Source organism: Paracoccus sp. N5 (assembly GCF_000371965.1).
In the GTDB taxonomy this organism is placed as follows: Bacteria; Pseudomonadota; Alphaproteobacteria; order Rhodobacterales; family Rhodobacteraceae; genus Paracoccus.
In genome coordinates this window covers 666,411-723,535 of sequence record NZ_AQUO01000001.1, presented here as the reverse complement: position 1 = coordinate 723,535, position 57,125 = coordinate 666,411, and the positions used below count along the sequence as shown (strand labels likewise).

The following is a 57,125-nucleotide window of genomic DNA, read 5'->3' as shown; positions in this document are numbered from 1 at the left end:
CCATGTCGAGGCGGACCTTCTGCGGGATGGTGATCTGGCCCTTCGAGGTGATGGTCGCCGTCGGCATCGGAGCGGTCCTTTCTGTCGGTAAGGATACAAGTAAGGATGACATAGCATCACGTCAAGCTTCGTGGTCTGGGAGTCAGCCAGGGGGGTGAGAATTAGTCACCCCCAACTTCGCACTCCCTGCGGCCGTTTCTTCTTCGTCACCCTGTCCTCCATACGCCGCTGCCCGCCAGCGGCCCCGCGAACCGCACGGAGGCCCGACGATGAAGCCCGATCTTACCGACCTGCCGCCGCGCTTCCTGCGCACACCGGAAGCCGCGTATTTCCTCGGCCTCTCCGGCCGGACGTTGGAAAAACACCGCAGCTTCGGCACCGGCCCGGTCTTCCACAAGCTCGGCGGCCGCGTGGTCTATGCCGTCGACGACCTGCAGGCCTGGGCCGAGCGCGGCGCCGTCACCTCGACCTCCGATCCGCGCGGCACGGTGCTGCCCGCCAAGCGCCATGCCGTGGCGCCGCCGGCCCATGCCGGCCGCTACCGGCGCTGAGGGGGCAGCGATGAGAACGTCCCGCCGCACCCGTCTTTCCGGCGAGCGCCGCCGCCTCAGCCCCTTCGTGGTGACGGGCACGGGCGGCGAGGTCCGCCCGCGCGATCAGCGCGATCTGATGGAACGTCCGTTCTTCTCGCTCGCAAAGACCAAGCGCCTGACGCCCATTCACTATGAATCCGGCGGTGTCCAGGTCCATGTCCAGGGCTTTCCCGAGCACGGCATGGCGACCATCTGGGATGCCGACGTGCTGATCTGGGCCGCCAGCCAGATCGTCGATGCCGAGAACGCCGGGCTGCAAACCTCGCGCTTCCTGCGTTTCACCCCCTACCAGCTCCTGACCGCCATCGGCCGCCAGACCGGCGCCCGCGACTATCGCCTGCTGAAAGGCACGTTGGCGCGGCTGCAGTCGACGGTGATCCGGACCACGATCCGGCATGGCGAGCACTGGCGCCGACACCAATTCTCCTGGATCGGCGAGTGGGAAGAGATGACGACAGCCGGGGGCCGGGTCGAGGGCATGGAATTCGTGCTGCCCGAGTGGTTCTATCGCGGCGTGCTCGACCGCTCGCTGGTGCTGACCATCGACCCGGCCTATTTCCGGCTCAAGGGCGGCATCGAGCGCTGGCTCTACCGCGTGGCCCGCAAGCATGCCGGCCGTCAGCCGCAGGGCTGGTGCTTCGATATCCTGCATCTGCATGCGAAGTCGGGCAGTCTGGCCAAGCCCGCCGATTTTGCCTGCGACATTCGCCGCATCGCTGCCCGCCAGTCTCTGCCCGGATACCGGCTGCGGATCGAGCGCGTCGATCACGTCGAGATGCTGCGGATCCTTCCTGCGAGTTATCCACAGTCGCCTGTGGATAACTCGGTGAGCGGTATCGGGACTTCGGGCGTCGAAACTGTGGGCGGTATCGGGACTTCAGGCGTGCCGATATCGGGACTTCGGGCGTGCCAGGGGCAGTCAAGCCTTTGGTCCGACGAACGGAATCCGGCCCGTAACTTATCTAACTTAAAAGACTCTAACATGGTAGGGGCGCGCCGGGCGGTGGATAACCCCCGCTCGGGCGCCGATACGGCCCCTCATTCTCGGACCCGGCGCGGGTCGGAAGGGGACGGAGAATGACCCCGCTCGCGCATCCGCCGTCGTGCCCAGGAGCATGCATCCGCTTTTCACGACGATACCACGATCCGCTGCGAGCACCTACGATATCCTCCGCCCCGATGCGCTTGTCTGCCGATCGGATGTCGCGGTGGCCGTCATGACGGACAGGATCGTTCCATTCGGTGAAAATGGCCTTGAGACCGCAGAGAACCCCACCCTCACCCTTGTTGACCTGATCTGGCAAGAGAAGCGGGTCGAGCACTGGCTGCGCTTCGGACGACCCAGCTCCGAACACCGGATCGACAGCCAGCGCCGGACCCTCGGCTTCGCGCCCGGCAGCATCTTCGCGCTGGTGCGCTGGGCGGGCAACGAGTACGGCACCGTGGTCTCGCGTCTCGACATCCTGCGGGCCGTCGGGCCGCGCGAGCCGTTCCAGACGCTGCCCTGCGTCCGTCCGGGCGCCGAGATCCTGCTGCGGATCAGCGGCTGGCCGAAGGTCGAGCGGGTGCTGCAGGCGGTGGATGCCGTCGAGGCGCTGGGCATCGATCCCAGCACCGTCTCGCCCGAGCACTGGCGGCATGTCCACAACCGCATTGCGGCGGGAGAGCCGTTCCGCACCTACACCAGGGCCCAGCATGCCGCATGGCTGAAGCGCCGGAAGGTGGGCGTATGAGCGCCCGTCGCACCCACCTTTCCCTGCCGTTGCGCGTACTCGACCTGTTCAGCGGCGCCGCGGGCGGCTGGTCGCTCGGCCTGCATCGGGCGGGCTTCGTCACCATTGCCGCCTGCGAGATCGTCGAATGGCGGCGCATCCTCTATTCGGAGAACTTCCCGCATGTCAGACTCTACGCGGATGTCCGCGACCTCACGGCAGCTCGACTTGTTTCCGACCTCGGCTGCCTTCCCGAGATCATCGTCGGATCGCCGCCCTGCCAGGACATCAGCAGCGCCAACACGAAGGGTAAGGGGATCGAGGGCGAACGCTCGGGCCTCTACCTCGAGGCCGTGCGGCTGGTTGGAGAGTGCCGCCCTCGCTGGTTCGCTTTTGAGAACAGCCCTGTGCTCAGAACTCGTGGCGCCGACCGGCTGCTCGATGCACTGGAAGCGCTCGGCTACGCCTGCTGGCCATGCGTGGTGGGTGCTGCGGATATCGGCGCCAACCATGTCCGCAAGCGGTCCTGGCTCATCGGCTGCGATCCCGAACAGCTTGCCCACGCCCGTGTCGCAATCCCAGCAGGGCGGAATGCGGATGGAGGGCGGATCGGGAGCGCGGAAGGCGATGAAGGACTCGGGTCTTTCCGATCTGTTCCGCAACCGACCCTTGCCGACGCCGATGGCCTCGGACGGGATGAAGGACGGCGCCGGCGGCGGCGCGGGATCGACATATCCGCTGCGGATGATCCTGGCGACGCCGCGGAAGTCCGACGCGCATCGCGGTGGCCGGGGCGATCTGCTGAGCCAGTTGCAGGGCCACAACAGCCACCATGCGGGCATGATGGGCACGCCGACGGCGAATGCGGCACCGCGGGGCAGCGTGTTGCGCAAGCACAAGGGCCGGATGACCTCGGATCAGGACCGTTTCGACCGCAGCCCGACGATCGGCGAAGCGCTGCATTTCGACAGGCGGGTGCCGGAAATCCTGCCGACGCCGACGAAGCGGGACAGCCGGATGGACGGCTGGAGCCCGGCCTACGACCGTCGGAAGTCGCCGACCATGGATGCGGTGATGGACGGGGCGATGACGGATCGGGCGCCGGACAAATGGGCCGGGGCGCGGGCGCTGGCGGCGATCTTGCGGAGCCATGGCCTGACTGGAACGGCGGCATTGCCCATCACATACGGGTGGATGATGGGATTTCCGCCTGGCTGGCTCGCACGCACCTTGCGCTCGGCAGCCGCAAAGGGACGTCTGCGGCGAGCCTGATCGTCGAGGCCTTCGGCGATGCGGTGGTGCCGCAGATCCCCGAGGCCATCGGCCGCGCCATCCTGCGCAGCGAGGCCGCGCTGAACGCGGTCCTCGGCGGCGCGCCGGCGAACGATGCTGCCGCGGGCGACGATGCATTTGCAGCCCCGGGTGCAGGTTATGCCGCTGCCAAGGGGGATGCTGCCGATAACCCGCCCGCCGACGATCCTGCGGATAACCCGCCCGCCGACGATCCTGCGGATCACGGGGGTGCATCATGAGCCGCAGAACCCGCACCGCATATCTCAGCGCAACTGCCGCCGCCGTGCTGGTGATCGTCGGCATCTCCGTCACCGACATCGCGCCGCGGCTGATCTGGAACGCATCCGCGAGCCTTCCCATCGGTCTCTATCGCGTTGAGCCGCCGGCCGACCTTGCCCTCGGCGATCTGGTCGCGGTCATGCCGCCCGAGCCGCTGGCGCAGTTCATCGTTGCTCGCGGCTATGTCGGCCCCGGCGTGCCGCTGCTGAAGCGCGTCGCCGCGCTTCCCGGCACGCGGGTCTGCCGCGCCGGCACCACGATCACGGTTCACGGCCAGATCCTCGGTGCGGCGCGCGAGCGCGACCGCCTCGGCCGGCCGCTGCCCGTCTGGCAAGGCTGCCGGCTGGTCGGCGAGGGCGAGGTATTCCTCATGAACCGGGACACCGAGGACAGTCTCGACGGTCGCTATTTCGGCCCGCTCCCGCTCAGCAACGTCACCGCCCGCATCGTCCCGCTCTGGACCGATGCGGCGGGCTACGGCAGCTTCCGCCGGCCCATGGCCAGTGCGGAAGGCGGCTCCCAGAACCTCTCTCCAACTGCAACCGAAAGGACCAACTGATGCCACAGATCGGTGAATTCACCCGCACGCAATCGGGCTACGAGGGCCGCATCCGCACCGTGACCCTCGACCTCAACCTGGTCTTCGTGCCAACCCACAACGCCGATGTCGAGAAGGCTCCGGATTACCGCATCCATCTCGACGGCGAGGACGGCCCGGAGATCGGCGCCGGCTGGACCCAGAGCGGCGAGAAGGCCGGGACCTATATCTCGGTCGCCCTCGATGATCCGGTATTCGTGCAGCCGATCCGCGCCCGGCTGTTTCAGTCCGACGAGCAGGGTCGGACCTGGGGCCTGCACTGGTCGCGCCCGAGAAAGCGCGACGAGCGGGACTGAGACATGCCGGTCTTCCTCCATCGACGTGCCGACGGGCGGGCTTGCGCCGCCCGTCAGGCCGCAATCCTTCTTCTTTCCGGCCTGAGTTTCGTCGTTCTCCCGGCTGCCGGCCTGCTGGCGCAGCCCGTGCCGCCGGTCGCGCAGCACGCTGGCGACCCCTTCGCTGCCCATGTCGCGGAAGCCTCGCTGCGCTTCGGCATCCCGCCGGACTGGATTCGCGCCGTCCGGCATGTCGAAAGCCGGGGCAATCCGCATGCGGTCTCACCCAAAGGCGCCATGGGGCTGATGCAGATCATGCCGGAGACATGGGCGGCGCTGCGCGCCCACCATGGTCTCGGCGATGATCCGTTCGATCCGCGCGACAACATTCTTGCGGGCGCCGCCTATCTGCGCGAGATGCATGATCACTACGGCAATGTCACGGGCATGCTGGCCGCCTACAATGCCGGGCCGGGGCGCTACGACGAATACCTGGTCTCGGGCCGGACCCTGCCGGCCGAGACCCGTGCCTATGTCGCCGCGCTGGCGCCGATGCTGGGCGGCGACCCGCTTCCCGGCGCCGGTTCCGCAGCCGCGCCGCCACCGGACTGGCGCGAAGCACCGCTCTTCGCGGACAGCATGATCGACAGCCCGGATGCGGACCGGTCGCAGTCTGGCGGTCTGTTCGTGCGTCGGTCCGGTTCGGAACCGGCGCAGTCCGATGGCGCATTGGCGACCGATCCGGAAGCGCCTGCCGAACCGTCCGACACCGCTTCAGACGCCGTCGCACAGCAATCCGACAACCTGTTCATCCGCCGATCCGACGCTGGAGCAGCGCAATGAAAAATCATTCCATGCGGCTCTCCCCCTACCTCGACGGAGGGTTCAGTCCATGAAGATCGCCTATGCGGACCCGCCCTATATCGGCTGCGCGCATCTCTACCGCGACCGGCCCGATTACGCCGGCGAGGTCGATCATGCGGCGCTGATCGCGCGGCTGGAGCGGGACTACGACGGCTGGATCCTGCACGCCGCCGCGACACCGCGCTCCTTCACCACCCTTGCGCCGCTGGTCGAACCGACGGGCGCGCGCTGGATGGCCTGGGTGAAGGGTTTCGCCGCCTTCAAGCGCAATGTGCCGGTCGCCTGGGCCTGGGAACCGGTGATCGTCAAAGCCGCCCGCAAGCCCGTGGTCAGCAAGCGGCTGGTGCTGCGCGACTGGGTCCAGGAAAGCATCACCCTGCGTCGCGGGCTGACCGGCGCCAAGCCGGAAGCCGTCTGTCATTGGTGCTTCGAGATGGTCGCCGCGCGGCCTGAGGACAGGCTCGACGACCTGTTTCCCGGCACTGGCGCCGTCACCGCGGCGTGGCAATCATGGCAGCGGAAATTCACCCTGCCTGACGATCCGCTGCCCGATTTTCCTCAACCGGATAGCGCCCGCCGAGGGCGATCCCGCCCGGGAGGCCCGTCATGAGCCCCAATCGCAGAAATCGCACTGCAGCGTACAACAGCGAAGGAACGGGCGGCGCGGCCTTTGGGGCCACGCCGCCCTTGGGGCTATGGCAAGGTAAAAGCCCCGGCCCGTCAAAGACCTACGCCATTGACATGGCGGGTCTTTTTCGAGGCCGGTCGGACGGCGGCGGTGCCGCGTTTTTGGGGTTTTCACGCGATTTCAACGGTGTTTTTGGCACTGTTGCGCGGATCGCGGGGCAGGGAGGGCTGTCATGAGCAGCGACGACCGCGAATTCCGCATCCGTCCGGGCCGGCCGCGCTCGACCCGGGCACCGCGCAGCGGCAGCTTCGTCAATCAGGTGTTGCGCGCGGCGCGGAAGGCGGGGCCGGTCCGAAAGGCGGGACCGGCCGGGGGCTCGTCGTCCTCGGGACGACCCGTCCGCACCGGCCACTCGACCTTCGGGCGCGGGCGGGCGAGCTTCGGCCGCTCGCGGCTGTTCTCGCCGCAGCGCCGGGTGGTGGTGAAGGCGCGTGTGGTCCGGCACAAGGGGCGATCCTTCCGCTCCGCCCCGATGACGGCCCATCTCGCCTATCTCAAGCGCGAGGGCGTCCGCCGCGACGACAGCGACGGGCTGATGTTCGATGCCACCTCCGACGATGCCGACGATTCCGGTTTCGCGGAACGCTGCCAGGACGACCGGCATCATTTCCGTTTCATTGTCTCGCCCGAGGATGCGTCCGACATGACCGATCTGCGCGCCTTCACCCGCGATCTGGTGAAACAGATGCAGGCCGATCTCGGCACGAAGCTGGACTGGATCGCCGCCGATCACTGGAACACCGACAATCCGCATGTGCATCTGCTGGTCCGCGGCGCGGACGAGACCGGCAAGGATCTGGTCATCTCGCGCGACTATATCGGCTACGGCTTGCGCTCCCGCGCCGAGGATCTGGTCTCCCTCGAACTCGGCCCCAGGCAGGAGCACGAGATCCGCTTCGCCCTGGAACGCGAGGTGACGGCGGAACGTTGGACCCGGCTCGATGCCACGATCCGGCGCCAGGCCGACGAGATGGGATTCATCGACCTGCGCCCCGACGCCCCGATCCGGGGCGAACCCACCGGGCGCAGTCCCGAACCGCGGCGGTTGATGATCGGGCGGCTGCAACATCTGGAGAAGATGGGGCTCGCCACATCGGCCGGTCCCGGCGAATGGATGCTGGGGCTGGAGGTGGAGCGCACCCTGCGCGACCTGGGTCGGCGTGGCGACATCGTCAGCCGGATGCATCGGGCCTTCGCCGGGCGGGGCGAGGAACGGGGCGTTCTCGATTTTGTCACCGACAGCGGCCGGGACGGCCCGCCCGTCATCGGGAGGCTGGTCGATCTCGGGCTGCATGACGAGTTGACCGGCGAGGCCTATGCGGTGGTCGACGGTGTCGACGGCCGCGCCCATCATATCCGCCTGCGCGGGATCGAGGCCTTCGACCAGGCCCCGCCGCTCGGCGGCATCGTCGAGTTGCGCCGCTTCGGCGGGCCGGAGGATCCGAACCCGACGCTGTGGCTCGCCCATCGTTCCGATCTGGATCTGCAAAGCCAGATCGCCGCGCCGGGCGCCACCTGGCTCGATCACCGTCTGGTCGAGCGCCGGCCGATGCCGCTGGCCATGGGCGGTTTCGGCAAGGAGGTGCGCGAGGCGATGGATGCCCGCGCCGAGCATCTGGTCGGGGAAGGCCTCGCCCGGCGCGAGGGTGGGCGCATCCTGGTGCGGCGCCATCTGCTCGCCACCCTGCGCCGCCGCGAACTCGATGCGGTCGGTGCCGAGCTCGCCCGGAAAACCGGGCTGCGGCATGTGCAAGCCAGAGCTGGCGACAATGTCGCCGGCACCTGTGGCCGGCAGCTGTCCCTCTCGTCGGGCCGCTTCGCCGTCATCGACGACGGTCTGAGCTTCCAGCTGGTGCCCTGGTCGCGCGACCTCGAAGGCCAGATCGGCCGGCATGTCTCCGGCGTGGCGAAACCGGGCGACGGCATCGACTGGTCGCTGGGGCGCAGGCGCGACCTCGGGCTGTAACGCAAGAACCCTTGTTGAAAGGAGGTGTTTCCATGTCCGGCACGAAGATCCTCTGGGGCCAGATCAGCGTGGTCTTCCTGATCGTGCTGATCTTCGTCTGGTCCGGCACGCAATGGACGGCCTGGCGGCTCGGCTTCCAACCCCAGCTCGGGCCGCCCTGGTTCGAGGTCTGGGGCATTCCGGTCTATTACCCGCCGGCCCTGTTCTGGTGGTGGTATTTCTACGACGCCTATGCCCCGCGCATTTTTGTCGAGGGCGGTATCATCGCCGCCTCGGGCGGGTTCCTCGCCATCGGCATCGCCATCCTGATGTCGGTTTATCGGGCCCGCGAGGCTGCCGATGTCGACACCTACGGCTCGGCGCGCTGGGCGGGGCGGTCCGAGATCGAACGAGCAGGGCTGCTCGGTCTCGATGGGGTGGTGCTGGGCCGCTACGATCAGGGCTACCTGCGCCACGACGGGCCTGAACATGTGCTCTGCTTCGCCCCGACCCGTTCCGGCAAGGGCGTCGGGCTGGTGGTGCCGACGCTGCTGACCTGGCCCGGCTCGGCCATCGTCCACGACATCAAGGGTGAGAACTGGCAGCTGACCGCCGGGTTCAGGGCCAGGCATGGCCGGGTGCTGCTCTTCGATCCTACCAATGCGGCCTCGGCTGCCTACAATCCCTTGCTGGAGGTCCGCCGCGGCGAATGGGAGGTGCGCGACGTCCAGAACATCGCCGATATCCTGGTCGATCCCGAGGGCTCGCTGGAAAAGCGCAACCATTGGGAAAAGACCAGCCACGCGCTGCTGGTCGGCGTCATCCTGCATGTGCTCTATGCCGAGGAGGACAAGACCCTCGCGCGCGTCGCGGCCTTCCTCTCCGATCCGCGCCGCTCGATCGAGGCCACCCTGGCGGCGATGATGAAGACCCCGCATCTGGGCGAGGCCGGACCGCACCCGGTCATCGCCAGCGCCGCACGGGAACTGCTGAACAAATCCGAGAACGAGCGCTCCGGCGTGCTGTCGACGGCGATGTCGTTCCTCGGCCTCTATCGCGACCCGGTCGTGGCGGCGGTGACATCGCATTGCGACTGGCGCATCGCCGATCTGATCGCGGCGGAAAAGCCCTCGACGCTTTATCTGGTGGTGCCGCCCTCGGACATCTCGCGCACCAAGCCGCTGATCCGGCTGGTGCTGAACCAGATCGGGCGCAGGCTGACCGAGGATCTGCACGCGAAGGACCGCGGGCACCGGGTGCTGATGCTGCTCGACGAATTCCCGGCGCTGGGGCGGCTGGACTTCTTCGAATCCGCCCTGGCCTTCATGGCCGGCTATGGGCTGAAGGCTTTCCTGATCGCGCAGTCGCTGAACCAGATCGAGAAGGCCTATGGCCCGAACAACTCGATCCTCGACAACTGCCATGTCCGGGTCAGCTTCGCCACCAATGACGAACGCACCGCGAAGCGGGTCTCGGAAGCGCTCGGCACCGCCACCGAGATGAAGGCGATGAAGAACTATGCCGGCCATCGCCTCGCGCCCTGGCTCGGCCATATCATGGTCTCGCGCTCCGAGACCGCCCGGCCGCTGCTCACACCGGGCGAGGTGATGCAGCTGCCGCCGGAGGACGAGATCGTCATGGTCGCGGGCACTCCGCCGATCCGGGCCCGGAAGGCGCGCTACTATGCCGATCCGCGCTTCAGGGAGCGGATGCTGGCCCCGCCCGATCCGCGCGAGGTTGCTCCATCACCGCGACCAGACGACTGGACCGGGCTGAAGCCGCCGAAGCAGGCGGCGGATCGGGCAGGGGCCGGTGAAACGTCCAAGGCAAAACGCCAGGACAAGGCCAATTCCGGCCTGCGCCGCGAGCCGGAACTGCCCGAGCATGTCGAGATCGTCCACGAACGGAAGGAACCGTCGCCGGAGGACGAGTTCAGGCAGCTGCTCGGTGACGATCAGGCGGATGCCGCGCGCCAGCGCCAGGCGCTGCGCCGCAAGATGGCTGGTGTCGCCCGGCAGGCCTCGATGGATCCCGGCGACGATATTCCCATGTAAGGAGTCAAAAAACATGCGCCAACGACTGAACGTCTATTTCCCGCCCGCACTGCTGCGGCAGATCTCGGATCTCGCCGACAGCAGGAAGGTCTCGCGCTCGGCCATCGTCGAGGCCGCCGTCGCTTCCTTTCTCTCGCCCGACGATGCCGACCGGCGCGAGGCGGCCTTTACCCGCCGGCTCGACCGCATGTCGCGCCAGATCATGCGGCTCGAACGCGATGTCGGCCTCTGCGCCGAAACCCTGGCGCTCTTCGTCCGCTTCTGGCTGACCGTCACGCCGCCGGTCCCGGCCGAGGGCTACGCCGCCGCCCAGGCCAAGGGCCGCGAACGCTTCGAGGGCTTCGTCGAGACCCTCGGCCGCAGGCTGCAATCCGGCGAGAGCTTTCTCAAGGAGATACCGGAGGATGTCGCGGGGGCGGGGGATGAGCCGGCCAAACTCGACCCTGCCGAAGGGGCCGTATGACAACACTTTCTGTTCCGGCGGGGCGGTAGCCAGGACCGTTAAATGGCGAGGATTCTTATTCGAGGATCATTGCATCAAGAGCGGGAGCGTGTCGTTTCATCTCGAACACCCACCATGGCGGGCTCGCCGCTTCCCGCCAACACAGGCCTTTGTTTTGCGGGGAATTATTGCCATTGGGGATGGTTAAGGCGCGAGACGTTCCGCTAGCCTATCAATTTTCCCCTCATCGCCCGGCTCCATCGGGAGGACCTGGATAAGCACGTCCGTGAACCCCTCCTCGTGGAGGGCATAGATCCTATGCCGGCCGTCCATGACGTCGAAATCGTCCCCGCCCCTGAGACTCAGTTCCGTCGGCGTGACCTGGCCGCTAGGTCGTGTTGACAAAAGGGATTCCTCTGGCAGTCGTCCTATGATTCAAGCTCATCTCTACGTGGGAGATGAACTTGGCACGCAACCTGATATCCGACGATGAGTGGACCTTCTTCGAGGGCTTCATTCGTGCCGTCCGGCACCCTAACGGGCGGAAACCTGCGGACCATCGTCTTGTTCTGAATGGTATATTCTGGATCGCAAGGACTGGTGCGCCATGGCGCGATCTGCCCGAAGAGTTTGGCAAGTGGTCCTCGGTCTACCGTCAGTTCCGCCGCTGGACTTTGGCGGGACTGTGGGAGGATATCCTGGATGCGCTGAACCACGCTGGGATCGCGCCAGACAAGCTCCAGATGGTTGATAGCACTGTGATCCGCGCCCATCATCATGCGGCGGGCGCAAAAGGGGGACTCCGAAAGAGGCTCTTGGCCGTTCGAGAGGCGGCTTCTCGACCAAGATCCATCTCCGCGTCAACGGCGCAGGCCTCCCGATGAGGACCGAGATCACGCCGGGGCAGGATTCCGACTACACCGGCTATGATATGGTGATGGCCGACAACCTGCCGCAACCAGCAGTTCTGGTCGCCGACAGGGGCTATGACTCTGATAAAATTCGGGAAGACATCGAGAGCCGCAACGCCCTGCCCATGATACCGATGCGAAGGAACCGAAGGGTGCGCAAGGCTGTCGACATGACCATCTACACCCTGCGCAACATGGTCGAGCGCTGCTTCAACAAGCTGAAAAATAGCCGCCGCCTTGCAACCCGCTACGACAAAACCGCCGAAAGCTTCCTTGGCTTCGTCGACGTCGCCTGCATCAGGCTCTGGCTCCGCCATTTGTCAACATGACCTAGGCTAGGCAGTTGGCAGGGAACGATGACGTTCCACGAACTTCCCTTTCAGAGGTGCTGCCGACATGATTATCGACTGCCACGGTCATTTCACCACCGTCCCGGGTTATTTCCGCGACTATCGCAATGCCCAGATCGCCGATTTCAAGGCCGGCAAGACCTCGGATTTCTCGCCCGCCCCGCAAATCTCGGATGAGGAACTGTGCGAAGGGCTGGAGAAGAACCAGATCCGCCTGCAGAAGGAACGCGGGATCGACATGACGCTGTTTTCGCCCATCGCCGGGCTGATGGGACATCACCACGGCAATGAGGCGCTGAGCAGGCATTGGTCGCGCACCTGCAACGACCTGATCCATCGGGTCAGCACCCTTTACCCGGACCGGTTTGTTCCCATCTGCCAGCTGCCGCAGAGCCCGGGCGCAGACCCGCGCGGCTGCATCGAGGAACTGGAGCGTTGCGTCCTCGAGCTGGGCTTTGTCGGCTGCAACCTCAATCCCGATCCGACCGACGGCTACTGGACCGACCCGCCGGTGACGGACAAATGGTGGTATCCGCTTTACGAGAAGCTGGTCGAGCTGGACGTGCCGGCCATGATTCACGTCTCGGGCTCGTGCAACCCGAACTTCCACGGAACGGGGGCGCATTATCTGAACGGCGACACCTCGGTCTTCATGCAGCTTCTGCTGTCGGATCTGTTCAAGGATTTTCCGACCTTGCGGATGGTAATCCCGCATGGCGGCGGTGCGGTGCCTTACCATTGGGGCCGCTATCGCGGCCTTGCGAATGACCTTGGCCGGCCGCCGCTGGCCGAAGCGCTGATGAACAACGTCTTCTTCGACACCTGCGTCTATCACCAGCCAGGCATTGATCTGCTGACCGAGGTGATCCCGGTCCGGAACGTACTCTTCGGTTCGGAAATGGTGGGCGCGGTGCGCTCGATCGACCCCGAGACCGGCCATGCCTTCGACGACACCCGCCGCTATGTCGAGGCGCTGGAGCTTTCGCCCGAGGACCGGCACGCGATCTTCGAAGGCAATGTGCGCCGCGTCTATCCGCGCCTCGACGCGCGGCTGAAGGCGATGGGAAAAGCGGCATGAAGGGGCCGCGCACTGCCGCCCGCATCCTCGTCGACCAGCTGTTGCTGCAAGGTGTGGACCGCGTCTTCTGCGTGCCGGGCGAAAGCTTCCTCGCCGTTCTCGACGCGCTGCATGACTGCCCCCAGATCGAATTGGTGACCTGTCGGCACGAGGGCGGGGCCGCCATGATGGCCGAGGCCTATGGCAAGCTGACCGGCCGGCCGGGCGTCGTCTTCTGCTCGCGCGGCCCCGGGGCAACCAATGCCTCCTCGGGGCTTCATGTCGCCTTTCAGGACAGCACGCCGATGATCCTGTTCATCGGCCAGAACCCGCGTGACGTGATGACCCGCGAGGGGTTTCAGGAGATCGACTACCGCTGCACTTTCGGCACGCAGGCCAAGGCTGTGCTGCAGCTCGAGGACGCCGCACGGACCGCGGAATTCGTCACCCGCGCCTTTCAGCTGGCCATGTCCGGCCGTCCCGGTCCCGTGGTCATTCCCCTGCCGGAGGACGTGCTGACCGAAATCGCCGAATGCGCCGATGGCCGCCCTGCGGCGCGCTTTGCGAATGAGCCCTCGCCGGAGGCCGTGTCGGCGGTGCGGGCATTGCTGACCGAGGCGCGCCGTCCGGTCGTGATGCTGGGCGGCTCCGGCTGGACCGGCGAGGCGGTCGCCGCCTTCCGTCGCTTTGCCGAGGACAGCGGGCTGCCCGTCACCGCCTCGTTCCGGCGGCAGGACCTCCTCGACAATGACAGCAGCAGCTATATCGGGGAACTCGGCCTCGGCCCCAATCCCAGGCTTGTGCAGATGGTGGCGGAGGCGGATCTGATCCTCGTCATCGGGGCGCGGTTGGGCGAGATCGGAACCAATGGCTACACGATCATGGACATTCCCTGTCCCCGGCAGCGGTTGATCCATGTCTATCCCGGTCCTGATGAGATCGGCCATGTCTATCGACCCGAACTGGGCATCGTCAGCGATCCGGCAAGCTTTGCCCTGGCGCTCGCCGCGGGCGGTGCTGTCCGCGGTGATTGGGACGACTGGCGCAAGGCCGCACGCGCGGATTTCGAGGCATGGACCGCCCCTCGGACCAGCCCCGGCGCGATCCAGATGTGCGAGATCATGGCCTGGCTTGATGAGAGCCTGCCGGAGGACACGATCTACACCAACGGCGCAGGGAATTTTACCGTCTGGCTGCACCGCTTTCACCGCTATCGCCGCTTTGGCACGCAGGTCGCGCCGATCTGCGGCTCGATGGGCTACGGCATTCCGGCAGCCTTGGCCGCCAAGTTCGCCCGGCCAGAAGCCTCTGTTATTTGCATCGCAGGGGACGGCGATTTCCAGATGACCTGCACCGAGTTGGCGACGGCGGCGGCGCATGGGCTGAAAATCCGTATCCTGATCCTGAACAACGGGATGCTCGGCACGATCCGCATGCATCAGGAGCGGCATTATCCCGCCCGGGTCTCGGGAACCGATCTCGCGCGCGGAAATCCCGATTTCACCGCATTGGCGCGGTCCTATGGCGCCCATGCCGAAAGGGTCGAGCGGACCACGGATTTCGCCGCAGCCTTCGCGCGCGCCGACACCCATGACGGGCCCGCGGTCATCGAAATCATGATCGATCCCGAGGCTCTGACGCCCGGCGCCTCGCTCAGCCAGATCAGGCAGGCGGCGCTGCAGACGCTGCCGGGCTAAATCCAGGGACCATATTGGAAGTCAACCTGCGACCATTGGAATTGAGCTTGCCCTTATTCTCGGAGATGCCGGGCAGGCCTAACCTGAAAGACATGAAGTCAATCGCAGACGGAACAACCTGGACGGGCCTGACCCGACCAAGGGGAGAAGCCTTGCGCCGCGCCAGAGGAGGAGGCGCCGCGTCGGCCGCGGAAACCGGCGGAGATGTCTCCGCCCCACCTTACCGGCAATCCTTCAGGACAAAGCCAACATGACCCAGAAGATCATCGACATTCACCCGCATATCATCTCGCCCGACACGACGGCCTATCCCTATAACCCGCTGGGCGGGATCCGGTCCGATTGGTCGGCCGAGCGGCCTTTCACCTTCGAGCAATATGTCGAGGAGATGGAGGCGGCTGGGGTCTCGCAAGCGGCGATGGTGCATTCCTCGACCACCTATGGCTATGACAATTCCTATGCCGCCGACAGCGTCTGTCGCGACCCTGAACGCTTCGTCGGCGTCTATTCGGTCGATATCGCCGCACCGGATGCAGTCGCCATCATCGAGAAATGGCGGCGCCGCGGCATGGCCGGCTTGCGGCTTTTCGGCGCCGGTTCGACTGTCCAGACCGACGGACGCTGGATGATCGCGCCCGAGACCTACAAAGTCTGGGAACATATGGCCGAAATCGACATGACAGTGGCCATCCAGACCACCTCCATCGGCCTGCCCGCGGTCGAGGAGATCCTCGAGCGCTTCCCCGAAGTCAGCATCATCCTCGACCATCTGGGCCGGCCGGATCTGACGGACGGCGCGCCCTATGCCAAGGCCGCGCCGCTCTGGAAACTGGCGCAGTTCGGAAATCTGTTTCTCAAGATCACGCCGCGGACGTTCGATCTTGCGGAAAAGGCACCTGCCACGCCCGCGAGCTTCTTTGCGAAGCTGGTCGCGGAATATGGTGCGGACCGGCTGGCCTGGGGGTCCAATTTCCCCGCCAACAACGGCTCGCTGAAGGAACTGGTTGCGCAGGGGCATCGCTGCTTCGCAGCCTTGTCAGAGGCGGATCGGGCCCAAATCTGGGCGGGAACGGCAGAACGGCTCTATCCGCAACTCTTGGAAGCAGCCCTGGACAAGGCAGCCAACGCATGACCCGTATGGAAAAGATCTTCCCCGCCGAGGGTCCGGTGACGCTGTCGGCCAATATCACCCTCTATGAGCCGACGCGCGCGCTGATCGAGGGCAAGGTTGCCTCGGACCTGATCAGCCTCGAATTCGCCGGGTTGAAGAATGCCCATGCCGGGTTCAAGGACATGTTGCGCAAGGGACGCTACGACATCAGCGAGATGGCGACCGCGACCTTCTTGCAGGCGCATCAGTTCGGCAAGCCTTTTACCCTGCTGCCGATCGTGCTGCTGGGACGCTTCCAGCATCACTGTATCGGCTTCAATACCGACGTGCATCCCGGCATGACCCCGGCGGACCTGCCGGGCAAGGTGGTCGGCGTGCGGTCCTATACACAGACCACGGGTCTGTGGGTCCGCGGTATCCTGCAGAACGAATATGGCGTCGACCCGGACAGCGTGAAATGGCTTTGCTTCGATCAGCCGCATCTGGAGGAATATGCCGACCCGCCCTCGGTCATCTGGGGCGATCCGGCAAAGGATCCGGTGAACATGCTGCTCGACGGCGAGGTCGATGCCGCGATCCTCGGCATGAACATGCCCAAGGATCCGCGCGTGCGGACGCTGATCGAGAACCCGCATGAAGCCGCGCTCGACTGGCACAAGCGGGAGCGTTTCGTGCCGCCGAACCATTATGTCATCGTTCCGAACGCGCTTTGCGACCAGAGACCCGACCTGGTGCGCGAGGTCTGGCGGATGCTTGTCAAAAGCCGCGCGGCCGCAACACCCGAGGGCAGCATTGATCCATGGCCGGTGGGGATCGCGGCGAACCGCAAGGCGCTTGAAGCGGCGATCCGGTTTGCGACGCAGCAGCATATGATCACCAAGCCTATCACGGTCGAGGAACTGTTCCATCCGCTGATCCGTGACATTGCGCCGTGAAAATCGGCCCTGCATGGGAAATGAGGAAAGGGGGGCTGCCCCCCTTTTTTCTTTTTAGATTTCCTGTTTCCAGGCGGACGTGATTGCCGTTCACACAAGTTATGGCCTTTGGGCATTTTACGATTATCTATGACGACTTTCCGCAGGCAATTATGAGGTGGTCGTCGCGAGTTCGGTTTTCAAAAGAATAGCGTCGATTGTACGGTCGGGCGTGGAGGCGTCCGTTTTTTATGGGGGGGATAATGAAGTTTTTCAGCATGATTGCAATGACGGCCGCGCTTGCGCCTTGTGCGGCCTTGGCCGATGTGAGCTTGTCCGGCTTTGGCCGATTTGGTCTGACCTATTCGGAGGCGAAGAAACAGGACGGAGAGAACGGCACGTTCCTCCAGAGTCGATTGCGGCTGGAGATCGATGCATCCGTCGAGACCGATATCGGCTTGAAATTTGGCGCAAAAACCTGGGTTCAGGGCGATCACAACAGCCCTTCCTGGGGCTTCAGTCCCGCGAATTTCTATGTCGAGTATGAAAACTGGTCGCTTGAGATCGGCAATGTGCTTCCGGCTTTCGATGGAGCTTTATTGCTGAAACAGACGCGGCTGGGGGTTCATGCTGTTTCCGTCGGCGGGGATCCGTTGGGGGATTTCTTCATTCTGGCCTATCGCGGATATGGCCGCCTTCCTGATCGGACCGGGGTGGCCTTGAATTATGGCACGCGCAACTTCGACGTGAAGCTGTCCGTGGTGGACCCGGATCAGATCGGCAGCGGCACGGGAGGGGATCTGACCCGAGAGGTTTCCGCCTCGGTTTTCTATCGGCTAAACGACTGGGAGTTTTCTGCTGCAACGGCGCAGAGCGGGGCTGGGGTCAGGGATAACGATCTTTATTTCGTGGGAACGCGTTACAAGGTCAACGATGACCTTCGCATCGGCCTGAACATCAATGACAACGGGTTTGCCGAACTGGGAACGTCTTACGCCCTGTATGGCGACTACAAGTTTAACCGATTCACGTTGGGTTCCTATGTCGCGTATAATGACGGCGATTGGGCGGAAAAGGTGACCGACAGCTCTTATGGTGTCGCCCTCAGATATGATCTGGGTCCAAGTATCTTTCTTGCGGCCTCAGTTCAGCGCGATTACGAGCGCATGACCCTTGCCGATATGGGTGTGCGGTTCGACTTCTGAATAACGCCGCTTTTGTTCACCGACACATATCTCCGCAACCATATGCGGATGGAGGCGAGTTGTACGGATGCGAGGAAATTGCCGTCTCGCTTGTCGTATCGCGTTGCGATGGACCGGAAATGTTTGAGCCGATCGCGCTGCGCTCGTGGTCGCTGTCGTCGAGAATGAACTTCCGACGCTCGTAATGCACGACGAGATTGCTGCCCACTTGGCGCTGGTCGCGCAGGCAGAGGATGTCGCTCAGGCGGGATGCCGGCAGGTTCAGCGGCCGGTGCAGGTCGTCGGACCGGGCAGGGGCCTGGGCAAAGCGCAGGTTGTGGGCCTCGATGAATCCCGGCAGGAAGGCGTTGGCGGCGGCGATGTCGCGGATGCCCGCCAGGCGCAACTCCTTGACCAGCCGGTCCTGCAGCGTGCGATTGGCCCGTTCGACCCGGCCCTTGGCCTGCGAGCTGTTGGCGCAGATGATCTCGATGTTCAGCTCGCAAAGCGCGCGGCCGAACTGCGTCATGCCATGGCAGGTGCGGGCCTCAGTGCGGTTCACCCGGAAGATACTGCGCTTGTCGGAATAAAAGGCGACCGGGCGACCATGCGTCTGCAAATAGTCCTGCAGCGCCGCGAAATAGGCCTGAGTGCTTTCCGAGTCAACGAAGCGCATCTGCATCAGCTTGCCGGTGGCATCGTCGATGAACACCAGGAGCGTGCAGACCGGGCCGCGATCCTCGAACCAACGGTGTTCTGAGCCGTCGATCTGGATCAGCTCGGCCAGGGATTCGCGCCGCAGCCGCGGCTGGTGCACCCGGCGTCGCTGGGCTCGGCTCTGCCAGAGCCCGGCCGCCATCATCCATTGCCGCAGGCTCTCCGACGAGACTCGGATGCCATGCCGCTCATGAAGCTTGCGCTGCATCATCGGTGACATGGTCTGGACGTTCTGCGGCATCTGTCGTCCGAAACAGCCAATGCGCCATGGCACGCGCCAGCTATCTGGTAAGCGCGCGCGCCATGGCGCCGGTCACCGCCGCGTGGCCGGATTTTACTCCGCCGCGTGGCCGGATATTGCACCGCCGTTGACAACAGGTACCGCCATCCCGTGAACGAAGATTGCCACTGAGGCCGCGATAAATGTCTACATTCAGGTACAGCTACATGTGCCGATAGCTGGCGACCACGAAGTTTCAGGCTCCAGTTGTCGAGCCAAACCTATTTGCTAATATAGCCTCGTGAAGCCTCATGGGAAGGCATGCGAGAATTACGCTGCGACACGAAACAGGCTATGACAGCTATGTGGCGTACGCTTGCTTTTTGTGGGGTGGCTGGTTGGAGTGGATTGTGAGTATTGGTGGATGCGTATACCTGCAACCATCTTTGCTTGCTCCGGTCGCAAGTAAAGATCATAGCTTGCCCCCGCAACCAGAAATCCTGCACTTTCCATAACCTCCTGTTCGCAGGAGGTTTTTTGCTGTCCGGACAGCCGATCCGCATTCAGGCTCAGCGCCAAGATCCCCGCTAGATCGCCGTGCAGCACCAGTTCGAGGCGCATCCGCCTGCCCTTGGTCGGCACCGGCGTCGCCACGATCTTCTCGATCAGGCCCCGGATCGCCTCGCGAGCCTCGCCCTCGGCCTCCGGTTCCGTCAGCCCGGCGATCAGCGCCCGGATCCGCTCCTGCCAGTTCTCCGCCATCCTGGGGTGGATCCGGGTCAGTGCCGCCGGGGCCGGGGCGGTGGCCAGGTCCCGTTCCAGGTGCTTCTGGCGGGTCTCCAGCTGTTCCAGCTTGGCCTTGATGCGTTCGGGCGGCAGGCCGGAGAGGAGCGCGTTCACCAGCACGTCCTGGTCCCTGATGATCTTGGCCAGCTCCTTCTCCTTGACCGCCCGGTCATCGACATGTCTGGCGGCCAGGCGATTGCGCTCGGCGATGTATTCGGCGGCGAAGACCTTCACCAGTTCCGGGTCCATCAGCCGCTCGGAGAGGATGGTGAGGATCCGGTCCTCCAGATCCTGACGGGTGATGCCGGTGCGGTTCGTGCAGACCGATTTGCCCTTGTTGCGCGAGTTCGAGCGGCCGAAACGGTCCTTGCCCACGGTCGAGAAACCGCCGCCGCAGCAGCCGCATTTGACCAGGCCGGTGAGCAGGAAGCGCGGCTTGCGGCGTTCCCAGGCTTCCTTGTCGGTCTGTTCGATCTTGCGACCCTCCTGGCGGGTCTTCACCCGGTCCCAGAGGGACTGGTCGATGATCCGCAGTTCCGGGACCTCGGTGACGATCCATTCGGATTCCGGGTTCGGACGGGCCTGGCGCTTGCCGGTGGCGGGGTCCTTCACGAAGCTCTGCCGGTTCCAGACCAGGCGGCCGACATAGATCTCGTTGTTGAGCACGCCGGTGCCGCGCTTGGGATTGCCGTGGATGGTGGATTTGTCCCAGGCCCGGCCGCGCGGGCCGGGGATGCCTTCGCGGTTCAATTGATCGGCGATGCGGTTCGGCGACATCCCTTCGGCATAGGCGGTGAAGATCCGCCGCACGATGGCGGCTTCGTCCTCATTGATCTGTCGGTCGCCGCGCCTGATCTCGCCGTCCTCGCCCATATGGCGCAGGACGGTGTAGCCATAGGCGTTACCGCCGCCGGATTTGCCGGCCTCCACGCGGCCGCGCAGGCCCCGGCGGGTCTTGGCCGCGAGGTCCTTCAGGAACAGCGCGTTCATCGTGCCTTTCAGCCCGATATGCATCTCGTCGATGCGGCCCTCGGCCAGGGTCTCGATGGCCACGCCGGCGAAGGTCAGGTTCTGGTAGAGGCTGGCGATATCGGCCTGGTTGCGCGACAGCCGGTCGAGGGCTTCGGAGATCACGACGTCGAAGCGCCGCTCGCGGGCATCCTGCTGCAGGCGCTGGATGCCGGGACGCATCAGCGAGGCGCCGGAGGTGGCGGCGTCCTCGTAGCTGCCGACGATCTGCCAACCTTCGCGGGCGGCGCGTTCGCGGCAGAGCCGGATCTGGTCCTCGATAGAGGCGGCGTTTTGCAGGTCGGAGGAATAGCGGGCGTAGATGACGGCGCGCAGGGTCATGGGCGGATCTCCGTGCGGAGTGGAAGGTCAATCGTCAGGGGGCGCCGCGCTCAGTGGCGTGATCGGCGCGGGCAGCATCGCGGGCCAGCGCCCGGACGAGGGCAAGCAGCTGGTCGTGATGCTGCGCGGCTTGCCGATTCCCGGCAAGGGCTTTGTCGGCCGGAGGCGCCGACGGGACAGTCGTCGCCTTTGCGGCATCCTCCCTGTCGGCAATATCTCTCCGGTCTCGTGCCATGGGCCGAGTTGCTCCCTGCGCCGTGGGACATGGCCCGCCGGCGTTCGCTGATGATGATCCTGTGCGGGAACGGCCCCGCTGCTGCTCAGATGATCATAGGGCATGGAGAGGTTCTCTAAGTTGAAACCACGGTTCTCGGGTTGCATGAATGTGGATAACCGGCTGAAAATACGGAAATCTCACGCGCCAGAGGGGTGGGCGAGAGACGACTGCGGCTCATGGGGGCACGCGATGCCTGCATCCTGATTGCCGGGGGGCGATCGGCGGGCGCAACGAAACCTCGGGCGCGAATTATCCGGATTTTAGGGCGCGTTGGCGGGATAGCGATGCCCGGCAGCGCACCCTGCCAAAGGACAGCACTTCAGGCGCCGCTGTCGTTCTCGCTCCTGCTGCGGCCTTGCCGAAACGACGGATGTGTTACTCGGGTCTTTTGATTTTTGGTTCCTGGTCTTTACGTTCCTTCTTTTTTATCCCGTGGGAATGGAATGGGCGGGCGGTGCCCGCCGCAGGGAGCGCCGTTTTTGGTTTTGGATTTTTGATTGGCGGCTCTGCCGCTCTCTTTTGTTTTTTGTTTTGGTCTCTTTCTTCGCGGGGGTGCGATTCGACAGGGTGACGCGCGATCGCGTGAGGCGGGCGCCACCCGTCTGTCTCTATTGCGGTTGCTGCGCAGGGCGCGCGTCATGGTCTTCATCCGCTGCCGCATTGCGCACCCGGGCGAGCCAGTCCTGGGCCTCGGTGCGGTCCATGTCGCGCGAGGCCATCAGCGTCTCGGCCATCTCCTCGAGCAGGGAACGATGGGTGCTGAGGATCTGCGCGGCGCGCTTCTCGGCAGCCTCCAGCTCGCGGCGGACACGAAACAGCACGTCGGGGTCCAGCGCGATCAAGGTATCGGGATCTGCGGTCCAGACCGGGCCCTGGGCGCCAAGCCCGTAGCGTGTCTGGATCGACGTGGCGATCATCGTCGCCCGGGCTAGATCGGAGTCGGCGCTGCCGCCCGCGCCGGCCGAGACATCGCCCAGGATCAGACGCTCGGCCGCGCGTCCGGCCAGCATCTGCACCAGGCGGTCCTGCAGATCACTGAGCAAGCCATGTTTGGCATCCGCATCGAACACCGTGCCGCCGTCGCCATCGCGGCCCAGGAAAATGCGGCGCACCGGGCCGAGGCGGAGGGCCGCGCAGGCGATGGCGTGGCCGCATTCATGCAGGGCGACGCGGCGGTCGATGGCGGGGTCGTGGTCGAGGACGAAGACCTGGCGCAGGTCGTCGAGGGTCATCGCCCGTTTTTGCCCCCGTGCCGTCGCCCGCGTCTGCCGGATGGCCGCGTCGACATCTGCCGCCGAGCAGCCGACGGCGCGCGCCGCGAGATCGCGCAGATCGGCCTCGCGCCAGTCGGGCAGGCAGTGCCGGAAGACGCCGAAGAGGCCCTCGACATCGGGCAGGGGCAGGGCGACCTTCATATCAAACCGGCCCGCGCGCAGCACCGCCGGATCGATCATTTCCGGATGGTTGCAGGTGCCGATCACGATGACGCCTTCTTCCTTGGCGATGCTGTCCATCTCGGCCAGGAACGCGTTGATCACCTGCGTGCGGTAGGAGCGGTTGTGCTGATCGCGATCGTCGCGCGAGCCGGCGGCCATTTGGACGGCTTTTCGGATGGTGGGGTTTCGCGGCTGGAAGTGATCGAGGGGCCGACCGGGCGTCAGCGACGCACGAAAGCGGAGCGGGCGTGGATTGCGGCGGAGAGGCGCTCCAGACTGCTGCGAGACAGCATTACGGACATGCCCTGCCGGCATTCGTGCAAGGGATCATCGCGCATCATGGCCTGGTGAAGGAGATCCTGCGCCCCATGATCACGCGCCTGCGCACCCTGATGCTGGCGGCGACCGGGCTGCCCCCGAGTGCGAAAGAGGGCCCGGTGCTGCGGGTTCTGAACCGTCTGGCCCTGATCGCCGCGGCTGGCGAAATCGGCAGCCGGCTCGGCATCCTGCCCTGGCGGAAAGGCACGGCGACCAGCGCCCTCGTCGAGATCGCGGTGATCTGGCACCGGGCCTATGCGGCGCGTCCGCCCTCGACCGCTGAGGCCATGGCGGAACGTCTGACCGGATATCTTCGCCGCAACCGCCACCGTCTGTGCCCGCCCGGAGCCGAGCCGGATCCGGATGCCATCGGCTGGTGTGATGCGCGCTGGATCTATCTCGGCATCGAGGCCTTCCGGACGGAAGTCGCCTCCGGCATGCCGGCCGGCCTCGCGGTGAAGCTTCTGGGCGATGCGGGGCTGCTGATCCCCGGCGGTGAGCAGAGGTCGTTTCAGTATCGCCTGCCCCGCTGCGTCGATCCGGACAGGGCCCGGGTCTATCGCCTCGACAGGCAGAGGATCGAAGGCGGATAGTCCGGAAGGCGCTGCATCTTGGGCATCAGACATTTATTGTGGCGGTTTCCGAGCCGCCACAGGCAGGCCTTCCGGCATCTTTCGGTATCGGAATAAAAGCCGCTTGTCTGCTCTCAGCCCTTCAGGCGGCAGGACCTCCGATAATGCCCTTCAATCAATTCCTCGCCTGGCGGGTCTCGCAGGCGGAACAGAAGCAATTTACAAAGCTCGATAATATGGGGCGAGGGGCGTTCCGCCATGTTATCGGGGCGATACGAGCGGTTCGTGCCCTGGTCGGATTGCCGAGGACGGCAGGGGGTATCCAGCACCTGTCACGAGCAAAGCACCACCCTGCTTCCATTCGAAAGCCTTGATCTGCTCCGCCTCTTTAAAAATCGATGCGCAAGGGATCGCCGACTTCCTGCATGGCGGCGCGTTGGAATCCTGCGTCAGGGCACGGATCGTTATGGCCGGGCCCTGGCAGCGATCCTCGTCGAAGGCCACGATGTCGTGACGGGTTTAGGCTGGAGAGAGGCTTCCGCCGTCCGTCGCGGAGTATGCCCCATGACCCTATCCCGCTAGGCCGCCTTCGCTCTCATCGGCGAATTGTCGCGGCAAGTGCTGCCTCGGCTGCGCCATGTCCAGAGGCTGCCCCTGCGCATCTCCTGCATTGGCACCGCCCGCTATGATGGTCTCGGTGATGCCGACGGCTTCGACCGCTCGGTCATCATCGGGGAGTGCCCGTCCGAAGACGCCATGATCTTTGCCAGCCAGCACTTCGCCCGCGGCGAGGCACTGTTGCAGATGTTCGGATTGAGGCGTGACTTCCCCTTCTCCCTTCAGGTTCAGACCACGTGGACGATTTCGGCGGTGCCGAGGGCATTGGCAAGTTTTCCCCTGAGGTCCGCGAGCGTGCGGTGCTGATGGTTCTCGACGGCGAGGGTCCGCATGGGTCGCGCTGGCAGGCGGGTCTACGGCGTCCAGAAGGTGTGGCGGCAGCTTTGCCGAGAGGGCTTCGATGTCGCACGATGCACGGCGGCCCGGCTATAAAGGGCAGCCGCGGCTTCTAGCCGGTGGTCAAGCCGAATGACTGGTGCGGCGAGTTCGCAAGCCAGTTCGCAGCCGAACGAGGCAGCTAGGCGGCAATGCCGGCCGGATGAGGGTAGCCCATGGGGCTGCCCGCGTCGTTTCAGGGAAACCGTATCTTCAGCATCACCGTGAAGAACGAAGCTGTTTGCCGAAGGCATCGGGCCGGGTCAGCGCCACCGTGGCGGCGGCAAGCCCGCCATAGCTGGCGCCCGCCAGGACGGTCCGGGCGGGATCGGGACGGATCCCGGTCTCCGCGGCGACCCGCGGCAGCAACTCCTCGGCCAAGGCCTGTGCAAAGAGCGGATTGCCGGGCAGTTCCTTTCCCCGCGTCCGGCCGTCGATCGAGGGGATCAGCACCGCCACCACCGGCGGCAGCGCCCCCTGGCGCGTCAGCGTATCCAGCATGCGCGGGGCGTCGATCCGGTTCATGGCCTGCTCGCCGTCGAAGATCAGGGCCAGCACAATATCCGGGTCGGCGGGGTCCAGGCCGCGCGGGAAGGACAGCGTGATCTCGCGGCTGTTGCCCAGAAGCCGGCTGTCGAAGGTGAAGCGGCGGAGTTCGGGGTCCGCCTCGGCTGCAGGCGGCGTGCCGGGCTGGACGGGCGCGTTCTGCAACACGACCGTCGCGTCCTGATTAAAGCGGTCGGGGGCGTCGCTGGGCCAGGGGTGGCGGTTCGGGTCCATCTGCGCCGTGGCCAGGATGCCACCCGGCGCGCTCGGGCATCACCGGGGATGTCGGGCACGTCGGGCGCCAGCTTGTAGGAGAGCCGCAGGCTGTCCGGCACGCGAAAGCTCTTGAACCAGATGTCCGTCCCCGCCAGCCGTTCCAGCCATTCATGGTCGCCCGACGGGCCGCCGAACAGCCGCACGTTGCGGCTGGCCCCGCGCCACAGGAAGGTGACGATGGCCTCGCCGTTACCGGCATCCTCAACCATGGGCGTGCCCTCTGCCGCGACCTCGCGCCAGAAGGCATCGGCATCGCCACCGGCTGCCAGCGCGGCGATGCGCGGGCTGAGATACTCCGGCGCGGGCGGGTGCGCTGCTTCAAGGCATTCGGCGAGCGCATCGCCGCAAGAGACCCAGACCGCCAAACCGCCGAAATCGAGGTGAGTGAGCTCCGCGTCGACGCCCTTCCTGATGCGACAGCTGCGAAACGTCTGCACGGAGATGGCGCTGAACGTGCTGGCCTACAACATCAAGCGCATGATCGCCTTGGTGGGCATCCGGCTCCTGATGCAAGCATCGCAGGCTGATCGCCGCGGTGCGGCTTGTCGAGAGGGCTCCGGAACCACGTATCGGATCGACTACCGCGGGCAGTTTCCACACAGGCTTGGCCCGGAGACGACGGCACCAGCTTCGCCGGCCATCGTGCCCTCCGTCCATCCGCGATCAACTCAACGGTTCGCCTTGCTCTCGACCGCCGCCTTGAGGTTGGTTCCGGCAATCTCGCGCCAGGTCTCGCGCAGCCAGTGGGCGATGACCACGTTCTGCTCGAACAGCGAATAGCCCACGCCACCGCCGTAATCGGCCATGTCGATCATGTCGGTGGTCAGCCAGCGCAGCGGGCTGTCGGCGCGGTCGTGGTGATGTTGCAGCACCTTGCGGGCGACGTGCTTGCTGGGCTCGACCTTCCAGGCATGCCAGTCATGCTCCCATTCGCCGGGTGCCGGGCGGAAGAACGGATACTGGCAGGCGCGGCCGTAACGCCCGCCCGGTCCCATCATCGCAGTATTCTTCGGCCCGTTCGGCGCCACCGGCCGGGTCTGCAGCCAGACCACCATGTTCTGCGCCAGCCAGTCGTCGATGACATTGCCGGGCTCATGGGGATCGAGGACCAGCCGGCCGCTTTCGACATCGGCGCGGATGCCGCAGGCGTCCTGTTCCTCGGGGCTTTCGATCTTCAGCAGCACATGCGAATGGTCCAGCACGAAGTTGAACGGCACCCCCCGCGCGCGGATCTTCTCGGCAACGGGGGTGATGCGGCGGAAATCCTCGGTGAACATGTAGATATGCACCTCGGCTGCGATGGTAATGCCCAGCCTGTCGCCCTCATCAACGGCGCGCAGGTAGAACTCCACCACCTCGTCATCGGCCACGACATGGCCCTGCGCGTGATGGGTCAGGATCATCAGGTTGTGGCACTCGGCGCCAGCGCGCTGCGCCCATTCCAGGTTGTGCCGCAGCAGGCCCTCATCCCGGCCGATCTGATAGGTCCAGAGCCCGGTGGTCATCGGCACGCCGAAGCGGTTCGAGGCCTCGACATAGGCGCGCTCCTTGCCAGGCTGGGGAATGCGGTCGAAATGGTCGAAGACGCCGCTGTCGCGCAGCAGCCGGAACTGCTCCTCGACCGGCAGGGGGGCGCGATGCATCACGCCACGGCCATTGCAGCCGAGCGACAGGTTCTTATGGGTCATGATCGGCTCCTACAATGCGATGCTGACGGCGCCCTGCGGACGGCCGCAGCAGGTCAGCACCATGCCCTGCTCCAACTCGCCGGGGGCCAGGCCCTCGGTATCGTCCATGGCGACCCGCCCGGCGCTGCAATGCGCCTTGCAGGTGCCGCAAAGTCCCATCTGGCAATTGGTCGGCACGGCGATCCCCGCGCGCGAGGCGACGTCGAGGATGGTCTCGCCCGGCCGATAGGGCGCGGCCTTGCCCGACAGGGTGAAATGCACCAGGTTCTGTCCTGCATTCGCCGGCTGATGATCGACGGGCGACGGGGTGGCGGTTGCGGCGGGCTCGCCGCCATCGGGACGCAGGCTTTCCGGCGCGGCGCCGTCGGGATTGCGCCGCTCGGTGGGGTCGCCGAAGCTCTCCTCATGGTAATGCGCCATGTCGAAGCCGGTCTCGCCCAGCATCGCCCTGACCGCGCGCATATAGGGCGCCGGCCCGCAGGTCAGCACGGTGCAGTCATGCAGGTCGGGCACATGCGCCTGAAGCATGTCGCGGGTCAGGAAGCCCGCCTCCATGCCCGGCAGGGCGTCCCGTTCGCAGATGAACCCCGGCGTCATGCCGCCACGCGCCGCGATCGCCGTCAGCTCGCCCTGGAACAGCAGATCCGCCGGGCTGCGGGCCGAATGCAGGAAGGTCACGCGATAGGCGGTCTCGCGCCGGTCCTGCAAATAGCGCAGCATCGCCATCATTGGGGTGATGACGCGGTTTTCCTATGCCGGCTTTGCGGCCTATGCGGCGGCAAAGGGTGCGGTCGAGGTGCTGACCCGTTACATGGCGCAGGAGTTCGGGCCGCGCGGCATTGCGGTGAACACGGTTGCGCCGGGTGCCATCGAGACCGATTTCGGCGGCGGCGCCGTGCGCGACAAACCCGGGGCGGTTCAACCCGGGCGGTTCAGCAGCTTGCCGACGGTGGCAGGGGTATTCTCGAACGTGTCCAGACGCAGCACCTCATCCCCACGCTCTCCAATCTCGGCCACAATCTGGCCAATGAGCGGCGCAGGTTCGGCTACCGGCGGCTCTTCGTGCTCTTGCGGCGTGAGTGACCTGCCATGGGATTTTTTCTTCAGTTGCGATTAGAGTCCGCCCCAAGGAAGAGACGGACGATGAAGCGAAGAAGTCGAACCGAAGAGCAGATCATTGGCATCTTGCAGGAGCAAGGCCGTGGCGAAGTGCGCCGACCTTTGCCGCAAGTATGGGATGCCCGAAGACACCATTCAGGGCATTTGCTGCCTTGACCGGATCAGTTCTTTGCGCCCGGTCTGAATTTCGACAGATCTGTGGTGCTCAAGGTTGCCCCTGCATCCTTGACCTCGACGAAGGTGAACCAGTTGTCATCCGGCGAGCCATGGTGCTTTTCCTTGCCGAATTCATAATGTGCTTCCTTGCGGCCTTGCAGGCCGTAGAAGCTGCTCATTCCTTCGATTGCATTCTTGACCGCCGCGCGCGCGCCCGCGATGTCGTCTGCCGCCAGCCGTTCCTGCACGGCCGGATCGGCGGCCGCCGCGAAAATGATCTGGGCCGTGTCATAGCCAAGAAGGGGATACATGGTGGGCTGATGCTCGGCGCCGAACTTGGCATCGAGCCTTGCGAAGAAATCCTGTACATCGGGCCGTTCCATATCGACCGTATTGGCGATCAGAATGCCGTCGCTTGCCTCTGCGGCCATATCGCGAAACGCTTTCAGCAAGGCGCTGCGGGCCACCACCGTCGGCACCTTCAGGTCAAGCTGGTGCATGGTCCGCAACACCCGCGCGCCATCGGCAGAATAGGGATAGACGATGACCGCATCCGGTTCTGCCGCTTTCAGACTGAGGATCTGCGGCGAAAGATCCACTGCATTGATGTCATAGGCTTCTTCCTGGACGACCTCGATTCCGTGCATCGCTAGCGCCTTGCTGGAGGCTTCGATGCCATCCAGACCGAAGTTCAAGGTGTTGCCGATCAGCGCAACCCGCTTGAACCCTTGCGCGGCCAACATATCGGCAATCGCCTGTGCATCCTGGCCATTGCGGGGACCGACACGGAAAACATAGCCAGCCGGATTGTCGGTCAGGTTGTCTGTCGCCAATGCCATCAGCAGCAGCGGAATCCCATATTCGTTCGCGACCGGGATCATCGAGATCGAGGTGTCGGGGTGGGCGCCGGTAATGGCGATGGCGCCGTCATCCTCGGCACAGCGCGTCGCCGCCGTTCCGGCAAGCTGGAAGTCCATCTTGATGTCATAGACGACGATCTCGACCTTTCTGCCGGCGATGCCTCCTGCCGCGTTCTTCTCGTCGACGGCAAGGCGCAGCCCGTTCAGAGCAAGCCGTCCCACCTCTGCCGCGCCATTGGACTGGTCATCTGCCGAACAGATGATGATCGGTTTCAACTCTTTGGCCAACGACACGCCGGGGGGTGCCAACATCAAAAGCGACAAGAAGCCAGCCGCAAGGGCGAACCTTCCGTAAGTCATGCTATCCTCCATTGCATGAATGATGACCGAAACCGTCCGGCAGCGCGTAAGCGCGTCACGGATGGATGAAAATGCTGCGCAGCAGGGCGTCACTGCCTTGTTCGGCTGCGCCCGCCTGATGAATGGTGCGCATGATGTCGAGCCCGCGCATACCAACGGGGTTGGCTGCCCTGCAGCAACCATCCGGTACCTTGCAGCGACCCGATAGATCGCGAACCGGTCAAGTGGGACGGTATCCAGTTCCCCGATGACTTCCGCAATTTCCCCGAGCGATTTTTCGGCTTCCCTCTGTATGCGCAGGGCCGCTATATAGTTTAGACCCGCTGCCTGACCGGCAACATTCGGGGTGTTCCACCACCCGTGATTGCCTTGGGTAAGCGTGTGGCCGGTCATCGGCTTCAGCGCCGGATGGGCTTTGGAAATGCCTTCGGCCATACGGGTAAGCGCCTTGCCGACCTCTTCGGGCTTGGGGCTTTGCGCGCCTTGGAAAAGCACATAAACTTGTTCCGGTGCCTGCACCTCGGGGTCGATGTTCTCGGTTTCGATCCAGACATCCTCGGACCAGACCGTCCGCGCCTCGCGCTGAGCGGGATGGAGACCACGCGACTGAACAGGATCTGCTCGTCCCGGCGAATGAAATCGCTGACCTGGCTGGACGCGAGCCCGCCAGAGCCGGAACTTGGCGCGAAGATTACCTCGGCAATGCCGTCGATCGGATTGCTCGCGGGGGGCTGTCCCGGCGGCGTGAAGGGATCGGGAAGTAGGTGATACTGGACATAAGAGGTAAAGCCGGGAATCCGGGTTGCAAGAACGCCGTGAACGTCGCGCCAGTAGCGCTGGAACAGATCGCTCGATATGTCGCCGCGCCGCTCGAGGATCGCGACAAGGGAATCCATACGGGTGGTCGGTCCGGCAGCGGATGCGGTCTCAGCGCTCTGCATGACGGACCCCGTTGATGCAGAGGGCGGCCATCGACTCCTTGGCCTGGGATTCCTGGACGCGTCGATCGGGGGCGCGTCTGCGGATAAGTCCTTGCAAGTGCATTTTGTTCTCCGTCCTTGATCTTTGCCGTTGAGCACAGAACCCGCAAAGTCAGGTTGTCGTTGTGCATGAAAAAGCAGCCCGTCCGAGGCTGCGCGGCTGTTCAGATCTCTGTGCCGTGATGGTTGTCATGAGCTACTCCCCATCTCTTGGACAGTTTCCGGGATGATTTAAGCTACTCTCTGCCCCTGCTGATCGGTTTCGATCTGGTTGAAGTAGACCACGGCGGGCGGCTGTCCGCCATGGGCGGCGTGGGGCCGCTGGTGGTTGTAGAAGGTGATCCATCGGCCAACGCCCGCCTTCGCCTGCGAGCCGGTCTCCCAGGCGTGCAGATAGACGCACTCATACTTCAGGGACCGCCAAAGGCGCTCGATGAAGATGTTGTCGAGACACCGGCCCTTGCCGTCCATCGAGATCCGGGTGCCGATCCGTTTCAGCCGGTCGGTCCAGGCGAAGGACGTGAACTGCGAGCCCTGATCGGTGTTCATGATCTCGGGCGGGCCGAAGCGGTGGACCGCCTCGTTCAGCGCCTCGACGCAGAAGTCGGCTTCGAGCGTGTTCGAGATGCGCCAGGCCAGCACCTTGCGGGTGAACCAGTCCATGATGGCGACCAGGTAGAGGAAGCCTCGTCGCATCGGCAGATAGGTGATGTCGGCACACCAGGCATGGTTGTGCCGATCGACCCGCAGGCCACCCAGCAGATAGGGGTAGGTCTTGTGCCCCTTCGCAGGCTTGCTGGTGTTGGGCTTCTGGTAGATCGGCATCAGACGCATGAGCCGCATCAGCCGCCGGATGCGCTTCATGTTCACTGGGTGCCCTTCGTTCTGCAGGTGCCAGGTCATCTGCTGGACGCCGTAGAAGGGGGTTTCCAGGAACTGACGGTCGATCAGCCGCATGAGCGCCAGGTTCATCTCGGTCTCGCCCTGCGGTGCGTAGTAGAACGACGACCGCGAGATCGACAGCAGACGGCATTGCGCCCCGACCGACAGCGTGGGGTGAGAGCGTTCGATCATCCCGCGCCTCACCTGCCGGTCCAGGGCTTGAGCTTTCGTGACAAAAAATCGTTGGCGACGGCCAGCTCTCCGATCTTGGCGTGCAGCGATCGCACCGTCTCCTCGTCGACCTCGGCCTTCTTCTTCCTGCCGCGTTCGAAGATGTCCGATGCCCCCTCGAGCAGCGCCTTCTTCCACTGGTGGATCATCGTCGGATGCACGCCGTATTCCGCGGCCAGCTCCGACACGGTGCGCTCGCCCTTCACGGCTTCCAGCGCCACGCGAGCCTTGAAGCCCGCGTCATGGTTCCTGCGTTTCGACATCGTCTGTTCTCCTCGTTCTTGGAGACCAGCAGACGGAAGATCAGAGCTTACGTCACTGTCCGATTTTCGGGGAGGTGCTCAGAGACCATCATCGGGCATCCTGAAGGAGCATGCAGCCGGCCTGTTGGCACTGGAGCTGTGCCGCAAGCACGGCATCAGCGATGCGACCTTCTACAAGTGGCGCTCGAAGTATGGCGGCCTGGAGGTCAGCGAACTGGAAGAAGCTCCGCCGCCTCTACCGCGCAGAGCGGCTGACGGTGCGCAAGCGGCGGCCGCAAGCGGGTGCTCGGAACGTGGGCGCCGATGGCGATCCCGCAGGGACCGAACCAGCGCTGGAGCTTGGACTTCGTCTCCGACAGCTGGTCCATGGCCGCAGGTTCCGGATCCTGTGCGTGATCGACGACTTCAGCCGGGAATGCTGGCGGCGGTCGTCGACACCTCGCTCACCGGGCACCGGGTTGCCCGGGAACTCGACCGGATCGCCGAGATGCGGGGGTCTGCCCTGCATGGTGCTCTCCGACAACGGCACTGAGTCGACTTCGAACGCGATCCTGCGCTGGCAGGAAGAACGCGGCGTTGAGCGGCACTCCATCGCACCCGGCAAACCGATGCAGAACGGCTTCGTCGAGAGCTTCAATGGCCGCCTGCGGGACGCGTGTCTCAATGAGCACCTGTTCGCCAGCCTGACCGGGCTCGCCAGTTGATCGCGGCGTGGCGCGACGATGACAATCACCACCGCCCGCACACGAGCCTCAACGGGCTCACTCCGCGGGAATACCGCAACCGGGCAGAGAAGGACCAAACCCGGAACAGAGCTGACTTCTGAACGAAGACAATCCGGGGAGCAGGTCAACGATTCCAAACCCTACGGTAACATCCTCGACTTCCGCGCCCAGCGCGATGCGGTGACCGGAATCCGTCACAACCTGATCCGCATGTGGTCCGAGTTATGAGCACTGAAAAGCCGGTCGTCGAGCATCCGGCCAGTGAGCCCTGCCTAAATCCGCCGGCTATTGCCGGTCAAAATGGCATACCGCGTCAGGATCGGATCCGACTGGCGACTTGGCTCATGGCGTACGGCGAAAGATGGGAGTCGTATTGGTGGAAAGATTTCTGTTCTATGATGATGTCCCGGTGGACGAGTCGCTGTTCGTGCGGGTGCCTGGCGTAGAGCCCAAGCAGGGCTTGGAGGGGTTCCATTAGGGGCCTCGCATCCCGGATCTCCCCCGTCTTGCCAAGGCGCGTCAGAAACTTGCCCTCTGATGCTCATGACCATGGACAGAAGGTCAAGGCATAGAGCGGCCGGCGGCGCTGAGTCTCGCTCTGGCCGGGCGGTTCGAAATGCGCACCCGGCAGGCGCCAGCCATCGCACCCGTCGTTACTTACCGTCAGGCATCCGTCCCGACATTGTGCAGCCACCCCTGAGTAGACAGGCGATATTTTCTTCGTTGGCCGCGCGCTTTACAAAGAACGCGGGCCGCCTGCCCGAAACGGTCGGTGGGCACGACCTTCACCGCGCCGGAGCATGAGCGGGCAGATTGCGAAAGGGATAGAATGACAGGATCGGCGCTGCACCCTCATCTTCAGCTCTCCGGTGTCACGCACAGGTTCGGCTCTGTCATTGCGCTCGATGATCTCTCGCTTTGTGTGGCGCATGGCGAGTTCATCTGCCTTGTCGGCCATTCGGGATGCGGCAAGTCCACGCTTCTGCGCGCCATCGCCGGCCTCGAAACCCCGGAGCGGGGCTGCATTCTGATCGACGGATGCGATATGTCCCGGCCAGAGAGCTTCGTCGAGCCCGAAGCGCGCAATATCGGCTTCATGTTCCAGGATTACGCGCTGTTTCCGCACCTGACCGTGGAAAACAACATCCTGTTCGGCCTGAAGCGCCTGGCCCGACCCGCAGCGCAAGCCAGATGCCGCGAGATCGTCGCGCGTCTGGGGCTGGAGCACCTCGTTTCCAGATTTCCGCATATGCTTTCGGGCGGCGAACAGCAACGCGTGGCCCTGGCCCGTGCTCTGGCCCCCCAGCCGCAGATCCTGCTCATGGATGAGCCTTTCTCGAACCTGGACCGCAGCCTGCGCGACGGCATCCGCGCCGAGACGATCTCGCTTTTGCGCGAGTTGGGCACCACCGTGATCATGGTGACGCACGACCCCGAGGAGGCGCTGTCGGCGGGCGATCGGGTGGTGCTGATGCGATCGGGGGAAATCGTGCAGGAGGGCTCGGGCAGCGACCTTTATGACAGGCCGGCGAACGCCTATACGGCCGAGTTCTTCTCGACCTTCAACAAGATCTCGGGCCTGTGCCGGAACGGCTTTCTCGAAACCCCGCTGGGCCGGTTCGAGGCCCCGGATCTTGCCGATGGCCAGGCGACGCTTCATGTGCGCCCTCACAGCCTTTGCCTCGATCCCGACCTCGGCGGTATCGATTGCACGGTCGTCGATTGCGTCTTGATGGGGGAAATAGAGCAAACCCTTGTCGCCGTAGCAGCGCTTCCGCAGCCTTTGAAAATTCGCTCGACACGGCGATCACGCCTTCGTCCCGGCCAGAGGGCACAGGTTTCCGTGATCCGTGATCAGATTTTTATCTTTTGAAAACATATGGTCAGAAATGCTTCGCCATGACGCTGCGGGCCTTCCATTATCGATGTGGACCTGAAGCCGAACCTTGCGCGAAAAGCTTTACTACTACAGTCAACTATGCTTCTCCTGAATCGGCAGGCCCAAGGCCTGACCTTTTTACTCATGAACGAGGGAGCGTCATGGCGACGGGATGCACGAAGTTTGGTGGGGCGATTTTCGGATCGGTGCTGGTTTTGGCAGGAGCGCAAGCGGCATCGGCAGATGAACTCAATCTCTATACCACGCGCGAGCCTGGACTGATCCAACCGCTGATCGACGCCTTCACCAAATCGAGCGGCGTCACGGTCAATACCATCTTCCTGCAGGATGGCGTTGCCGAACGCGTCATCGCCGAAGGGGACAAATCGCCGGCCGACGTGCTGATGACGGTCGATGCGGGGGTTCTGATCGATCTGGTCGAGAAGGGCCTGACGCAAAGCGTCGAGTCGCAGGTCCTGAACAGCACGATTCCCGAAACGCTGCGCGATGACGACGGCCATTGGTTCGCGCTGTCGATGCGCGCCCGCGCGGTTTATGTGGCCAAGGATCTCGAGCTTGACAAGATCACCTATGAGCAGCTCGCCGATCCGGCCTGGAAGGGCAAGCTGTGCATGCGGTCCGGCCTGCACCCCTACAACGTCGCGCTGACTGGTTCGTTCATCGCGCATCATGGCGAGGAAGCGGCCGAAAAATGGCTGACCGGCCTCAAGGCCAACCTCGCCCGGCCGGCGGCAGGGGGGGATCGCGACGTGGCGCGCGACATCATGGGCGGCCTTTGCGAGATCGGCATCGCGAATTCCTATTACGTCGGCCTGATGCGCAGCGGTGCCGGTGGCCCCGAGCAAGAGGAATGGGCCAAGGCGATCCGCATGATCCTGCCGACCTTTGAAGACGGCGGCACGCAGGTCAACATCACCGGCGCCGCCGTGGCGCGCCACGCGCCCAACAAGGACCAGGCGGTCCAGTTCCTGGAGTATCTCGTCTCGGACGAGGCGCAGGCGATCTATGCCAAGGCGAATTTCGAATATCCGGTCAATGCGAATGCCACTGTCGATCCGCTGGTCGCCGAATTCGGCACGCTGACCCCGGACACCATCGACATCGTCGAAGGCGTGAAGTTCCGCGCGGCCGCCACCCAGATGGCCGAGCGGATCGGGTTTGACAACTGATCGCCATCCCTTCGGCGATGGCCCGCTTCGGCGGCCATCGCCGTTTCCCGGTCCCATGAAGTCAGCCGAGCCGATCTTGCCGAATGTGCTGCCCTGGCGCCGCCGCAGCGGCGGCGCGTGGCGGCTTGCCGCGCTGCTTGCCGCGGCGCTGGTCTGCCTGCCCGTGCTGTCGCTGCTTCTGATCGCGTTCCAGGGCAGCGCCGGGCTGTGGCCGCATATGCTGGCCAATGTCTTGCCGTCGGCACTGTGGAACACGGTCATCCTGCTGGCGGGGGTGGGCGTGCTGGTGACGGTGATCGGAACCACGACCGCCTGGATGGTCACGGCCTACGACTTTCCCGGGCGACGGATTTTCGAATGGGCGCTGCTTTTGCCGCTGGCGGTGCCGACCTATATCATCGCCTATGCCTATCTGGACATCCTGCACCCGGTGGGCGCGGTGCAGGGCGCCTTGCGCAGCATTCTGGGCTATTCCAGCCCGCGCGAGTTCCGCCTGCCCGACATCCGCTCGATGACCGGCTGCATCCTGCTCCTGGGACTGGTGCTCTATCCCTATGTCTACCTGACCACCCGGGCGATGTTCCTGACGCAGGCGGCGAATCTGGTCGAGGTCTCTCGGACCCTGGGCACGCGCCGGAACGGCGTCTTTCGCCGCGTGGCACTGCCGCTGGCGCGACCGGCGATTGCGGTGGGCGTCAGCCTGGCGCTGATGGAGACGCTGAACGACATCGGCGCCTCGCAATTCCTTGGGGTCAGAACCCTGACGCCGTCGATCTATTCGACCTGGATCAACCGCTCGGATATGCCGGGCGCCGCGCAGATCGCACTGGTCATGCTGGCAATCGTGGTCCTGCTGGTGCTGGTCGAGCGTCATGCGCGCCGCAATCAGCGCTTCGCCACCGCGGCGCAAAAACCCCGCGTGATGTCTCCCACCCGGCTGCGCGGCTGGCGGGCGGCAAGTGCTTTCGGCCTGTGCCTGTTTCCAGTCGCGGCCGGCTTCATCGCTCCGGCGGCCTACCTGTGCCGGGAAGCCTGGAAGCGCATCAGCTTCGCCGGCGTTTCGCCGCGCATCTGGGCCGAGATCGGCAACACCGTCGCGGTTTCCGCACTTGCCACCGTGCTCGTGCTGCTGTCTGGCCTGGTGCTCGCCTATGCCGCGAGAAACTGTCCGGGCCGGACCACTTCGCTTGCCGCGCGGGCGTCGACGCTGGGCTATGCGGTGCCGGGAACCGTCCTGGCCATCGGCCTGCTTTACCCGGTCGGCATGTTCGACCGTTTCTGGGCCAGCGGCGTCGAGCGGCTGACCGGCGCTGCACCCGGCCTTCTGCTGCTGGGTTCCGGTGCCGCGCTGGTGCTGGCCTATTCTGCGCGGTTCATGGCAATCTCCACCGGCGGAATCGAGGCCGGGTTCGCCCGCATCCCGCCCTCGCTGGACCATGCGGCGCGGATGCTGGGCCGAACGCCCACGGGAGCGTTCCTGGGAATCCATCTGCCCCTTTCGAAAACCGCGATCGCCTCGGCCGGCCTGCTTGTCTTCGTGGACTGCATGAAGGAACTGCCGGCGACATTGCTGCTGCGGCCTCTGAATTTCGAAACCTTGGCAACCCATCTTTATGGCGAGGCCGCCCGGGGCACCTACGAGGAAGCCGCGATTGCCGCCATGCTGATCGTCCTGATCGGCATGCTGCCGGTCATGATACTGTCCCGAATGGGCCGGGGGCGACCCTGACCCGAGCCCTGCCTGCCATCAGCCCTCGCGAACCGGGGACGGCAGCGAGGTGACGCCCGCGATAAACCCATCCGTCCGGCTTGGCGCCGGCGAGATGCTCTCCAGCCGACCTCCGGCCGCCGAGACGATCTGCTGACAGACATGCAGGCCCAGGCCAAACCCGTCGCCACCATGAGGAATATAGGGCCAACCTTGAGACCAAAGTTCCGCAATAACCCGCTCAGGAATGTTTCCAGCGTGATGAACCCTTGTTGCACCGCTTGCGAGTGGTGAGCAGAGCGCGAACCTCCTGTGTGGAGAGCCGATGCGCTCGTCCCAGACCTGCGCCGCCTTCCTTCCGGCTCGGGCGTCTTGCCGCAATGGGTCGCGGGGCGTCGAAAAATGTTCATCAGCGGTTTCTTTCGGAAAGGTTGATCGAAGCGCCACCGGCATGGTCGTCGCCGGAGCGGATGGCGTGGCCGGCGATCGAGAGCCCACGGCTCAGCGCCTGGCTCCGGCGCATTTTTTGGGCCCATTCGGGTGCGCCATCAGGCATGGCAGCGTCGGCGCCTGCACCAGTGGGGGCGCCCCCGGCAGTGCCCATGGTGGACGTGCCGCCGGTAGCCGCAAAACGCCCTTCGCGCCGGAGGCATAGCTGGCTTGATGCCGCCCGCGGCCTTCCCGACCATGCGGCGCAGGGGCGAGATCGCACCAGAGGCCGTGGCGTTGGCGACGCTGCCCATGCCGGAAGCGATGCCGCCCGCGCCGGAATGGCCTATGGCGCCGAGCCTGTAGGCGGTCGAGGCCGCACCCGCAGCCGCCGCGCCTGTCCGAACGGTGGCAGCGCCGCCGGAGAGAGCCATGCCGCCGGTGCGGGCCGCGAGCATGGTCGCGCCGCCTGCTGCCATGACCGCGCCGCCGATGGTGAGACCGGTGCGGCGACGGCTCCGGCGCCGAGCTGCGGTCCACCGGTAACCAGTCCATTGGCGATGCCCGGCCCGAAGATGCCAAGAAAACCGGGGCGACCCATTAGCTGGCCGGGCCGGGCGACCGCTCGTCCCGCGCGCCGGGAATGGCGCGGGCCAGGCTGTGGCGCAGGAAAAAGCGGATCATCTCGCGCGAGGCGTCCGGGCCTTTCGGGTCGGTGAAACGCCCCCGGGACGAGCCGCCGGACCAGGCATGGCCCGATCCCGCGACGCTCCAATGCTCGACCAGCGGACGGCCCGAGCCGAAGCGATAGACGGCCCGCCGATAAGCGCGGCCATTCGGCACCTGGCCGGCGGTCTCGGCGCCGCGCAGGGCCGGGCAAGGCTCGCGGGCGCGCAAGACCACCAACCGTCCGTTGCGGGGATTGACCACGCGGGCTGCTGTGGAAGACGACCGTCGGCATCGGCAGCATCTGGCGCAAGCCCGGATCGCCGCGCTGCATCGCCACAAGCGCCGAGGCCTGGTCGCGGGCCGCGCCCGCCGGCAGTCCGGAATGCACGCCAACGGCCGCGAAAAGCTCGGGCTAGGCGCGGGCCACCGCAGCGCCATCGGAGCGTTTACAGACAGGCCGGCGACATAGACCCGCGCCGGATCGGCGCTGTGCTTCCTGACCAGGTCGCGTCAGGCTGGCAAGGATGGCGGCCTCGCCCGCGCCCCAGCGGTTGTCCTCGGGCTGGAACCAACCGGTCGGATGCGTGGGGCAGCCCGATGACATCGCCGACGTGGTTCCTTATCTCGCGTCCGACGAGGCGCAGTTCGTGACCGGCGCCGAACTCGTGATCGATGGTGGATTTACCGCCATGTGATCGCGCGGGGTCGCTGGCAAACCCTGGTATTCCGGCTGCGTGCAAACGCCCTTGATCATGCGTCATGCAGGCCCCGACAGGGAATTATCGCTCCGGCATTGAACCTTCGCCCAGGCTTTCGCTTGGGTCATCTGTTCGTCAGCAGCGCGGTCGATGGCTGCTCCGCTTCCTGCAGAGCGATCTCGCGATAAGCGACGACATGACGCGCCATGCGCCGTTCGGCCTTTTCGCCGTCCTGCTCGCGAATGGCCTCCATGATCGCAGCGTGGGCGCTTATGGCCCCTTGGCGCCGATCGAGTGTGGTGACTTCCTTGTAATCCATCGCGTCGCGCACCGGCTGGGCAATCGCCTCCATCAGGGCCATGAGGGGCTCGTTTCCGCTTGCACGCGCAATGGCAAGGTGCCACTCAAGGTTTACCGTCTTGTATTCCAGAATGTCGTCGCCGGATTTGACAAAGCGGTCGTGCAGGGCGTCCATTTCCGCAAGCTGCTGCGCCGTCCGCCTGCAAGCGGCGAGCCGCGCAAGCGTCGGCTCCACCGCGACCCGGCATTCCAGAAGAGCGTCGAGGCGGATCTCATGAGTGCGCACGAAGAGCTCCAGCGAGCGCGCCAAGACATCGCGCTGCGGACGGGTGACCATCGATCCCCCGCTCCGGCCGACCCGTGTCGAGATCAGCCCTTCTGCCTCCAGCACGCGCAGCGCGTCGCGTACTGAGGTTCGGCTCAATCCGCTGTCGGCAACCATCTGACGTTCATTCGGAAGATAGCTGCCGGGTGGAAACGTCCCCGCGACGATCATGTCGCGAAGCTGGGATGCGAGAATGTCTGACGCCTTGGGGGCGTTGATCGGCGCAATTCCGCTACCGTTCTGATCTGCCATGTCTGTCACTTTCGGCTTTACCGGCTAAATGGCAAATTCGCCTCCTTCTTACAAGTCCATGCGCCGCGTCCATCCGCCGAGTCGCGCAGAGATAGTGCGGTGAAGTGGAAGCGTTCGGTCCTTGAGCGAGGTGCAACGTCTCATTCCTGCAAGGCCTCATCGCGCTTGCGGCGGATCTCGGGAAGGCACACGAACAGGATGGCCAGCGCCGCCATCGTCAACAGCGCCGCGCTGATTGGCCGCTCCAGGAACACCAGCGGATCGCCCCGAGACAGCAGCATGGCGCGGCGCAGATTCTCTTCCATCATCGGACCCAGCACCATACCCAGCAGGAAGGGGGCCGGTTCACAGTCCAGCCTTCGGAAAAGGTATCCGAGGCCGCCGAACAGCACCATTACCCAGATGTCGAAACTCGAGAAGTTCAGCGAGAACACCCCGATCGCGCAGAACACCAGGATAGCCGGAAACAGCAGCTTGTAGGGGATGGTCAGCAGCTTGACCCACAGCCCGATCAGCGGAAGGTTCAGCAGCACCAGCATGAAGTTGCCGACCCACATGGAGGCGACAAGTCCCCAGAACAGGGCCGGCTGAAGGGTCATCACGTCCGGTCCCGGCTGGATGCCCTGGATGATCATGGCGCCGGCCATGAGCGCCGCGATGACGTTCGACGGCAGTCCCAGTGTCAGCAGCGGAATGAGCGAGGTCTGCGCCCCGGCGTTGTTGGCGGCCTCGGGTGCTGCGACACCCTCGATCGCGCCTTTTCCGAAGCGGTGCGGATCGTCGGCCAGTTTCTTCTCGACTGCATAGGCGGTGAAGGACGACAGGAGAGCCCCACCGCCCGGCAGGATACCCAGGAGCGTCCCGATCCCGGTACCGCGCAGCACAGGGCCCGAAATGCGCCGCAGGTCTGCACGCGACGGCAGGAGCCCGCGAAGTTGCGCACGATAGGCCGTTCGTTCCTCGTCGCCGTGCAGAAGGTTCTGCATGATCTCGCCCAGCCCGAAGACGCCCATCGCAACCGCCACGATCGACACGCCGTCAAGCAGTTCCGGCCGGCCCAGCGTCATGCGGGTTGCCCCGGTGGTGATATCGGTTCCGACCACACCGACGATCAGCCCGAAGAGGATCATCGCCAACGCCTTGATCAGCGATCCCTGTGCCAGTACGACCGAAGCGATCAGGCCGAGGACCATGAGGGCGAAGTATTCCGGCGCGTGAAACTGCAGCGCGGCGGCAGCCAACAATGGTGACACCGCGGCAATCACGATCGTCGCTACCGTCCCGGCGAAGAAAGACCCAAGGGCAGCCGTCGACAATGCGAGGCCGGCCTTGCCCTTGCGGGCCATCTGGTAGCCGTCCAGAGCCGTCACCACGGACGAGGATTCACCCGGCAGGTTTACAAGGATCGCCGTGGTGGAGCCGCCATACTGAGCGCCGTAGTAGATACCCGCCAGCATGATCAGCGAGGTTGTGGGCTCCAGCGTGAAGGTCATCGGCAGCAACATCGCGATCGTCGCGGGGGGGCCGAGGCCCGGCAATACTCCGATCAGCGTGCCCAGAAAACAGCCAAGAAAGCAGTAGAACAGGTTTATCGGGGTGATTGCCTCGGAAAAGCCGAGGCTCAGATTCGCCAGAAACTCCATTTCTTACACCCCGAACCATGGGCCGAAGCCCCGCACCGGCAGCCCCAGCAGGACAACGAAGGCCAGCCAGCAGCCGATGGCGAGCACCCCTGCCAGGATCGCTGCCGTGCGCCAGCCGAAGCCACGCATGCCCCAGGCAGCCACGAGCACCGTCACCGCAACAGCAGGGATCATCCCTGCCGGACGCACGAGCACGCTGAAGATCAGGCATGAGCCAAGGATCGCGATGACCGCACGTGCAGCGAACAGGTTCAGGGGCTCCATGGCCTCCGCCTCGCCCCTGAAGGCCCGCACCATCAGCACCAGGGCAAGTGCGGAGATCAGCCCGCCAAGCATGGTGGGGAAGTATCCTGGCCCCATGCTGCGCGCGGTCCCGAACGTCAGTTCGCGGGTCAAGACAATCGTGCCGAGGCCGATCACGAGGAACAGCAGCCCGGAATAGAAGTCCTTCGGCTTTCGCATTTCCATTTCGTCTCCCCCTCCCCTGGGATGTAGCTTAGTAGGACTTGGGAAGATCCAGCACCTTCTCTGCGATGAAGGACAGGATCAGCTGCTCTGTCACCGGGGCGATGCGCGGCAGGATGGATTCGCGAAACAGCCGCTCGACCTGGTATTCCTGCGCATAGCCCATGCCGCCATGAGTCAGCACCGCCTTGGTCGAGGCGTCGAAGGCCGCGCGTGCCGACAGGAACTTGGCCGCGTTCGCCTCGGCCCCGCAGGGCATGCCCTTGTCGTAGAGGTAAGCCGCCCGCAGACACATCCAGTAGGCGCTTTCAAGATAGGTCCAGGCTTCGGCCAGAGGGTGCTGGATGCCTTGGTTCTTGCCGATGGGCCGGCCAAAGACGACACGTTCCTTTGCATAACGGGCAGCCCGCTGCAGTGCGTCGCGCCCGAGACCGATCGCCTCGATGCCAACGAGAATGCGTTCGGGGTTGAGGCTGTCGAGCAGGTAGTTGAACCCCTTGCCTTCCTCGCCGATCCGGTCCTCGTCAGGGACAAAGAGATTGTCGATGAAGGTGGCGTTCGAATCCACGGCGTTGCGTCCCATCTTGTGGATGCGCCGCACCTCGACCCTGGACCGATCCAGCGGGGTGTAGAACAGCGTCATCCCCTGCGTGGGCTTCTTGCACTCCTCCTTCGGCGTGGTGCGCGCCAGAAGGATGATGCGGTCCGCCTCCTGTCCGGTCGAGGTCCATATCTTGCGGCCATTGACGATGTAGCCGCCATCGACCCTGCGGGCGAAGGTCTTGATCGAGGTGGTGTCGAGTCCGGCATCCGGCTCGGTCACGCCGAAGCAGGCCTTTTCGCGCCCCTGCACCAGGGGCTCCAGCCAGCGCGCCTTCTGCTCGGGCGTGCCGTGGACGACGATTGCGTGAGGCCCGAACAGGTTGATGTGGATGGCCGAGGCCGCCGAATACCCTCCGTTCGACGATGTGGCCGCATGCATCATGATCGCCGCTTCGGTGACGCCGAGGCCGGCCCCGCCGAGCTCTTCCGGCATGGTGATGCCAAGCCAGCCCGCGTCGGCCATCGCGCGGTAATATTCCTCGGGAAAGCGACAGTCCTCCTCGCACTTGGTCCAGTACTCGTCGCTGAATTGGGCGCAAAGCTGGCGCACGCTTGCGTCGATGGCCTGCTGGTCGGGGGTGAGGTCAATCAACATTTCGGGCTCCTCCTCAGCCGATATGGATCAGGCGCTTGCCGGTATTCTCGCCGGCGTAGAGGGCCGCGATGGCGCCCGGCGCGGCCTCGATCCCCTCGGCAAGGTCGATGTCGTAGACGACCTTGCCCTGACGCCAAAGCTGCGCCATCTCGCTTGCCGCGCGGGCGTAGTCGGCCATGTGGTCGAAGATCACAAAACCCGACCAGACCAGCCGGCGGGTCAGGATTTCGCGCTCGTTGCGGGGGCCGGTGGGGGCGGGGACCCATGATCCGACAGAGGCGGTGCCGCATTGCACGACACGGCCGCCAACCGCCATCTGCCGCAGCACCGTGTCCAGGATCGGCCCGCCCGTGTTGTCGAAATAGAGGTTGACGCCATCCGGCGCGGCGCGCTTGACGGCTGCGGCGATATTCCCGGTACGGTAGTTGATCGCCTCGTCATAGCCGAAGCGGTCGTGGCAACGGGCAACCTTGGCGTCGTCGCCGGTCAGGCCCACGGTCCGGCAACCCATGCTCTTGCCGATCTGGCCGACGAAGGAGCCGACCGAACCCGCGGCGGTCGAAACGACCAGCGTATCGCCCGCCACCGGACGGCCGAGCTTGGTCAACGCCAGATAGGCGGTGATGCCGTTGATCCCGACGAGCGCCCCGAAGGCGTCGAGCGGAAGATCCTCGGTCGCCCGGTGCAGCACTGCTTCAGGCCCGACGGCGGCGTAATCCTGCCATCCGAAGAAGCCGTAGAGAAAGTCGCCCACCGCATAGCCTTTGGCCCGTGAGGCGACCACGACCGCGACCGCCAGTGCCCGCATCGGCCCCCCAATCGGCACCGGAGCGGCGTAATTCGCCTCGGACGAGGCCCAGCCCCGCTGCGCCGGATCGGCTGAAAGATAGATGTTGCGGACCAGCATCTGCCCTTCGCCCGGCTCGGGAACCGAGGTTTCCGCGAGGGTGAAGTGCGAGGCTTGGGGGATGCCGTCCGGGCGGGTGGTCAGCAGCACCTGCCGGTTGCGGTCGGGCAGCGAATAGGCGGGAATGGAGTTCGGCATCGTGATCCTCAGAATGCGACGTTGGCGGCGCCCTTGGTGCCCAGCATCTCGCGGGCCTCGTCCGGGGTGGCGATGGCAAGGCCGAGCTCTCCCAGAATGCGCGCGCTCTTGGCGACCAGTTCGGCGTTGGAGGTGGCGAGTTCTCCCTTGGCAAGGAAGAGGTTGTCCTCAAGCCCGACACGGACATGGCCGCCAAGGATCGCGCCCATCGTGGTGAAGGGAAGCTGGTGCCGGCCCGCCGCCAGGATCGACAGAAGGTAGTCGCTGCCGAAAAGCCGGTCGGCAGTGGCCTTCATCGACATGAGATTCTCCGGCTCGGGGCCGATGCCGCCGAGAATGCCGAAGATCGATTGCACGAAGAACGGCGGCTTGACGAGGCCGCGGTCGGCGAAATGCGCGAGGTTGTAGAGATGTCCGGTGTCGTAGCACTCGAACTCGAAGCGGGTGCCCAGGTCGCCGAGTTCCGTCATGGCTCTCTCGATCTGGGCGAAGGTGTTCGAGAGGATGAAGTCCTTGGTCATCTCCAGATAGGGCTGTTCCCAGTCGTTCTGGAACTTCGCGACGCGGGCCGCGGCGCCCGAGATATTGAAGTTGAACGAACCCATGTTCATCGACGCGATCTCTGGCTCGGCCCATTTTGCGGCGGCGAGGCGTTCGTCCAGGGTCATGCCCAGCCCGCCGCCGGTGGTGATGTTCACGATGGCGTCGCAGCCCTGCTTGATGCGCGGCAGGAAGCGCTTGAACGCTTCCGGATCCTGTGTCGGGCGGCCGGTCGCCTCGTCGCGCGCGTGCAGGTGCAGGATTGCCGCCCCGGCCCGGGCCGCGCCGATTGCCTGTTCCGCGATCTCGGCGGCAGAAACCGGCAGGTGCGGCGACATCGACGGCGTGTGGATGGAGCCCGTTATCGCGCAGCTGATGATGACCTTGTTTGTCCGCTTCACGTTGTTTCTCCTGTTGATCTAGAGCGGCGCGAGCGAAATCCGGGCCGCATCCTCAAGCGCCGCACGGTGGGGGGCGCAGCAATCGCAATGATCCGTTCGGCCCGCGCATTGACTGGCAATCCCCGCAGATCCGCGACGCCATGCTCCGTCGCGATCACATCGACCGCTTGTCGCGGCAGCGAGACGGGGCCGGGGCACCACCAGGCCCGCAGGCGCGCCCTGGACCACGGCAACCACATCGTCCAGTCCGCTGTCTGACATCGGATTGATTCGCACCCACAGTTCCGGCCCGCCATGTGCGGCACGAAGATATTCGAGCACCATGCCGCGCGCGATTGCCTTGCGCTCGGGTGCCACCGAGGCCTCCAGGTCGAGGATCAAGGCGCCGGCGCCGGAATCCGCTTGACGTGCGAGCTTCTTTTCACGGTCCCCCGGGACGAACAGGAACGACCGCGGGTTCATGCTGCGGGCCGTTTCAGCTGCAGGCCGCTGCGCTTGCAGTGGCCGACAAGATCGCCATGCTGGTTGTAGGCACGATGCTGGAAGGTGACGATGCCTGCATTGGGGCGTGAGCGGCTTTCGCGCAGTTCCAGCACCTCCGTCTCGACCCGGATCGTGTCGCCGTGGAAAACGGGTTTGGGGAATCGCACCTCGTCCCAGCCGAGATTCGCGACAGCGGTCCCCAGCGTGGTTTCGCCAACGGACACCCCCACCATCAGCGACAGCAGGAAACCGCTGTTGAGCAGGCGCTGGCCGAACTCGGTCTCGCGCCGGCAGTAATCCTCGTCGAGATGCAGATAGGCGGGGTTATGGGTCAGCGCGCTGAACCAGACGTTGTCTGCCTCGGTGATCGTGCGACGAATGTCGTGTCTGAATACCTGCCCAACGGTCATTTCGTCGAAATAGAGCCCTGCCACTGTTACCTCCACGCTGAACATCGGATCATTCTTAATGGTCTAATATTTTATTTGATCTGCCTTGTCGAGTGGTATATGAATTGCCTGGCAGGAGAGAAGGATGCGGGCAGTTGGACGGGTCGAGAGCAGAACAGGACAAGGCGAACCTGGGGCGGGAGGCGTCCGAAGCAGAGCTTCGCGCGTGGGTCGAAGATGTCGCGGGGGTAGGCATTTCCAAGTGGAAGCCAATCTCCGGCGGCAATCGCTGCAGGTCGTGGGCAGTGACCGCCGACGACGGAACGAAACTGTATCTTCGTTATCAGCCGCCACGGCCCCCTTCAGCCGAAGCCTATACGGTCTGGCGTGAGGCCAGATTCTATCAGGTTCTTGCGAACACCGATGTGCGGGCGCCGCGCCTGATTGCCGTGAACGATGAGGTGCAGGCGATTCTGACGGAACTGGCCCCCGGCAGGGCTGACTTCCGGCGGATCGACGATGACCAGCGCAAGGCGGCCATTGCGGACGATTTCGTGTCAGCCCTCGCGCAGCTGCACGCCGTGCCGATTGCGGAGACGGGGCTTGCGGATGATCGCCATGCCACGATCGCTGCCTGCGTGTCGGAGGAACTGGCGATCTGGCGGGCGATGTATCAGGAGTCGGGCGAACGTGACCCGCTTATCGAGATGGCTCTCGATTGGCTTGATGCGAATCTGCCCGACCCTCCGGAAGCGCCGGTTCTGGTTCACGGCGATGCCGGGCCGGGCAATTTCCTCTTCGAAGGCGATCGGATGACGGCGCTGCTCGACTGGGAGCTTGCGCATGTCGGCGACCCGATGGAGGATCTGGCATGGTTCTCGATGCGTGCCGTCATGGAGCCGGTGCCGGACTTCCCTGCCCGGATCCGGGCCTATGAGGCGGCAGCGGGGCGTCCCGTGGATACAGGGCGCATCCTGTACCACCGCGTCTTTGTCTCGACACGGGTTGTCATCATTCGCCACCGCAATGTGACCGGAGAACCGGGGAACTCGATCGTTTCCCGAGCGCTGAATCGGCGCTTGCTGGTGGATGCATTGGCCGCGGCCACCGGAACGGCCTTGCCGCACCGGCCACCCCTCATGGTGGATGAAACCGCCCTGACGCCGCTTTACGACAGTGTCATCGCCGACTTGCGCCACCGGATCGCGGAGGTGAGCGACGATCCCGCCATTGTCGCTGCTTCCAAGAACCTGGCGAAAGTGGTGAAGTATCTGCGCGAAGCGGACCGTCTCGGGCCTGCGATGCGCGCGGCGCGCACCGAGGCCATCGAACATCTGCTTGCAAAGATTCCTGGTGCGACAGTTCCACTGGAGGCGGGGTCTATTCCCTTCGACCTGTTGCTGGAGTTCTTTGCAGGCGACGTAGCACGCGAGGCGCAGATGGCGGCGCCAAGCTCAGGCGGCCTCGCAACTCGTGACTTTCCCGCCCTGAAGGAAACAGATGATGATTGATGCAACGACCGAAACGCGTCCGCAGACCACTGTCAGCGCTGCCGATGACCGGTTTCACTTCGACCAGATGTCCGACCGCTGGTGGATCACCGAAACGGCGTGGTTCTCGTTCGCGAAGCCGGAGATCGGTCTCGGCGGCTGGCTTTACAGCATGTTCCGGCCAAACATCGGCACGGTAGCGGGGGGATGCTGGATCTGGGACAGCACGGCGCATCTTCCGTGGGAGGTTCCGTACTCCGCCAACTATACTGCGCTGCGCATTCCCGATGACCAGGACCTGACCGACATCCAACTGCCGACTGGCGTTCGCATGAAGACGATCGAGCCGCTGACCAGCTACGAGCTGGGCTTCGAGGACGAAGGACGACTGTCGCTCGATCTGCGCTTCGACGCGGTAATGCCGCCGCGGCCGCTTGCCAAACCGGGGTCGTCCTTCCAGAAGCTGAGCCATTTCGACCAGTTCGGCCGCGCGCATGGCAAGATCGTCCTGCATGGCGAAGAGATCGAGATCGACTGCCTGTCGATGCGCGACCGCTCCTGGGGGCCGCGGCCCGAGCATCGTCCGGGCAAGAGCGCCTATGTTTCGGGGATAGCGTCGCCTTCTGACGCCTTCCTGGCGGTCACCAAATGGAACGATGACGACTATCCCGTCGCCTATGGTTTCCAGATTCGCGACGGGGTGACGGCGGACCTCGTTTCCGGCCGCCGCTGGGTGGAGCGTTGCCCGGACCAGCACGTAGTCACGAAGATCCGCATCGAGGCCAAGGACGAACTGGGCCGCGATCTTTACGCTGAGGGGCGGCGGCTCTCGGGCATCATCATCAACCGGCACAGCTTCATCGACTCGAACGGGCTGATCGAATGGACCATCAACGGCCACAAGGGACATGGCGAGGATCAGGACATGTGGCCGGTCCACGACTGGTCGGCGGCCCGGCGGAGGTTGCGCGGATGATCGATCCCGCCGAACAACCGCTGGCCGGAATCAAGGTCGTCGATCTGAGCCAGATCTACAACGGCCCCTATGCCACGTTCTTGATGGCAGCGGCCGGCGCCAGGATCCTGAAGGTGGAACCGCCCGGCGGCGAATCCCTGCGGCGCCGCGGGGTGGTCGGCGGCGCGGCGCTTCCCTTCGCGATGCTGAACGGCATGAAGGAATCCCTTGTGCTCGACCTCAAGTCGGCCGAGGGCAAGGCGGCTCTGCACGCGCTGCTGGCCGATGCCGATGTGCTGGTGGAAAATTTCGCCCCAAGCACAATGGCGCGCCTCGGCTTCCCGGCCGAGGAATTGCAGAAGCTTTATCCCCGGCTGATCTATGCGTCTTCCTCGGGGTTCGGCAGCGATGGGCCGTATCGCGACTATCCCGCAATGGACCTGACGATTCAGGCGATGTCGGGGGTAATGCACACGACCGGCTTTCCCGACCGTCCGCCCGTCAAGGCGGGGCCGGCGCTGTGCGATTTCTTCGCGGGCGTGCATCTCTATGGCGCCATCGTGACCGCGCTGTTCCAACGCGAGCGCACAGGCATCGCGCGACGGGTCGAGGTGGCGATGCAGGACGCCGTATATCCGTCGCTGGCATCGAGCCTGGGACTGCAATTCGGTCTGGATCGCGCGGGGATCGACCCTGCCGATGCACCGCCGCCGCGCACCGGCAACCGTCACGGCGGCCTCGCCGAAGCACCCTACAACGTCTATCCCACCAGCGACGGCCATATCGCGATCATCTGCGTCGGCGAACAGCACTGGCGCAACATCGCCCGCGCGATGGGCCGGCCTGAACTGGGCGAGGATCCGCGCTTCGCGACGCTGAAGAGCCGCGTCGCCGCCGTGGACGAGGTTGACGCCATCGTTTCGGAGTGGACCGCGTCGCGCAGCAAGGAGCAGGTCTTCCGGACCCTGCTGGCGCACAAGGTGCCCTGCGCGCCGGTCCGCACGCTTCCCGAGGTGATGGAGGATCAGAACATGCACGCGCGCGGCGCCCTTGTCTGGCAGGACCATCCGGAACTCGGGCGCATCGTCGTGCAGCAATCGCCGCTGCGCTTCGGAGGCCTGTCACCGCGCGAACTGACGCCGAGCCGTGCGCTTGGGGCGGATACCGCATCCGTTCTTGCCGAAGTGGAGCCTGCGGCTAGGGCATCGCGCACCGGCTGAGGCGAGAGCTGAAACAGGCGGGAACGCCCGCTTGATGGGAAAAGGGCCGGACGCGCGGGAGGGCGCAGACGGCTGCTGTTGGGAGGACATCCATGGCTGGCATAGCCGGAATCGACGTGGGCGGCACGTTCACCGACCTGTTCTTTTCGCGGAACGGCAACACCGTTGATCGCGTGCTCAAGGTTCCATCAACACCGGACGATCCAAGCCGGGGATTGATCGATGCGCTGGCGGCGGCACGGATCGAACCCGAGGAACTGGGCATCATCCTGCACGGCACGACCATTGCCACCAACGCCGTGATCGAACGGCGGGGGGCCCGCGCCGCGCTGATCACGACCAGAGGTTTCCGGGACGTGCTGGAACTGGGCCGGCGCGACCGGCAGCGGATGTACGGGCTGACCGGAGTGCAGCACCCGCTGATCCCGCGTCGCATGCGCTGGGAAGTCGCAGAGCGCATGGATTACCGCGGAAACGTGATCACCCCGCTGGACGAGCCGGGGCTGGAAGCACTGGCCCGCGCCCTGGTCGACGAGGGGGTCGAGACGGTGGTGATCGCCTTCCTGCATTCCTACGCCAACCCGGCGCATGAGGAACGTGCACGGGAGATCGTGGCATCCATCAGTGATTGGGAAGTGGTCATCTCCTCCGAGGTGGTGCGCGAATATCGCGAATTCGAGCGTACCAGCACGGCGGTGGTCCAGGGCTATCTGCAGCCGCTGGTCTCGCGTTATGCGCGCAACCTGACGGAAAAGCTGAACGCAAAGGGGTTCCGGCGCCAGACTCTGGTGATGCAATCGAACGGCGGGCTCGTGCCGTTGGGGCAGTTGCCGACGCGGGCGGCGAACATCGTCCGCTCTGGACCTGCGGCGGGGGTGACGGCGGCGGCGCAGATCGCGGGACAGGCAGGCTTCACCCATGTGATTACCGGCGACATGGGCGGCACCAGCTACGACGTGGCCGTGGTGGTGAACGGGCAGCCGCGCATCGCCGAGGAAACCCAGCTCGATTTCCGGGTGCCGCTACGGTTGCCGATGATCGACGTCCATACCATCGGTGCGGGCGGCGGCTCCATCGCCATGCTGGACCGGGGCGGGGTGCTTCAGGTGGGGCCCCACAGTGCGGGGGCGGTGCCGGGGCCGATCTGTTTCGGGCGCGGCGGCACCCGGCCGACGGTGACCGACGCGAACGCGGTGCTGGGGCGCATCAACGCCGATCGGCCGATCGGCCTCACCCATATCGAGCGGCTGGACATCGAGGCCGCACGCGCCGCCATGGCCGAGCTTGGCGCGGGGCTCGGTCTGGGTGTCGAGGAGACCGCCGAGGCGATCCTGACGGTCGTCAACCATGTCATGGCGCGGCGGACCCGGTTGATGACGGTGGAGCAGGGCCATGACCCCCGCGATTTCGCGCTGGTCGTCTTTGGCGGCGCGGGGCCGCTGCACGGGGCCGCGATCATGCGGGAAGTCGGTATCCGCACCATGCTTCTTCCTGAACATCCCGGTGTCCTCTGCGCGCTCGGCTGTGCGGCGGCGGATCTGCGCTATGACCTGTCGCGCACGGTCGAAAGGCCCGTGGCCGACGTGTCGGACGCCGAGATCGCCGAAATCCTGTCCGCGCAACGGACGCAGGGCAGAGAGCAGATCGAGACGAGCGGCGCGGCGGTCGACGCCGTCGTCGTGACCCATGCCGCCAACATGGCCTATCAGGGCCAGATCCACACGCTGCGTGTCCCGGTCGAGGCCGACTGGCCCGCGGCCCGGATGACCGAGGCCTTCGAGGAGGCTTATGCGCGTGAATACGGCAACCGGCTGGAGGGCATCCCCGTGGCGTTGGTCGGCCTGACGACTTCGGTCATGGGAGTGCGGCCGAGGCAGACCCCCCAGGTCGGGAAGTCCGTCGCAACCCACGCGGCTCAGCCGTCGGGCATCCGGCCGGTTTACTTCGGCAGCTGGCAGGACACGCCGATCTATGATCGCAGGACCCTTTCGCCCGGCGCGACTTTTTCCGGGCCTGCGATCATCGAGCAGGCCGATACGACCTCGGTCATCGAACCGGGCATGACGGCGCGGGTCGATGACCGAGGCAACATCCTGGTGGAGGTGGCGTAATGAACCCTGTAACCCTTGCGGTGGTGCGAGGCGCGCTGGAAGCCTTGGGCGACGAGATGGACCTGCATCTCATCCGCGCCGCGCTGTCGCCGATCATTTCCGAGACGAACGACTGCGCCCACGGACTTTTCGATCCGGTGACCGGCGAGACGATCGCGCAGGGCGGCCTGGGCCTTCCGCTTTTCCTCGCGAACATGCAGTTCACCGTGCAGGCGCTGATCCCGCTGGCAGAGGCGCAGGGCGGTTTCCGCGAGGGCGATGTCTGGATCACCAACGATCCCTACCTTTCGGGAACGCATCTGAACGACGTGGTGCTGGTCAGCCCGTATTTCGTGGACGGCAAGCTGTTCTGTCTGTTTGCCAACACCGGGCACTGGATGGACATGGGCGGGTCCGCTCCGGGCGGCTGGGTTCCCACGGCGCAGGAGATCCATCAGGAAGGTATCCGTATCCCTCCCATGCGGCTGGTCGAGGGCGGCCGCCGGAACGAGGCGGTCGTCGCGATGATCACCGCGAACGTGCGCATGCCCGGCCAGCTCCTGGGCGACCTCGCGGCGATGACCAATGTCTTCGCGGTGGGCCGACGGGGACTGGACGCGCTGGTCAAACGCTACAGCGCGGCCCTGCTGCGCGAGTGTATCGACGAGATGATGCGCCGGTCCGAGGCCGAGATGCGGGCGTATATCGCGGATATTCCCGATGGCACCTACACGATCGAGGACGGCTTCGACAATGATGGGGTCGTCGATGCACCATTGACGGTCCGGCTGGCTGTGACCGTCGCCGGGTCCGAGCTTCATTTCGACTTTACCGGAACCGACGGACCCGCGACCGGACCGATGAACATCTCTGCAAGCACGACGAAATCGATGTGTTTCGTGGCCCTGAAGCACATCTTCCCGGACGTGCCGGTGAACGGCGGCGCGTTCCGGCCCACCCGGTTCACGATCCCCGAAGGCTCGATCCTTGCCGCGCAGTATCCCGTCGCGGTGGGCGGAACGACGGATGTGACCCAGCGCGTGGTCGATGTTGTCTTCGGCGCGCTGGCGCAGGCGGTGCCGGATGTCACACCTGCCGCGCCATTCGGCACCACGGGTGTCGCCACCATGTCGGGCATCCACCCGGAAACCGGGCGCTATTTCGTGGCGGTCTATCCCTATCCGGGCGGCTACGGCGGCAGCGCCAGCTCTGACGGGCTGGTGAACGGCACCCCGCCGGGCTCGATGGCCAAGTTCATGTCCGTCGAGATGTCCGAGCACCGCTTTCCTCTGCGGTTCGACCATTATGCGATCCGTGACGGTTCTGCCGGGCAAGGGCGGCACGCCGGTGGCTGTGGCACCCGTTACGAGATCGAAGCCCATGCCGACACGCTGGTGTCGGTGCTGGGCGACCGGGTGGATCGCGCGCCGTTCGGGGTCGAAGGCGGCGGTTCGGCCGCGCCAAACAGCGTCGCCTTCTCTACCGGGGGCCGCGACTGGGTGCCGCCTATGCGATCCAAGGCCGAGAAGATCGGCTTCCGGGCAGGGGACCGGCTGCGCGTTGCCTCACCAGGCGGCGGCGGTTTTGGCGACCCGCTGGAGCGTGATCTGGAACTGGTCGAGAACGACCTGAACGACGGGCTGATCGACATCGCCACGGCACAGGCGGTCTACGGCGTGGCTGTGGCGCAGACGCGGCGCGTCTTCGACCGCGAGATATTCCAACTCGATCCCGAGCGCACGCGCGTCAACCGTGCTGCCCGCAGGGCGGACCGGCAGGCGGGATAAGACTGAAATCGTCGGGCGGGGAGGCCCGGTTCCAACAAGGGAGAGAGAACAATGAGACTGACGAGAAGGACGTTTGGCGGCCTGGCTCTCGGTGCGGCGGCGGCAGGACTGCTGCGGCCCGCTTTCGCTCAGGAAACGCCAATCCGCATCGGTGCGGTCAACCCGTATTCCGGGGCCATGGCGCAATACGGCGACGAGGTGACCCGCGCCTACGAGATGGCGGCCAAGGCTGCAAATGCGACGGGCGGGCTCTTGGGACGGCAGGTGGAAATCCTGCGCGGCAACGCCACGACCCCGCAGGAAGCGCTTGGCGCCGTGGAGCAGCTTATCGGCCGGGAGAAAGTCGATATCCTGATCGGCACCTATGTCAGCGCTATATCCAATTCGGCCAGCGAAGGCGCGCTGAACTACGGCAAGTTGTACTGGGAGACGAATGCCCTCGCCGTGAGCCTGACCGAGCGGGGTCTGCCGAACTATGCCCGCTCGGGCCCTTCGTCGAACGAGTTCGCCCGACGGGGTGTCGAGGCCGCAGTGGAACTGGTCACGCCCGCACTGGGCAAGCAGCCGACCGAGCTGGTTGTCTGGATCGAGCACGAAGACAGCTCCTATGGCAGTTCGATCAAGGACGAGCAACTGCGCTTGTTCACCGAGATGGGCATCACGCCGCAGGTGGGCGCCCATAGCGCCAAGGCGATCGACGTGACCGACTCGATCCTGCGCGCCAAGGAGGCCGCGCCCGACCTGTGGATCAACAACGGCTATGTCGGCGACACCAACCTGCTGCTGCGCGCTGCGCGCGATCAGGGCTTTGCCCCGCCGGCGCTGATGCTGAGCGGCGTGGGCGACACGCCCGAGACGCTCGACGCCCTTGGCGCCGAGTTCCTGGAAGGCGTGCTCCTTGTCTCCTACCCGCGGCCGGACCTGCCCGAAAGCTATGCGCCGGGGGCCGGGCAATTCCTGGCCGACTATCGCGCAGCCTATAATCGCGACCCGATCGCCCCCCAGGGGATGAACGCCTATGTCGGCGCCAAGATCCTCTTCGACGCGATCAAGGCGGCGGAAACCGTGGACTACGAAGCGGTCATCGAGGCCGCGAGAGCAATGGATATCCCGGCCGGCAGCTACGAGACCGGATACGGGGTGGCGTTCGACGACACCATGCAGAACACGCGGGCGCTGCCGGTCGTGGCGCAGTGGCAGTCGGGCCAAGTCAAGGCAGTCTACCCGCAAGAGGCGGTGAGCGGGGGCACAGCCGTCGTCAACCTGCCGCGCAGCTAGGAGCATGGCATGAGCGCGCTCACGAACATCCTCGCAGTCGGCCTCTTGCTGGGGGGAATCTATGCGCTGGTGGCGGTGGGATTGAACCTCGTCTTCGGCGTCGTGCGGATCGTCAACTTCGCGCAGGGCGAGTTCGTCATGCTGGGGATGTATGGCGCCTATGCCGCCTGGCTTGCAGCGGGACTGGATCCCTATGTCGCACCTGTTCTGGTCGTTCCGCTGATGTTCGGGCTGGGAGTGGTCATCTACTGGCTGATCCTTCGCCCGTTGCAGACCGAGCCGATGATGCAGGTCTTCGCCACCTTCGGCCTGCTGATGATCTTCGAGAACACTGTTCTCGCGCTGACGCGCGGGGTCTCTCAGAACGTGAGTTCGGTCTTCTCGGCGGTGTCGGTAACGATCGGCCCGGTGCAGATCGGCCTGTCACGTCTGGTCGTGCTGACCGCTGCGGTGGTGGTGACGGCGGGACTGGGCTGGTGGCTGCGTCACACGATCTACGGCAAGGCGGTGCGGGCCGTGGCCCAGGACCGGAAGGCCGCGCGGCTGATGGGCATCAACGTGGAGCGGGTGTTCACGGTCAGCTTCGGAATCGGCGCGGCGCTGGCGGGACTTGCCGGCTGCCTGCTGGCGCCTCTCTACACCATGTCGCCGCAGATCGGCATGAACTTCATCATGCCGGCCTTTGCGGTGGTGGTCCTGGGCGGCCTCGGCAGCGTTCTGGGGGCCTTCGTCGGCGGGATCATCGTGGGCCTGGTCGAGGCGCTGGCCGGCTTCTACATCGATCCGGCGCTGAAACACGCCGTGCTCTTCATGTTGTTCATCGTGGTGCTGGTGGTCCGTCCGTCGGGACTCTTCGGCGTGGCAGGAGCAGAGGAGATGGGTCTTCGTGAGCAGTCCTGACATCACAGTGCGGACGATCGTCCGCCCCCGCGCAGAACAGAACTTCTCCATCGCCCGCTTCCCTGGCGAGGTTCCCCGCCTGCTGGCAGTCGTCGTCGGGCTGGGCCTGCTTATAGCCGTGTTCTCGGGCGACAGCTTCGCGTTGAACATCCTTGCCACGACCTTCTTGTTTGCGGGTCTTGCGACCTCATGGAACGTGATCGGGGGTCTGGGGGGCCAGTTCTCGCTCGGGCACTCGGCCTTTTTCGCCACGGGGGCCTATGTCACGGCCGGGCTGTATCTCGGGTTCGGTCTCACGCCCTGGCTCGCGGTCTTCCCGGCGGCACTGGCGGCGGCGGCGCTTGCGATGCTGGTGTCCTGGCCGGTGTTCCGCCTCAAGGGGCCGTTCTTCGCCATCGCCACCATGGCGCTGACCGAGGTCATGCTTTCGCTCGCCATGTATTTCGAATCGGTCACTGGCGGGGCGCAGGGCATCTCGGTGCCGTTCCGGCGCGGCCTGGAGAACATGATCTTCGCCGACCGGATGAGCTACGCGATCCTGATGCTGGGCTTCCTTGCAGCGACGCTGGTGATCATGGCCGGGATCGCGCGCAGCAGGCTCGGATACGAGCTGCGGGCCGTGCGGGACAATGAGGACACGGCCGAGGCGTCGGGAATCCATGTGCTGCGCACCAAGCTGGTCGGCATGGGGATCAGCGCCGCGATGATGGCCGTGGGCGGCGGTCTCTACCTGATGTATGTGCGCGTCGTTGATCCGCCGTCGCTGTTCTCGCTTTTCGACGTGGGGGTGAAGGTGGCGCTGATCGCGCTGATCGGCGGCATGGGCACGATCTACGGGCCGCTGCTCGGGGCGCTTCTGGTCGTCCCGCTGGAAGGCTGGCTGCGCGCGGAACTGGGCGGAACCATTCCGGGGGCCAACCTCATCGTGCTGGGGATCGTGCTGGTGCTGACCGCGCTCTATCTGCGCAAGGGCATCGTCGGCACGGCGGGCGACCTCTGGCGGACCTATCGGAGGAGGCTGGCATGACCGCAGATCGCACGTTTCTGCTTGAAGTTGACCGTCTGTCAC

The 57,125-nt window shown here is 65.0% G+C and carries 50 protein-coding genes and 4 pseudogenes (2 of these 54 cut by a window edge); 35 read left to right on the top strand and 19 right to left on the bottom strand.

Features of this window, described 5'->3' with window-relative positions:
* Positions 1–67: the 5' end (the start) of an AbrB/MazE/SpoVT family DNA-binding domain-containing protein gene (locus PARN5_RS0103590; RefSeq protein ID WP_017998419.1), read on the bottom strand. Its footprint begins 173 nt before the window's first position; only the first 67 of its 240 coding nucleotides appear in the window; it begins with the start codon at positions 65–67; its stop codon lies off the left edge, out of view.
* A 202-nt stretch (positions 68–269) separates the two neighbouring features.
* Between PARN5_RS0103590 and PARN5_RS0103585 the strand changes: the two genes are divergently transcribed.
* The 18 genes from PARN5_RS0103585 to PARN5_RS0103495 all read left to right on the top strand — a co-directional run bounded on the left by PARN5_RS0103585 (position 270) and on the right by PARN5_RS0103495 (position 17,988).
* Positions 270–551 (top strand): helix-turn-helix domain-containing protein, encoded by a 282-nt coding sequence (locus PARN5_RS0103585; protein ID WP_011749445.1) that lies wholly within the window; start codon positions 270–272, stop codon positions 549–551.
* A gap of 10 nt (positions 552–561) precedes the next feature.
* Positions 562–1,674, top strand: a complete 1,113-nt coding sequence (locus PARN5_RS0103580) for a replication initiator protein A (RefSeq protein ID WP_036714532.1) — start codon at positions 562–564, stop codon at positions 1,672–1,674.
* A 136-nt stretch (positions 1,675–1,810) separates the two neighbouring features.
* Positions 1,811–2,326 (top strand): DUF2840 domain-containing protein, encoded by a 516-nt coding sequence (locus tag PARN5_RS0103575; protein ID WP_017998417.1) that lies wholly within the window; start codon positions 1,811–1,813, stop codon positions 2,324–2,326.
* The gene (locus tag PARN5_RS23250) at positions 2,323–3,837 is read left to right on the top strand and encodes a DNA cytosine methyltransferase (protein WP_081614924.1); all 1,515 of its coding nucleotides are present in this window, start codon (positions 2,323–2,325) and stop codon (positions 3,835–3,837) included. The genes PARN5_RS0103575 and PARN5_RS23250 overlap by 4 nt, the downstream gene beginning before the upstream one ends.
* Positions 3,834–4,436 (top strand): S26 family signal peptidase, encoded by a 603-nt coding sequence (locus PARN5_RS0103560; protein WP_017998414.1) that lies wholly within the window; start codon positions 3,834–3,836, stop codon positions 4,434–4,436. Before PARN5_RS23250 ends, PARN5_RS0103560 begins: the two co-directional genes overlap by 4 nt.
* The gene (locus PARN5_RS0103555) at positions 4,436–4,771 is read left to right on the top strand and encodes a DUF736 domain-containing protein (protein ID WP_017998413.1); all 336 of its coding nucleotides are present in this window, start codon (positions 4,436–4,438) and stop codon (positions 4,769–4,771) included. Before PARN5_RS0103560 ends, PARN5_RS0103555 begins: the two co-directional genes overlap by 1 nt.
* A 3-nt stretch (positions 4,772–4,774) precedes the next feature.
* Positions 4,775–5,593, top strand: a complete 819-nt coding sequence (locus PARN5_RS0103550) for a lytic transglycosylase domain-containing protein (protein ID WP_017998412.1) — start codon at positions 4,775–4,777, stop codon at positions 5,591–5,593.
* A 49-nt stretch (positions 5,594–5,642) separates the two neighbouring features.
* Positions 5,643–6,224 carry a hypothetical protein gene (locus tag PARN5_RS0103545; RefSeq protein WP_017998411.1) on the top strand — a complete coding sequence of 194 codons (582 nt, stop codon included), beginning with the start codon at positions 5,643–5,645 and terminating at the stop codon, positions 6,222–6,224.
* Complete coding sequence (locus PARN5_RS24055; RefSeq protein ID WP_139294029.1) at positions 6,221–6,478, top strand: hypothetical protein; 258 nt, start codon at positions 6,221–6,223, stop codon at positions 6,476–6,478. Before PARN5_RS0103545 ends, PARN5_RS24055 begins: the two co-directional genes overlap by 4 nt.
* Positions 6,475–8,268 carry a DUF3363 domain-containing protein gene (locus PARN5_RS0103540; RefSeq protein ID WP_017998410.1) on the top strand — a complete coding sequence of 598 codons (1,794 nt, stop codon included), beginning with the start codon at positions 6,475–6,477 and terminating at the stop codon, positions 8,266–8,268. Before PARN5_RS24055 ends, PARN5_RS0103540 begins: the two co-directional genes overlap by 4 nt.
* Positions 8,269–8,300: 32 nt before the next feature.
* Complete coding sequence (locus tag PARN5_RS0103535) at positions 8,301–10,301, top strand: conjugal transfer protein TraG (RefSeq protein WP_017998409.1); 2,001 nt, start codon at positions 8,301–8,303, stop codon at positions 10,299–10,301.
* A 13-nt stretch (positions 10,302–10,314) separates the two neighbouring features.
* A complete protein-coding gene (locus PARN5_RS0103530; protein ID WP_017998408.1) occupies positions 10,315–10,764 on the top strand; it encodes a CopG family transcriptional regulator in 450 nt (149 codons plus the stop codon).
* Between the two features lie 437 nt (positions 10,765–11,201).
* A protein-coding gene (locus PARN5_RS23245; protein WP_085999836.1) for an IS5 family transposase occupies positions 11,202–11,983 on the top strand; the annotation gives its coding sequence in 2 pieces (ribosomal slippage) (positions 11,202–11,544 and positions 11,544–11,983; 783 coding nt in all).
* Between the two features lie 67 nt (positions 11,984–12,050).
* Positions 12,051–13,082 (top strand): amidohydrolase family protein, encoded by a 1,032-nt coding sequence (locus tag PARN5_RS0103515; RefSeq protein WP_011749537.1) that lies wholly within the window; start codon positions 12,051–12,053, stop codon positions 13,080–13,082.
* Positions 13,079–14,758 carry a thiamine pyrophosphate-binding protein gene (locus tag PARN5_RS0103510; RefSeq protein WP_011749538.1) on the top strand — a complete coding sequence of 560 codons (1,680 nt, stop codon included), beginning with the start codon at positions 13,079–13,081 and terminating at the stop codon, positions 14,756–14,758. Before PARN5_RS0103515 ends, PARN5_RS0103510 begins: the two co-directional genes overlap by 4 nt.
* Before the next feature lie 250 nt (positions 14,759–15,008).
* Entirely contained in the window at positions 15,009–15,890 is an 882-nt protein-coding gene (locus tag PARN5_RS0103505; protein ID WP_011749540.1) for an amidohydrolase family protein, read from the top strand.
* The gene (locus PARN5_RS0103500) at positions 15,887–16,804 is read left to right on the top strand and encodes a hypothetical protein (protein WP_011749541.1); all 918 of its coding nucleotides are present in this window, start codon (positions 15,887–15,889) and stop codon (positions 16,802–16,804) included. Before PARN5_RS0103505 ends, PARN5_RS0103500 begins: the two co-directional genes overlap by 4 nt.
* 242 nt (positions 16,805–17,046) lie before the next feature.
* Positions 17,047–17,988 carry a porin gene (locus PARN5_RS0103495; protein WP_036698964.1) on the top strand — a complete coding sequence of 314 codons (942 nt, stop codon included), beginning with the start codon at positions 17,047–17,049 and terminating at the stop codon, positions 17,986–17,988.
* A 35-nt stretch (positions 17,989–18,023) separates the two neighbouring features.
* Here PARN5_RS0103495 and PARN5_RS24485 read toward each other — a convergent pair.
* From PARN5_RS24485 to PARN5_RS21615, 4 genes and pseudogenes are all read right to left on the bottom strand, one after another.
* Positions 18,024–18,119 (bottom strand): annotated as a pseudogene (locus PARN5_RS24485) (IS5/IS1182 family transposase); the annotation flags it as partial.
* Positions 18,116–18,883: pseudogene (locus tag PARN5_RS0103490) on the bottom strand (ISNCY family transposase); the annotation flags it as partial. The pseudogenes PARN5_RS0103490 and PARN5_RS24485, both read right to left, overlap by 4 nt.
* A 351-nt stretch (positions 18,884–19,234) precedes the next feature.
* Entirely contained in the window at positions 19,235–21,040 is a 1,806-nt protein-coding gene (locus tag PARN5_RS25075; RefSeq protein ID WP_017998403.1) for a recombinase family protein, read from the bottom strand.
* A gap of 885 nt (positions 21,041–21,925) precedes the next feature.
* On the bottom strand, positions 21,926–22,912 hold the full coding sequence (locus tag PARN5_RS21615) for an AAA family ATPase (RefSeq protein WP_017998402.1): 987 nt from the start codon (positions 22,910–22,912) through the stop codon (positions 21,926–21,928).
* A 209-nt stretch (positions 22,913–23,121) separates the two neighbouring features.
* Between PARN5_RS21615 and PARN5_RS21610 the strand changes: the two genes are divergently transcribed.
* Positions 23,122–23,664: a hypothetical protein gene (locus tag PARN5_RS21610; protein WP_232419297.1), complete on the top strand. Its 543-nt coding sequence runs from the start codon at positions 23,122–23,124 to the stop codon at positions 23,662–23,664.
* A gap of 597 nt (positions 23,665–24,261) precedes the next feature.
* Positions 24,262–24,567, top strand: coding sequence for a hypothetical protein (locus tag PARN5_RS22825; protein WP_017998400.1), 306 nt, complete (start codon positions 24,262–24,264; stop codon positions 24,565–24,567).
* 288 nt (positions 24,568–24,855) lie between these two features.
* On the opposite strand, the gene PARN5_RS22820 is transcribed toward PARN5_RS22825, so the two are convergent.
* From PARN5_RS22820 to PARN5_RS21595, 3 genes are all read right to left on the bottom strand, one after another.
* Positions 24,856–25,416 (bottom strand): alpha/beta hydrolase-fold protein, encoded by a 561-nt coding sequence (locus PARN5_RS22820; protein ID WP_017998399.1) that lies wholly within the window; start codon positions 25,414–25,416, stop codon positions 24,856–24,858.
* Between the two features lie 710 nt (positions 25,417–26,126).
* Positions 26,127–27,146 carry a hypothetical protein gene (locus PARN5_RS0103460; protein ID WP_017998398.1) on the bottom strand — a complete coding sequence of 340 codons (1,020 nt, stop codon included), beginning with the start codon at positions 27,144–27,146 and terminating at the stop codon, positions 26,127–26,129.
* A 9-nt stretch (positions 27,147–27,155) separates the two neighbouring features.
* The gene (locus PARN5_RS21595; protein WP_198289561.1) at positions 27,156–27,866 is read right to left on the bottom strand and encodes a 2Fe-2S iron-sulfur cluster-binding protein; all 711 of its coding nucleotides are present in this window, start codon (positions 27,864–27,866) and stop codon (positions 27,156–27,158) included.
* Positions 27,867–27,882: 16 nt separating this feature from the next.
* Between PARN5_RS21595 and PARN5_RS25070 the strand changes: the two genes are divergently transcribed.
* Positions 27,883–28,263, top strand: a complete 381-nt coding sequence (locus tag PARN5_RS25070) for an SDR family oxidoreductase (protein ID WP_346420405.1) — start codon at positions 27,883–27,885, stop codon at positions 28,261–28,263.
* Between the two features lie 163 nt (positions 28,264–28,426).
* Here PARN5_RS25070 and PARN5_RS0103450 read toward each other — a convergent pair whose 3' ends face one another.
* Entirely contained in the window at positions 28,427–30,160 is a 1,734-nt protein-coding gene (locus PARN5_RS0103450) for an ABC transporter substrate-binding protein (protein ID WP_232419296.1), read from the bottom strand.
* A gap of 692 nt (positions 30,161–30,852) precedes the next feature.
* Positions 30,853–31,997 (bottom strand): annotated as a pseudogene (locus PARN5_RS0103440) (IS3 family transposase).
* Between the two features lie 55 nt (positions 31,998–32,052).
* Here PARN5_RS0103440 and PARN5_RS23215 point away from each other — a divergent pair.
* The 4 genes and pseudogenes from PARN5_RS23215 to PARN5_RS0103405 all read left to right on the top strand — a co-directional run bounded on the left by PARN5_RS23215 (position 32,053) and on the right by PARN5_RS0103405 (position 37,520).
* Positions 32,053–32,823, top strand: a pseudogene (locus PARN5_RS23215) (IS3 family transposase).
* A gap of 728 nt (positions 32,824–33,551) precedes the next feature.
* Positions 33,552–34,595, top strand: a complete 1,044-nt coding sequence (locus PARN5_RS21585; protein WP_036744556.1) for an ABC transporter ATP-binding protein — start codon at positions 33,552–33,554, stop codon at positions 34,593–34,595.
* A gap of 26 nt (positions 34,596–34,621) precedes the next feature.
* A complete protein-coding gene (locus tag PARN5_RS0103410) occupies positions 34,622–35,791 on the top strand; it encodes an extracellular solute-binding protein (RefSeq protein WP_232419295.1) in 1,170 nt (389 codons plus the stop codon).
* Between the two features lie 85 nt (positions 35,792–35,876).
* Positions 35,877–37,520, top strand: coding sequence for an iron ABC transporter permease (locus tag PARN5_RS0103405; protein WP_232419367.1), 1,644 nt, complete (start codon positions 35,877–35,879; stop codon positions 37,518–37,520).
* A gap of 1,008 nt (positions 37,521–38,528) precedes the next feature.
* Here the strand turns inward: PARN5_RS0103405 and PARN5_RS24755 are convergent.
* Positions 38,529–38,858: a hypothetical protein gene (locus PARN5_RS24755; RefSeq protein ID WP_232419294.1), complete on the bottom strand. Its 330-nt coding sequence runs from the start codon at positions 38,856–38,858 to the stop codon at positions 38,529–38,531.
* 263 nt (positions 38,859–39,121) lie between these two features.
* On the opposite strand from PARN5_RS24755, the gene PARN5_RS23210 reads away from it, so the two are divergent.
* Positions 39,122–39,292 (top strand): SDR family oxidoreductase, encoded by a 171-nt coding sequence (locus PARN5_RS23210; protein ID WP_017998385.1) that lies wholly within the window; start codon positions 39,122–39,124, stop codon positions 39,290–39,292.
* A gap of 127 nt (positions 39,293–39,419) precedes the next feature.
* Here the strand turns inward: PARN5_RS23210 and PARN5_RS0103380 are convergent, their stop codons facing one another.
* The 8 genes from PARN5_RS0103380 to PARN5_RS0103350 all read right to left on the bottom strand — a co-directional run bounded on the left by PARN5_RS0103380 (position 39,420) and on the right by PARN5_RS0103350 (position 46,402).
* Positions 39,420–40,172 (bottom strand): FCD domain-containing protein, encoded by a 753-nt coding sequence (locus tag PARN5_RS0103380; RefSeq protein WP_017998384.1) that lies wholly within the window; start codon positions 40,170–40,172, stop codon positions 39,420–39,422.
* 140 nt (positions 40,173–40,312) lie between these two features.
* A complete protein-coding gene (locus tag PARN5_RS0103375) occupies positions 40,313–41,815 on the bottom strand; it encodes a tripartite tricarboxylate transporter permease (RefSeq protein WP_017998383.1) in 1,503 nt (500 codons plus the stop codon).
* A 3-nt stretch (positions 41,816–41,818) separates the two neighbouring features.
* Positions 41,819–42,283, bottom strand: coding sequence for a tripartite tricarboxylate transporter TctB family protein (locus tag PARN5_RS0103370; RefSeq protein ID WP_017998382.1), 465 nt, complete (start codon positions 42,281–42,283; stop codon positions 41,819–41,821).
* Positions 42,284–42,311: 28 nt separating this feature from the next.
* A complete protein-coding gene (locus PARN5_RS0103365) occupies positions 42,312–43,478 on the bottom strand; it encodes an acyl-CoA dehydrogenase family protein (RefSeq protein WP_017998381.1) in 1,167 nt (388 codons plus the stop codon).
* A 13-nt stretch (positions 43,479–43,491) separates the two neighbouring features.
* The gene (locus PARN5_RS0103360; RefSeq protein ID WP_017998380.1) at positions 43,492–44,523 is read right to left on the bottom strand and encodes an NADP-dependent oxidoreductase; all 1,032 of its coding nucleotides are present in this window, start codon (positions 44,521–44,523) and stop codon (positions 43,492–43,494) included.
* An 8-nt stretch (positions 44,524–44,531) separates the two neighbouring features.
* The gene (locus PARN5_RS0103355) at positions 44,532–45,464 is read right to left on the bottom strand and encodes a 3-keto-5-aminohexanoate cleavage protein (RefSeq protein ID WP_017998379.1); all 933 of its coding nucleotides are present in this window, start codon (positions 45,462–45,464) and stop codon (positions 44,532–44,534) included.
* Between the two features lie 18 nt (positions 45,465–45,482).
* Positions 45,483–45,926, bottom strand: a complete 444-nt coding sequence (locus PARN5_RS23205) for an aldolase/citrate lyase family protein (protein WP_081614920.1) — start codon at positions 45,924–45,926, stop codon at positions 45,483–45,485.
* Positions 45,923–46,402, bottom strand: coding sequence for a MaoC family dehydratase (locus PARN5_RS0103350; protein ID WP_017998378.1), 480 nt, complete (start codon positions 46,400–46,402; stop codon positions 45,923–45,925). Before PARN5_RS0103350 ends, PARN5_RS23205 begins: the two co-directional genes overlap by 4 nt.
* Before the next feature lie 89 nt (positions 46,403–46,491).
* On the opposite strand from PARN5_RS0103350, the gene PARN5_RS21570 reads away from it, so the two are divergent.
* The 9 genes from PARN5_RS21570 to PARN5_RS0103305 all read left to right on the top strand — a co-directional run.
* Positions 46,492–47,847 carry a phosphotransferase family protein gene (locus PARN5_RS21570; protein ID WP_036744555.1) on the top strand — a complete coding sequence of 452 codons (1,356 nt, stop codon included), beginning with the start codon at positions 46,492–46,494 and terminating at the stop codon, positions 47,845–47,847.
* A complete protein-coding gene (locus tag PARN5_RS21565) occupies positions 47,837–48,802 on the top strand; it encodes a hypothetical protein (protein ID WP_017998376.1) in 966 nt (321 codons plus the stop codon). Before PARN5_RS21570 ends, PARN5_RS21565 begins: the two co-directional genes overlap by 11 nt.
* Entirely contained in the window at positions 48,799–50,001 is a 1,203-nt protein-coding gene (locus PARN5_RS0103335) for a CoA transferase (protein WP_017998375.1), read from the top strand. Before PARN5_RS21565 ends, PARN5_RS0103335 begins: the two co-directional genes overlap by 4 nt.
* A 92-nt stretch (positions 50,002–50,093) precedes the next feature.
* Complete coding sequence (locus PARN5_RS0103330; RefSeq protein ID WP_026155147.1) at positions 50,094–52,112, top strand: hydantoinase/oxoprolinase family protein; 2,019 nt, start codon at positions 50,094–50,096, stop codon at positions 52,110–52,112.
* Positions 52,112–53,878, top strand: coding sequence for a hydantoinase B/oxoprolinase family protein (locus PARN5_RS21560; RefSeq protein ID WP_017998373.1), 1,767 nt, complete (start codon positions 52,112–52,114; stop codon positions 53,876–53,878). The genes PARN5_RS0103330 and PARN5_RS21560 overlap by 1 nt, the downstream gene beginning before the upstream one ends.
* A gap of 51 nt (positions 53,879–53,929) precedes the next feature.
* Positions 53,930–55,156, top strand: coding sequence for an ABC transporter substrate-binding protein (locus PARN5_RS0103320; RefSeq protein WP_081614918.1), 1,227 nt, complete (start codon positions 53,930–53,932; stop codon positions 55,154–55,156).
* 9 nt (positions 55,157–55,165) lie between these two features.
* Complete coding sequence (locus tag PARN5_RS0103315; RefSeq protein ID WP_017998371.1) at positions 55,166–56,056, top strand: branched-chain amino acid ABC transporter permease; 891 nt, start codon at positions 55,166–55,168, stop codon at positions 56,054–56,056.
* Positions 56,043–57,083 carry a branched-chain amino acid ABC transporter permease gene (locus PARN5_RS21555; protein ID WP_081614917.1) on the top strand — a complete coding sequence of 347 codons (1,041 nt, stop codon included), beginning with the start codon at positions 56,043–56,045 and terminating at the stop codon, positions 57,081–57,083. The genes PARN5_RS0103315 and PARN5_RS21555 overlap by 14 nt, the downstream gene beginning before the upstream one ends.
* On the top strand, positions 57,080–57,125 hold the 5' portion of the coding sequence (locus PARN5_RS0103305) for an ABC transporter ATP-binding protein (RefSeq protein ID WP_017998369.1). Its footprint extends 689 nt past the window's final position; only the first 46 of its 735 coding nucleotides appear in the window; the start codon lies at positions 57,080–57,082; its stop codon lies off the right edge, out of view. The genes PARN5_RS21555 and PARN5_RS0103305 overlap by 4 nt, the downstream gene beginning before the upstream one ends.

What these genes read in the sequence shown, in the direction of transcription:
- PARN5_RS0103585 (WP_011749445.1), top strand. Translation starts at nt 270, where the DNA reads ATGAAGCCCGATCTTACCGACCTGCCGCCGCGCTTCCTGCGCACACCG.
- PARN5_RS0103580 (WP_036714532.1), top strand. Translation starts at nt 562, where the DNA reads ATGAGAACGTCCCGCCGCACCCGTCTTTCCGGCGAGCGCCGCCGCCTC.
- PARN5_RS0103575 (WP_017998417.1), top strand. Translation starts at nt 1,811, where the DNA reads ATGACGGACAGGATCGTTCCATTCGGTGAAAATGGCCTTGAGACCGCA.
- PARN5_RS23250 (WP_081614924.1), top strand. Translation starts at nt 2,323, where the DNA reads ATGAGCGCCCGTCGCACCCACCTTTCCCTGCCGTTGCGCGTACTCGAC.
- PARN5_RS0103560 (WP_017998414.1), top strand. Translation starts at nt 3,834, where the DNA reads ATGAGCCGCAGAACCCGCACCGCATATCTCAGCGCAACTGCCGCCGCC.
- PARN5_RS0103555 (WP_017998413.1), top strand. Translation starts at nt 4,436, where the DNA reads ATGCCACAGATCGGTGAATTCACCCGCACGCAATCGGGCTACGAGGGC.
- PARN5_RS0103550 (WP_017998412.1), top strand. Translation starts at nt 4,775, where the DNA reads ATGCCGGTCTTCCTCCATCGACGTGCCGACGGGCGGGCTTGCGCCGCC.
- PARN5_RS0103545 (WP_017998411.1), top strand. Translation starts at nt 5,643, where the DNA reads ATGAAGATCGCCTATGCGGACCCGCCCTATATCGGCTGCGCGCATCTC.
- PARN5_RS24055 (WP_139294029.1), top strand. Translation starts at nt 6,221, where the DNA reads ATGAGCCCCAATCGCAGAAATCGCACTGCAGCGTACAACAGCGAAGGA.
- PARN5_RS0103540 (WP_017998410.1), top strand. Translation starts at nt 6,475, where the DNA reads ATGAGCAGCGACGACCGCGAATTCCGCATCCGTCCGGGCCGGCCGCGC.
- PARN5_RS0103535 (WP_017998409.1), top strand. Translation starts at nt 8,301, where the DNA reads ATGTCCGGCACGAAGATCCTCTGGGGCCAGATCAGCGTGGTCTTCCTG.
- PARN5_RS0103530 (WP_017998408.1), top strand. Translation starts at nt 10,315, where the DNA reads ATGCGCCAACGACTGAACGTCTATTTCCCGCCCGCACTGCTGCGGCAG.
- PARN5_RS0103515 (WP_011749537.1), top strand. Translation starts at nt 12,051, where the DNA reads ATGATTATCGACTGCCACGGTCATTTCACCACCGTCCCGGGTTATTTC.
- PARN5_RS0103510 (WP_011749538.1), top strand. Translation starts at nt 13,079, where the DNA reads ATGAAGGGGCCGCGCACTGCCGCCCGCATCCTCGTCGACCAGCTGTTG.
- PARN5_RS0103505 (WP_011749540.1), top strand. Translation starts at nt 15,009, where the DNA reads ATGACCCAGAAGATCATCGACATTCACCCGCATATCATCTCGCCCGAC.
- PARN5_RS0103500 (WP_011749541.1), top strand. Translation starts at nt 15,887, where the DNA reads ATGACCCGTATGGAAAAGATCTTCCCCGCCGAGGGTCCGGTGACGCTG.
- PARN5_RS0103495 (WP_036698964.1), top strand. Translation starts at nt 17,047, where the DNA reads ATGAAGTTTTTCAGCATGATTGCAATGACGGCCGCGCTTGCGCCTTGT.
- PARN5_RS25075 (WP_017998403.1), bottom strand. Translation starts at nt 21,040, where the DNA reads ATGACCCTGCGCGCCGTCATCTACGCCCGCTATTCCTCCGACCTGCAA.
- PARN5_RS21615 (WP_017998402.1), bottom strand. Translation starts at nt 22,912, where the DNA reads ATGGCCGCCGGCTCGCGCGACGATCGCGATCAGCACAACCGCTCCTAC.
- PARN5_RS21610 (WP_232419297.1), top strand. Translation starts at nt 23,122, where the DNA reads ATGATCACGCGCCTGCGCACCCTGATGCTGGCGGCGACCGGGCTGCCC.
- PARN5_RS22820 (WP_017998399.1), bottom strand. Translation starts at nt 25,416, where the DNA reads ATGGACCCGAACCGCCACCCCTGGCCCAGCGACGCCCCCGACCGCTTT.
- PARN5_RS0103460 (WP_017998398.1), bottom strand. Translation starts at nt 27,146, where the DNA reads ATGACCCATAAGAACCTGTCGCTCGGCTGCAATGGCCGTGGCGTGATG.
- PARN5_RS21595 (WP_198289561.1), bottom strand. Translation starts at nt 27,866, where the DNA reads ATGCTGCGCTATTTGCAGGACCGGCGCGAGACCGCCTATCGCGTGACC.
- PARN5_RS25070 (WP_346420405.1), top strand. Translation starts at nt 27,883, where the DNA reads ATGACGCGGTTTTCCTATGCCGGCTTTGCGGCCTATGCGGCGGCAAAG.
- PARN5_RS21585 (WP_036744556.1), top strand. Translation starts at nt 33,552, where the DNA reads ATGACAGGATCGGCGCTGCACCCTCATCTTCAGCTCTCCGGTGTCACG.
- PARN5_RS0103410 (WP_232419295.1), top strand. Translation starts at nt 34,622, where the DNA reads ATGACGCTGCGGGCCTTCCATTATCGATGTGGACCTGAAGCCGAACCT.
- PARN5_RS23210 (WP_017998385.1), top strand. Translation starts at nt 39,122, where the DNA reads ATGGCGGCCTCGCCCGCGCCCCAGCGGTTGTCCTCGGGCTGGAACCAA.
- PARN5_RS0103380 (WP_017998384.1), bottom strand. Translation starts at nt 40,172, where the DNA reads ATGGCAGATCAGAACGGTAGCGGAATTGCGCCGATCAACGCCCCCAAG.
- PARN5_RS0103375 (WP_017998383.1), bottom strand. Translation starts at nt 41,815, where the DNA reads ATGGAGTTTCTGGCGAATCTGAGCCTCGGCTTTTCCGAGGCAATCACC.
- PARN5_RS0103370 (WP_017998382.1), bottom strand. Translation starts at nt 42,283, where the DNA reads ATGGAAATGCGAAAGCCGAAGGACTTCTATTCCGGGCTGCTGTTCCTC.
- PARN5_RS0103365 (WP_017998381.1), bottom strand. Translation starts at nt 43,478, where the DNA reads ATGTTGATTGACCTCACCCCCGACCAGCAGGCCATCGACGCAAGCGTG.
- PARN5_RS0103360 (WP_017998380.1), bottom strand. Translation starts at nt 44,523, where the DNA reads ATGCCGAACTCCATTCCCGCCTATTCGCTGCCCGACCGCAACCGGCAG.
- PARN5_RS23205 (WP_081614920.1), bottom strand. Translation starts at nt 45,926, where the DNA reads ATGAACCCGCGGTCGTTCCTGTTCGTCCCGGGGGACCGTGAAAAGAAG.
- PARN5_RS0103350 (WP_017998378.1), bottom strand. Translation starts at nt 46,402, where the DNA reads ATGTTCAGCGTGGAGGTAACAGTGGCAGGGCTCTATTTCGACGAAATG.
- PARN5_RS21565 (WP_017998376.1), top strand. Translation starts at nt 47,837, where the DNA reads ATGATGATTGATGCAACGACCGAAACGCGTCCGCAGACCACTGTCAGC.
- PARN5_RS0103335 (WP_017998375.1), top strand. Translation starts at nt 48,799, where the DNA reads ATGATCGATCCCGCCGAACAACCGCTGGCCGGAATCAAGGTCGTCGAT.
- PARN5_RS0103330 (WP_026155147.1), top strand. Translation starts at nt 50,094, where the DNA reads ATGGCTGGCATAGCCGGAATCGACGTGGGCGGCACGTTCACCGACCTG.
- PARN5_RS21560 (WP_017998373.1), top strand. Translation starts at nt 52,112, where the DNA reads ATGAACCCTGTAACCCTTGCGGTGGTGCGAGGCGCGCTGGAAGCCTTG.
- PARN5_RS0103320 (WP_081614918.1), top strand. Translation starts at nt 53,930, where the DNA reads ATGAGACTGACGAGAAGGACGTTTGGCGGCCTGGCTCTCGGTGCGGCG.
- PARN5_RS0103315 (WP_017998371.1), top strand. Translation starts at nt 55,166, where the DNA reads ATGAGCGCGCTCACGAACATCCTCGCAGTCGGCCTCTTGCTGGGGGGA.